The organism is Micromonospora sp. NPDC048999 (assembly GCF_040649295.1).
Taxonomy (GTDB): Bacteria; Actinomycetota; Actinomycetes; order Mycobacteriales; family Micromonosporaceae; genus Micromonospora.
Genome location: NZ_JBEZFI010000011.1, coordinates 1 through 57,671, shown reverse-complemented (window position 1 = coordinate 57,671; position 57,671 = coordinate 1). Strand labels below are relative to the sequence as shown.

The following is a 57,671-nucleotide window of genomic DNA, read 5'->3' as shown; positions in this document are numbered from 1 at the left end:
ACCCTGGCGGTGCGCCCCGAGCGGGTCCGGCTGGGCGCCGACGGCGGCCTGGTCGGGGTCGTGCGCGACGTGACCTTCTTCGGCGGGACCACCCGGATCGCGGTGGACGTGGCCGGGCTCGACCGGCCGCTGCTGGCCACGGTCGCCGGCGCGACCTCCGTGGGACTCGGCGACAAGACCCGGGTGGACTGGTCGGTCGCCGACGCGGTGCTGCTCGACGGGGCCTGAGCCGCCGATGGCGGGCAGGATCGACGAGGTCCGCCCCGCCCACACCGGCCGTGCGGTCCGCATCGGACCGCCGGCCGCGACCGGTGTGGACGTCAGGTCGTGGCCTTGCGGGGGCGTGGTCGCTTGGCCGGCTCCTCGGGGACGTCCAGCGGGTTGCCGGTCACCAGCCGGGCGTACGACAGGATCAGCTCGACCGCCTCGGCGGCGTGCAGGGTCGGGTGTCGGGCGACGATCCGGTAGCCGTACGCGTCCTCGAGCGCCACCAGGTTGCGGGCGATGGCCTGCGAGTCCGCGGCGAGGGCGAACACGCCCTGGGCCGCGCCGATTTCGAGGATCATCTGGTACATGGAGACCTGCCGGTCGTACAGCGTGGTCAGCAGGGCGGCGTAGACCCGGTTGCGGCCGGCCGCCCCGCCAAGTTCGCAGAGCAGGCGCACGTCGGCGTCCTCGGCGTCGGTGGGTAGGCCGGAGCGGATGGTCACCACGAGCTTCCGCACCGGATCGGAGAGGTCGGCGATCTTCTTCACCCGCAGCTCGTAGAAGCGCTCCATGCCGGCGTGGTGCGCTTCCAGCAGCAGGTCCCGCAGGTCCGGGTAGTGGTAGAGGACCGCGCCGGAGGTGAGACCCGCCTGTTCGGCCACCTGGTTGAGCAGCACCGTGTCGGTCCCGTGCTGCAGCATCGCCCGGCGCGCGGCCTCGATCAGGTCCTGCCGTCGCTCGGCACGGGATTTGCGGGTTTTCATGGGGCACCGCTCCGAGGTACGACGTCAAACTCTCCCTAACACCATAGTGCCTGCGTATTGACGACCGAGCGGGGAGCTTGTTGAATTTCGATTCAACAGTCACCCCCGGGAGATGTGATGTCTCAGCTGACGGTCCTGTTCATGCCCGAGAGCGCGTACGGCCCCACCAACAACTGCATCGGCATCGGCGACGTGCTGCGCCGACGCGGACACCGGGTGGTGTTCGCGGCCGAGGCGTCGTGGCGGGGCAAGCTCACCGCGCTCGGCTTCGAGGAAGACCTCGTCGACCTCACCCCACCGCCGGAGAACGCCGAGGAACAGGACGCCGGCCAGTTCTGGAAGGACTTCATCCGGGACACCGCGCCCGAGTTCCGCAAGCCGACGATCGAGCAGCTGGACACCTGGGTCAAGCCGGTGTGGGTCGAACTCATCAACGGCGCCAGGTACTGCCAGCCCAGGCTGCTGGAGATCATCGACCGGGTCAGGCCGGACATCATTGTCGAGGACAACGTGGTCGCCTTCCCGGCGCTCAACACCGCCGGCGTGCCCTTCGTCCGGATCGTCTCCTGCAACCCGCTGGAAATGAAGGGCCCGGACGTCGCCCCCGTCTTCTCCGGCTACCCGGCCGCCGACCGGTCGCGGTGGGCGGAGTTCCAGGCCGAGTACGACCGCGTCCACCGTCCGGTGTGGGAGGAGTTCGACGCCTGGGTGCGCGAACAGGGCGCGCCGGGCCTGCCCGACCTCGAGTTCATCCACGAGGGTGACCTCAACCTCTACGTCTATCCGGGCATCGCCGACTACACCGACCCCCGGCCGCTCGGCCCGACCTGGCAACGACTCGAGTCGTCGGTACGCGAGACCGACGAGGAGTTCACCATGCCGGCGGAGCTCGCCGACCGGGACGGGGCGTTGATCTACTTCAGCCTCGGCTCGCTCGGCTCGGCCGACGTCGAGCTGATGCGGCGGGTCATCGACTCGCTGGCCAAGACGCCGCACCGCTACATCGTCTCCAAGGGCCCGCTGCACGCCGAGATCGAGCTCGCCGACAACATGTGGGGCGCCGAGTTCCTGCCCCAGACGAAGATCATCCCCCAGGCCGACCTGGTCATCACCCACGGCGGAAACAACACCACGACCGAGGCGTTCCACTTCGGAAAGCCGATGATCGTGCTGCCGCTCTTCTGGGACCAGTACGACAACGCGCAGCGGGTCGACGAGCTCGGCTTCGGGGTGCGCCTCGACCCGTACCGGTTCACCGACGAGCAGTTGCACGGGGCGATCGAGCGCCTGCTGGGCGACGAGGACCTACGTAAGCGGCTCGCTGAGCACGGCGCACAGATCCGGGCCGCGGACGGCCTGCGGCAGGCCGCCGACGCGATCGAACGGTTGGCCAGGCCGGCCGGGGCCCGTCGTTGACGAACTGGTATGCCCCACCAGGGGCCGGGAACGGCTCGGCCCAGGCGGCGTCGGCGAGGGTGGAGCGAGCCCTCGCCGACGCGGCACCGGCGGTCTTCTGGACGGATCGTCCCGAGCGGCCGCAGCCACGGCCACGGCTGACCGGCGCGCACGCCGCCGACCTTGTGGTGATCGGCGGCGGGTTCACCGGCCTGTGGGCGGCCATCCTGGCCAAGCAGGACAATCCCGCCGCCGACGTGGTGCTGCTGGAGGCCGAGCGGGTCGCCTTCGGCGCATCCGGGCGCAACGGCGGGTTCATTTCCGATTCGCTCACCCACGGCCTGTCCCACGGCGTGTCACAGTGGCCCGGCGAGATGGAGTCGCTCGTCCGCCTCGGCCGGGAGAACCTGGCCGCGATCGCCGAGACGGTGCGGCGCTGCGGCATCGACACGGGCCTGCGGCTCTGCGGCAAGACCACCGTGGCGGTCGCCCCCCACCAGGTGGCCGAACTCGCCGCCCTGGCGCAGCTGCACCGGGCGTACGGCGACGACGTGACACTGCTCGACGCCGAGCAGGTGCGCGCCGACGTGGCCTCACCCCTGTACCTAGCGGGCGTACGACTGCGCGGCACTGGCGGCCTGGTCGACCCGGCCCGGCTGGCCTGGGGGCTGGCGGGCGTCGCCGAGTCGCTCGGGGTCACGATCCACGAGGACACCAGGGTCACCGGATTCGACCGGTCCCGCAGCGGCGTCGTGGTGCGTACGGCCGGCGGTCGGATCAGCGGTCACCGGGTGGTCATCGGCACCAACGCCTATCCCCCGCCGCTGCGGCGGTTGCGGCACTGGATCCTGCCGGTCTACGACTACGTCCTGGTGACCGAACCGCTCAGCGACGCACAGCGGAGCGAGCTGCGATGGCCCGAGGCGCAGGGCGTCACCGACGCCGGTAACCAGTTCCACTACTACCGCCTCACGGACGACAACCGGATCCTGTTCGGCGGCTACGACGCCATCTACTCGTTCGGTAACCGGGTGGACGCGGCCCTCGACCAACGCGATGCCACCCACCGCCTGCTCGCCCAGCACTTCACGGAGACGTTCCCCCAGCTCGACGGGGTCCGGTTCACCCACCGTTGGGGCGGAGCGATCGACTCCACCACCCGGTTCACCCCGATGTTCGGCACCACCCGCGACCGGCGGATCGCCTACGCCGTCGGCTACACCGGCCTCGGCGTGGCCGCGTCCCGCTTCGGCGCGCAGGTGGCACTGGACCTGCTGGCCGGGCGGGAGACCGAACGGACCCGGCTGCGGATGGTGCGGCGGCGACCGGTGCCCTTTCCGCCGGAGCCGCTGCGGTACCCGGTGGTGGAGATGACCCGTCGCGCGCTCGCCGCAGCGGACGCCCGCGACGGGCGCCGGGGGCCGTGGCTGCGACTCCTGGACAAGTTCGGTGTCGGTTTCAACAGCTGAGGAGCGACCGTGGCCATACTGACCAACCCGGCGACCGGTGCCGTCATCGGCGAGATCGCGGATACGGAGACTGGAGACATCGCGAAGCGGGTGGCCCGGGCGCGGACCGCGTTCGAACAGTGGCGGGACGCCACCCCGGCCGACCGTTCGCGCGTCCTGCTGCGGCTGGCCGACCTCGTCGACCGGGACGCCGAGGAACTGACCCGGCTGGAGGTGGAGGAAACCGGCAAGCCGGCGTCGGTCATGCGCGGCGGTGAGTTGCCGTTCGGCGTGGACAACCTGCGCTTCTTCGCCGGCGCGGCGCGCTCGCTGGACGGGACGGGCGCGGGCACGCTGTCTGCCGGCTACACGTCGCTGCTGGTGCGCCGGCCGGTCGGTGTCGTCGGCTCGATCGCACCCTGGAACTTCCCGCTGATCATGGCGATCTGGAAGATCGGCCCGGCCGTGGCGGCCGGCAACGCGGTGGTCATCAAGCCCGCGCCGCAGACACCCCGCACCACCCTGGCGTTGGCCAGACTGGTCGAGGAAGCGGGTGCGCCGGCGGGTCTGGTCCAGGTCGTCACCGGTGGCGCCGACGTGGGGGCGGCCCTGGTCGCGGATCCGGGCGTGGACATGGTCAGCGTCACCGGATCGACCCGGACCGGGCGGGAGGTGATGAGCGGCGCGGTGGCCGGTCTCAAGCGGGTGCACCTCGAGCTCGGCGGGAAGGCCCCGGCGATCGTCTTCGACGACGCCGACCTGCCCGAGATGGCGTCCGGCGTGGCGATGGGCGCGACGTACAACTCGGGTCAGGACTGCACCGCCGCCACCCGGGTCTACGTCCAGCGGTCGGTCTACCAGGATGCGGTCGGCGCGCTTGAGGCCGCGCTGGCGAAGGTACGCACCGGCGACCCCTGGTCGACCGAGACCGACATCGGCCCGCTCATCTCGGCCGATCACCGTGATCGGGTGGCGGGTTTCGTGGCCCGCGCGGCAGCCGAGGGCGCCACCGTCGCGTTCGGTGGTTCGCCCGTGGACGGTCCCGGCTTCTTCTTCCCGCCCACTCTGGTCGTCGGCGCCGCGCAGCGCAGCGAGATCGTGCAGGGCGAGGTGTTCGGACCGGTGGTCGTGGTGCTCCCCTTCGACGACGAGGACGATGCGGTGCGGCTGGCGAACGACAGCCAGTACGGGCTGGCATCGTCGGTGTGGACCCGCGACGTCGCGCGGGCCCTGCGGGTCAGCCACCGCCTTGACGTCGGCGTCACCTGGATCAACGACCACCTGCCCATCGCCTCCGAGGCACCGCACGGCGGCGTGAAGGGCTCCGGCTTCGGCAAGGACATGAGCCAGGAGGCGGTCGCGGAGTACTCCGTCACCCGGCACCTCATGATCAAGCACGCGGCGCCCGCCAGCCGCGACTCCTTCCGGCCCGCCTGACGGTCGTCCCTCGCGGTGCCACCGGCTCGACCGCGGCGGTCCTCGCCCAGCAGATCGTCGGCCAGCGGTACGACCGGATCGGCGGGCACACCGGCCGGGCGTACCTGCGGTCCGTCGGCGACGGACCCGGGCCGGGCACTGGGCCGAAGGGGTACGTCCGGGGTCCGATCGTCGGACCGGATACCGTACCCGCAGCGCGGGGTCGCGTCCGCGCGGTCGAGCGGCGGGAGGGTCGGATGCGCCTGCACGTGGGGTGCGCGATGTGGACGCACCGGTCCTGGCAGGGGCGCTTTGTAGCCCACCCGCTGCCGGCGCACGAGCGGCTGCGCGCCTATGCCGGCTGGTGCAACGCGGTCGAGGGGAACACCACCTTCTATGCAACCCCGGCGCGGGAGACGGTGGCGTCGTGGGCCCGGCAGACCGACGTCGACTTCCGGTTCGTGCTCAAGCTGCCGAAGGTTGTCACGCACGAGCGCCGGCTCACCGGCGGCGACGAGGAGCTCCGGCTCTTCCTGAACGCAATCGAACCCCTCGGGCCCCGAGCCCATGCCCTCTGGATCCAGTTGCCGGGCTCGTTCGGCCCCGCCGACGTACCCGCGCTCGCCCGCTTCCTGCGCGGGCTGCCCGCCGCCCACCGGTACGCCGTGGAGGTCCGCCATCCCGCGTTCTTCGACGACCCCGGCGCGGTCCGGACGTTGCAGGAGACCCTCGGCAAAGTCGACGCGGAGTGGATCCCCTTCGACACCACCGCGTTCTTCCGCACCCCGCCGACCAGCGACGCGGAGCGGGAAGCGTGGACCCGCAAGCCGCGCACCCCGCTGCGCACCGGCGCGCTGACCGACCGGCCGATCGTCCGGTACCTCGGCCGGGACGACCCCGCCCGGACGGTCGAGGGCTGGCAACCGTGGCTCGACGTGGTGACCGACTGGCTGCGCGAGGGCCGGTCGCCGACGGTGTTCGTGCACACCCCGGACAACACGGACGCCCCGGAGCTGGCCCGCCGGTTCCACGACGAAATCCGGGCGCGCCTGCCCGAGGTCGAGCCGCTGCCCGAGCCGGCGCCGGTCGGGCCCTCGACGCTGTTTTGACCTCGAAGGCAACGCCGGTTCGGCGAACAGCGTCCTAAAGGGACAGCGGGGCCGCCCGGGTTCACCTAGGGTGGCCGGACGGCACTGGCGGCGTTCGGTGGCTGGCGTATGGGCCCTCGTGCGCCGGTGCCGGATGACGTATCGGCCGTTGGGACAGGAGAGAAACCGCGTGACGAGCAGGTTGAATCGTAGGACCGCGCTGGGTCTCGGCACGGTGGCCACAGCCGGTGCCGTACTCGGGATGGCGGGTCCGGCCATGGGGGCACCAGCCGGCGCGAGTGGCGTATCGGACAAGAAGGGCGGCACCCCGGCGAGCCGGGTGGCCGACGCATATCAGCGGGAGAAGAGCCGGGCCGGCGGGAACTGGTACGCGTACGTCAGCGTCGCGGGCGTCGGCGGCGCGCCGCAGGTGGCGGTGCAGGAGAAGGCCGACCGGGTGGTCGAGGCGTACAGCGTCAACAAGATCGCCGTGGCCGTCGCGGTGCTGGACAAGGTCGACCGGGGCCTGCTGACGCTGGATCAACGGGTGGAGGTCACCGCAGCGATCGTGGTGCCCGGCGGTGATGGCATCTTCGGTCTCGACAGCGCCTACCCGAGTTCGGTGACGCTGGGACACGCGCTCGCCACGCTGCTGACCCTCTCCGACGACACCGCCGTCCGGCTCTGTGGCCTGGTCTGCCCCGCCGCCGAAATCAACCAGATCCTGGTCGCCAAGGGCTTCCCCAACACCCAGGTCGAGCCGGTCGCCAACCCGAACCGCTTCTACCTCGGCACCAGCACCGCGCGGGAGACCCACAACCTGTTGCGGGCGCTGGTCGCCGGCACCCTGCTCTCGCCGTCCTCAACGACCTTCCTGCTCAACCTGTTGCGTTCCCCGATCGCCTTCACCGACGGCATCCGACGCACCATGTCGTCCGACGAGCGGGCCCGGGTCGCTACCAAGGCGGGTTGGTTCGACGACGCCCGGCACGAGGCCGGGATCATCTTCAACGCGGCCGGCGCGCCGGTGCTGACGTACGTCCTGTTCGCCGATGGGCAGGCGGACCCCGACAACTTCGGCGCCACGCACCCGGCGGTACAGGCCCGGGCGGCGATGGGGCCGAAGTTCCTGGCGGCGGTGAGTGGGGCGACCAGCCCCGTCGCGCTGGTGCACCGGTCGCGCAGCTACCGGCCGACCAACGGCGGCTGAGCCACCGCTCTCGGCCGTCGGGCACGCGGTCGGCCGCTGCCCGGGCCCACCGGCAACGGTGGACCCGGGCAGCGGGGTGCCGACGAGATTCGGCATCGCTGCCCGACCACCATCAACGCGCGTAGGAGTGGTACAGCTCGTTGCGAAAGATCTCGCCCGGGTCGTGGCGGCGTTTGGCCGCCACGACCGTCTCCCAGGCCGGGTAGGCGCTGGCTACGGACGGCTGGTCAACCGTTCGGCCGGCCGGCTGCGCGAGCCAGGCACGCTCGGGCCGCTCGACGGAGCGGGCCGTCGCGGGTCGGGCAGCACCGATGCGAGCCACCGCAACTGGCGCCGCACGTGTACGGCCTCCCCGCCCTCGTGTTGGTTGAACGGGTAGACGTGCAGCTCGCGCTCTGGCGAGCCGGGCCGGCCGTTGGCGGCGCCGTACTGGTTGTGGGCGGCGAAGCCGGTGCTGGGCGGGCAGACCGGGTCGCGCAGCCCGATCCCGAAGTGCGCGGGAGCGGTGGCCCGGCGGGCGAACGTGACGCCGTCGACGTACGACAGCGTCCGGCGGACCGCCGTCTCCGCCTCCCGATTGACGGCCAGGTAGCGCACGATCTCACCGTACGGGGCGGCGTCGGTGATCTCGATGGCCCGCTCGATGTGACAGAGGAACGGGGCCGTGGTGAGCACCGCGGCGAGATCGGGCACCAGCCCCGCCACGGCGAGGGCGAGGCCGCCACCCTGACTGTTGCCGGCCACGACGACCCCGTCGGGGTCGACACCCGGCAGGGCGCGCGCCGCCCGGACCGCCCGGACCGCGTCGGTGATCAGCCGACGGTAGTGGTAACCGTGGGGTGTCAGGATGCCCCAGGTCACCGGCCAGGGGCCGCCGGCCGTCCCCTGCCCCGGGTCGGGAGTGTCCCCGCCGCCGTGCTGGCCGGCCTGCCCTCGGCAGTCCATCAGCAGGTGCGCGTAGCCGGCCACCGGCCAGGTCAGCCGCTCGTGCGGCAGGCCGCGCCCGCGCCCATAGCCGGTGAACTCCACCACCGTGGCCAGTGGTTCGGCCACTCCGGCGGGACGGGTATACCAGGCCCGGACCGGGTCACCGCCGAAGCCGGCGAAGGTGACGTCCCAGGAGTCGACCAGCCGTAGGTCGGTCGGCTCCGGCCGTACGTCGAGCAGGACCGGCCGGGTCTCGGCCTCCACGAGGGTCGTCTGCCAGAACGCGTCGAAGTCGGCCGGTTCGGCCACCACGGGCGCGTAGCGACGCAACTGGTCGAGAGGGAGGTCGAACAGTGGCATGAATCCTCGTGTGGTTCGAACGGACGCGGGAATGTCCGGAAGTTTCGCGGCACTCTATCACGTCGACATCGACGCTCATGCACCCCGAAATGGCTCCCTGCCGACGTGACGGCCCTTTACGCCGGCACCGTCCGTCCCGGAGTGCGGCGTAACTCCCCTGGTTTTGTCAACCCTTGACACATTCACGTCGCTGCCCCTAGGTTGCCGAAAAGTACCGTGGTGTCGCCGAAAGTTTCGGCGCGCCGATGCCGCGCGGGCCGGACGGCCGCGGGTTGACCCGGGTCGGTCGAGGGGGTCCACGTGAACAGCAGGTTGCCCGGCCCGGCCCGCCGCCGCGCCGGTCGGCGCACCTGGCGCCAGGCACTGCGGCGGGACTGGCAGCTCTACTCCCTGGCGGTCCTGCCACTGCTGTTCTTCCTGGTCTTCCGCTACCTGCCGATGCTCGGCAACGTGATCGCCTTCCGGCGGTTCCAACCGGGCGGGAGCGTGTTCGGCGAGCGCTGGGTGGGCCTGCGGTACGTACGCATGTTCATGACCGACTCGACGTTCTGGGACGTGTTCACCAACACGCTGGTGCTGGGCGCGCTGACCCTGTTGTTCTGTTTCCCGCTGCCGATCGTGCTGGCGCTGCTGCTCAACGAGCTACGCAGCCGCCGACTCAAGCGGTTCGTCCAGTCGGTGTCCTACCTGCCGCACTTCCTGTCGATCGTGATCGTGGCGGCCATGGTCATGCAGTTGGTGTCCATGGACGGGACGTTGAACCAGTTCGTCCGCGCCGTCGGCGGCGAGGCGGTGCCGTTCCTGCAACAGGCCGGGTGGTTCCGGACGATCTACGTCTCCTCAGAGGTCTGGCAGACCGTCGGCTGGGGCACCATCCTCTACCTCGCCGCGCTGACCGCCGTCGACGAGGACCTCTACGAGGCGGCTCGCATCGACGGCGCCAACCGGTGGCGGCAGACCTGGCACGTGACGCTGCCCGGGATCCGGCCGACGATGGTGACCCTGCTGATCCTCAACATCGGCACGTTCATGGCGGTCGGCTTCGAGAAGATCCTGCTGCTGTACAACCCGCTGACGTACCCGACGGCCGACGTGATCTCCACCTACCTGTTCCGGGTCGGCATCGTCTCCAACAACTTCAGCTACGCGGCGGCCATCGGCCTGTTCGAGTCCGTGATCGGGCTGACGCTGGTGCTGTCGGCGAACGCGATCTCCCGGCGGGCGGTAGGGACGAGCCTGTGGTGACCATCGACAAAAGCGCTGCCGCCCCGCCGACCGGCCGCCGGCACGGCGCTCACACCAGCCGGGGCTACCGGGTCTTCCGGGTCGTCAACGCCATCGTCCTGACCGGCGTCGTGCTGGTGACCTTGTATCCCTTCGTCAACATCGTGGCCCGCTCGCTCAGCGACAACGCGTACATCGTGTCGGGCGAGGTGAACCTGATCCCGCGCGGGTTCAACCTCGTCGCGTACCGGGCCGTGATGTCCGATCCGATGTTCTGGACGAACTACCGCAACACGGTGGTTTACACGGTCGTCGCCACGGCTGTCTCGATCGTGCTGACCACCTGCTACGCCTATGTGCTGTCGAAGAAGCAGCTCAAGGGCCGCACGGCGCTGGTCGGGATCGCCGTGTTCACCATGTTCTTCACCGGCGGTCTGATCCCCAACTACATCCTGGTCACCAGCCTCGGGTTGAAGAACACCGTGTGGGCGATCGCGCTGCCCAACGCCATCAACGTGTTCAACCTGCTCGTGATGAAGGCGTTCTTCGAGAGCCTGCCGGTCGAGTTGGAGGAGGCGGCCGCCGTCGACGGGCTGAACACGTACGGCATTCTGCTGCGGATCGTGCTGCCGCTGTCGAAGGCGGTGGTCGCCACGATGGTGCTCTTCTACGCCGTCTCCTTCTGGAACTCCTGGTTCGCCGCGTTCCTGTACATGGACCGCATGGATCTGTTCCCGGTGACCGTGTATCTGCGCAACCTCATCGCCGGCGCGACCGACGCGACCTCGGTCGGCGGTGGCCTCGGCAGCGCCAGCGACGTCGTGCAGTCCGCGGCCACGATCCAGTCCGTGACGATCGTGCTCACGGTCCTGCCCATCCTGGCGGTCTACCCCTTCATCCAGCGGTACTTCGTCTCCGGAGTCATGCTCGGCGCGGTCAAGGGGTGACCGCCGGCGCAACCACCCACACCGCTCCCCACCCGAAAGGAATCCCCCCATGGCCCCACTCTCCCGGCGCCAGTTGCTGTTCGCCGCCGGCGCGGCCGCCGTCGTCTCGGTGGCCGGTTGCAGCGACGATGCCGACGACAAGAAGGACCTCTCCGGCAACCGGGCCGGCGCCATGGACAAGTACGGCGTCGGCGACCAGTTCAAGGCCACCACGGCGGTCTCCTTCTCGATGCTCTACAACAACCATCCGAACTACCCGTTGAAGGACGACTGGCTGTTCTGGTCAGAGCTGGCCAAGCGGACCGGCGTCAAGATCGAGCCGGTCGCCGTGCCGCTGAGCGACTACGAGCAGAAACGCAGCGTCCTGGTCGGCGCCGGTGACGCGCCGTTCATCATCCCGAAGACCTACCATCCGCAGGAGGACGCCTACGTCTCCTCCGGCGCGATTCTTCCGGTCAGCGACTACCTCGACCTGATGCCCCACTTCAAGGACAGGATCGAGAAGTGGAACCTCCAGCCGGAGATCGACTCGCTGCGCCAGGAGGACGGCAAGTTCTATCTGCTTCCCGGGCTGCACGAGAAGCCCTGGCAGGACTACACCCTCGCGGTCCGGATGGACATCCTCGATGAGCTCAAGATCCCGGTCCCGGAGACCTGGGACGACGTCTACACCATGCTCAAGGCGATGAAGGCGGCACACCCGGACGTTTACCCGTTCTCGGACCGGTTCGGCAAGCCCAACCCGGCCGGCAACCTGTTGAACATGCTCGCCCTCGCCTACGGTCTGCAGGGGGCCGGCTGGAATTTCCAGCACACCAGCTGGGACGCGAACGCCAAGAAGTTCGTCTACACCGGCGCGTCCGAGCAGTACAAGGCGATGCTGGAGTTCCTGCACAAACTGGTCGACGAGAAGCTGCTCGACCCGGAGACCTTCACCCAGACCGACGACCAGGCCCGGCAGAAGCTCGCCAGCGGCAAGTCCTTCGTCATCAGCGCCAACGCGCAGAGCATCGTCAACGACTACCGCCCCGACATGGCCAACACTCTGCCGAACGCTCGGATAGCCAAGATTCCGTTCCCGATCGGGCCGGCCGGGCCGATGAACCCGGCGAGCCGGCTCGAGAACGGCATCATGATCTCCTCGAAGGCCCGCGACGGCAAGAACTTCGTGGCCATGATGCAGTTCATCGACTGGCTCTGGTATTCCGACACCGGCCAGGAGTTCGCCAAGTGGGGTGTCGAGGGCACCACCTACACCAAGGACGCCTCCGGCAAGCGCACCCTCACCCCCGACGTCGACGTCCTCGGGCTCAACCCCAACGGCACCAAACACCTGCAGAAGGACTTCGGCTTCTACAACGGCATCTTCGCCTACGGTGGCCGCCTTGAGCTGGTCCAGTCCTTCTTCTCCGAGGAGGAGATGGAGTTCCAGAAGGTGCTCAACGCGCGGCCGATCGTCGCGGTGCCGCCGCCGCACCCGCTCAGCGACACCGAACGCGAGCAGGTGACCCTCTGGGAGACGCCGCTGAAGGACTACGTCTACACGAACACGCTGAAGTTCATCCTCGGCCAGCGCCCCCTCGGCGAGTGGGACGCCTACGTGACCGAGCTCAACGGCAAGAACATGGGCTCCTACCTGGACGTCGTCAACAAGTCGTACGACCGCTACCAGAAGAACCACGGCTGACCGCATCCTTCGGTCGGGCCCGCCGGTGGGCCCGACCGGGTGCGCGGGACGGAGAGCGGAGGAAAGGATCGGGATGCGGATCGTCGTACCGGAACAGGCCACGGGCCGGCTGACCGACGCGTGGCGGGCCTGCGTCGGCACCGGCCGGTTCGAGCTTGCCCTGCGGCGCGACTACCAGGAGTCGCTGGCCCTCGTCCAGCGGGAGATCGGTTTCCGGCACATTCGCGGGCACGGGCTGTTCAGCGACGGCACGGGTATCTACCGGCCCTACGAATACCGGGGGTCGCGTCAGGTGCGGTACGCGTTCACGTACCTCGACCAGGTGATCGACGCCTACCTCGAGCTCGGCATCCGGCCCTTCCTGGAGCTGGGCTTCATGCCCGCCGCCCTCGCCTCCGGTGACCAGACGGTGTTCTGGTGGCGCGGCAACGTCACCCCGCCGAAGTCCTGGCAGGGCTGGGCCGACCTGGTCCGGGCCACGCTCACCCACCTGGTGGGCCGCTACGGGCTCGACGAGGTACGCACCTGGCCGATCGAGGTGTGGAACGAGCCCAACCTCACGGTGTTCTGGCAGAACGCCGATCGGGACGCCTACCACCGGCTCTACGAAGTGACGGCGCACGCGGTCAAGGAGGTGGACGCCGCGCTGCAGGTCGGCGGGCCGGCCATCTCCCCCGGCGCGGACGAGTGGCTGCTGCCGTTCGCCGAGTTCGTCACCGCCCGCTCGGTGCCGGTCGACTTCGTCAGCCGGCACGCGTACACCTCCGGGCCCGCCCAGCACGTGCCGTTCGGCACCCACCAGACCCTCGCGCCCGCGTCCAGCCTGCTGGACCAGTTCGCCAGCCCACGGCGACACCTGCGCGGCAGCGCGCTCGCGGACCTGCCGGTGCACATCACCGAGTTCAACTCCTCCTACCGGCCCGACAACCGGGTCCACGACACGGCCTTCCACGCCGCGTACCTCGCCCCGGTGGTGGCCACCGGCGGCGACCTGGTCGACTCCTTCTCCTACTGGACCTTCAGCGACATGTTCGAGGAGGAGGGGGTGCCGACCGCGCTGTTCCACGGCGGGTTCGGCCTGCTCACCCACCGCCAGATCAAGAAGCCCACCTACCACCTGTACGCGTTCATGGCCCGCCTCGGCGACCAGGTCCTCGCCCGCGGCCCGGACCACCTGGTCACCCGGGACGCCACCGGCCGGATCGCCGTACTGGCTTGGGCACCGGTGGACGCCGCCGGCGACACGCCCGGCCCGGACCGGCACACCGTCCGCCTGTCGCTGCCCCTGGGCACGGCCGCGTCGGGCGCCGCGTTCCTGCTGCGCTCGTCGGTCGACGAGGAGGTGGGCAACGCCTGGACGGCGTGGTGCGAGATGGGCCGCCCCACCTCCCCCAACACCCGCCAACTGGACGCCCTGCGGGAGGCGGCCGAGCCGGCCCGGCGGCACGCGAGGCTGCCGATCGAGGCCGGCCGGGTCGCGCTCGACCTGCACCTGTCCCGGCACGAGGTGACCCTGGCCGAGCTGACCACGGTGACTGACGAGACCCCGCCGTGGTGGGACGACGACCGGCTGCTCGGCCGCACCGCCGGCGACGGGTCGCCGCGCGACGCCGGACTTGACGAGGAGACGACGTGAGCGACGTCTTCGGCGCGCGGCGCCAGTTCGGCGACGGGCCACTGTCCCGCGCCGCGGCGCTGGTCTACACCGTGCTGGTGGTCGAACTGCTGCTCCTGGTCACCACCGCGCCCGGACTGGTCGCGCTGATGCTGCTGGAACGGGATGTCAGCAACCTCCCGCTGGCCGCGGCCTGCGCGCTGCCGCTCGGCCCGGCCGTGTCCGCCGCCCTGTACGCGCTTCACCACCAGCGTCCCGACCCGACGGACCTGCACCCGGCGCGCGTCTTCTGGCGCGGCTACCGGGCCAACCTCGCCGACGTCCTGCGAATCTGGGTTCCGCTGCTGCTGTGGCTGACCGTCATCGCGATGAATCTCGCCCACCTGCCGGCTGCGAGCGTCCCCCGCTGGTGGGCGGCGCCGCTCGTGCTGGTCGGGGCCGGCGTGACCCTGGTCGGTGTCAATGCGCTGGTGATCGCCTCACTGTTCTCCTTCCGGTTCCGGGACATCCTGCGGCTGGCCCGGTACTTCCTCGTACGCGCCCCGTCCGTCACCCTCGGCAACGCCGGGCTGCTGGTCGCGGTCGCCGCCCTGACCGTGCTCGCCTCGGAGGCGGTGGTCGTGGCGCTGGGCGCGGTGCTGGCCTTGGCCCTGCTGGTCGGCAGCCGCCCGATGATCACCGCCATCCGGAAGGAGTTCATCGGATGACGCTGCCGGTCACGGCCAAGGTGCCCTTCGGGGGCGACTACAACCCCGAGCAGTGGGCCGAGCCGGTGTGGGGGCGGGACTACGAACTGTTCGGGCTCGCCCGGATCGACACCGTCACCCTCGGCGTCTTCGACTGGGCACTGACCCAGCCGGCCCCGGGCGTGTACGACTTCTCGCTGCTGGACCTGATCGTCGAGCGGGCCGGCGGCGAGGGCCGCCAGATCTGCCTGGCTACCGGCACCGCCGCCCACCCGCCGTGGCTGGCCCGCGCCCATCCCGAGGTCACCCGCGTCGACTTCGAGGGGCGCCGGCACCGGTTCGGGCAGCGGCACAACTCCTGCCCCAGCTCCCCGGTCTACCGCCGGCTCTCCGCCGAGCTGGCTCGTCGCGTCGCCGCCCGGTACGCCGGCAACCCGGCGATCGTCGCATGGCACGTCGGCAACGAGTACGGCGGCGCCTGCTACTGCGAGCTGTGCGCCGCGGGCTTCCGGGACTGGCTGCGCCGCCGGTACGGCAACCTGGACGCGTTGAACGCGGCCTGGTACACGACCTTCTGGTCACACACCTTCACCGACTGGGAGCAGATCGAACCGCCGTCGGCTCTGACCGAGCACTGGCGTGGCCCCGACCACACCGCCTTCCAGGGCATCACCCTCGACTACCTCCGCTTCTGCTCCGACGCGATGCTGGCCAACTTCCTCGACGAGAAGGCGGCGATCCGCGAGTCCAGCCCGGACGTTCCGGTGACCACCAACTTCATGGGCATGTACCGCCCGATCGACTACCACCGCTGGGCCCCGCACCTCGACTTCGTCTCGTGGGACAACTACCCGCCGGACGACCACTCCCCCTCGTGGATGGCGCTGGCCCATGACCTGATGCGGGGCCTGAAGGACGGTCAGCCGTTCTGGCTGATGGAGCAGACCCCGAGCCACACCGCCTGCCGGGACGTCAACCCGCTGAAGCGGCCCGGCGTGATGCGGCTGTGGAGCTGGCAGGCGGTGGCGCACGGCGCGGACGCGGTTCTCTTCTTCCAGCTACGCGCCTCGCGCGGGGCCTGCGAGAAATACCACGGGGCGGTCATCGGCCACGCCGGCCGGGCCGACACCCGGGTGTTCCGGGAGGTCGCGCAGCTCGGCGCGGAGTTCGACCGGCTCGGCGGGGCGAGCCTGGGTGCGCGGACACCGGCTCGGGTGGCGTTGCTGTTCGACTGGGACAGCTGGTGGGCGCTGGAGATCTCCGACGGTCCGAACCGGCTGGTCCGCTATCAGCAGGTTCTCCTCGCCTACCACCGGGCGTTGTGGGACGCGGGGGTCGATGTCGACGTCGTCGCGGTGACCGCCGATCTGTCCCACTACGACGTGGTCGTCGCGCCGGTGCTGCACATGCTCAAGGGCGATCTGCCGCACCGGCTGGTGGAGGTGGCCGCCCGAGGCGGCTCGGTGGTGACCACCTTCCTCTCCGGCCGGGTGGACGAGAACGACAACGCCTTCCTCATGGACGTGCCCGGCCCGCTGGGCCGGTTGATGGGCGTACGTGTCGACGAATGGGACGCCCGCGGGCCGGAGCTCGTCAATCCGGTGCTGCTGCAGGCGGGTAGCGACCGGGTCGAGGTGGCGTCCCGCCTGGTGTTCGAGCTGGTGATCCCGCAGGGGGCGGAGGTGGTCGGCACGTACCAGGCCGACTTCTACGCCGGCACCCCCGCCGTCACCCGCAACAGGGTCGGGGACGGCGACGCCTGGTACGTCGGCGCGGGCCTGGATCAGCAGGGGGTGTCCTGGGTGGTCCGGCGGGTGCTCGACCGGCACGGCCTGGCCGGCCCCTACGCGGACGTGCCCGACCTGGAGACGGCCGTGCGGGTCACTCCCGACGGCGTGCGACTGCGTTTCCTGCTCAACCACCGCGCCGAGCCCGTCGAGGTGGCCGCGTGCGTCGGCGGCGTCGACCTGCTGACCGGCGACCGGGTCGAGCGCGGCCGGCCGGTCCGCCTCGACCCGCGGGGGGTCGTGGTCGTGCGTGAGGACGCCTGAGGTCCGCGTGATCGGCCCACTCGATCCGGAGGTCCGGTGAATACCGCACAGCCGAACGACGTACACGCCGCCTGGCTGCCGCCGGAGGCGTTCCGCGCCCTCGGGTCGCGGCACACTCTGGTCTGCGGCGAGGGCGCGCTGGTCGACACGGTGCGCCACGAGACAGCCCAGGCGTGCGCCCGGTACGGCGGCAGTCTGGACCTGCCGCCGCCCCGGCCGGCCGATGCGCGACCGGCGGCCGGCACGTCGTACGACCTGGTGCTCGCGCTGGTCCCGGCCGGCCTCCTGCCGATCACCGCTGCGGCGGTCGAGGTCGTGTACCGGCGGCGGCACGGGGCGGGGGCACTGGGCGAGGAGGGTTTCCTGCTGGCCCGGCACGCCGAGGTCACGGTGGTGCTGGCCGAGGCGCCCGCCGGGCTGCTCTACGGCCTGTACCACCTCGTCCGACTCGGCGAAGCGGCGTTCGGGCTCACCCGCCCGATGGAGCTGCACCGGCCGGCGATGCGGCTGCGGATGCTCGACCACTGGGACAACATCGACGTGCATCCGGTGATGGGCCAGGTCGAACGCGGCTACGCGGGCGGGTCGATCTTCTGGGCGAACGGCGCGCGGCGCGCGGACCTGACCCGGGTCGGGGCCTACGGACGGCTGTTGGCGGCCGGCGGCGTCAACGCGGTCGCGGTGAACAACGTGAACGTCCACGCCACGGAGATGCGACTGTTGACGGACCGGCTGGGCGACGTCGCGGCGATCGCGGACGTGCTGCGACCGTACGGGATCCGGGTGCACCTGTCCGTCAGCTTCGCCGCGCCCGTCGCCCTCGGCGGGCTGCCGGCCGCGGATCCGCTCGACGACGGCGTGCGGGCGTGGTGGGCCGACACCACCAAGCGGGTGTACGAGAGCATCCCCGACTTCGGCGGCTACGTGGTGAAGGCCGACTCCGAGGGACAGCCGGGCCCCTTCGCGTACGGGCGCAGCCACGCCGACGGGGCAAACCTCCTCGCCGACGCGCTGGCGCCGTTCGGGGGTGTGGTGCACTGGCGTGCCTTCGTCTACAACCACCGGCAGGACTGGCGCGACCGGTCGAGCGACCGGGCCCGCGCCGCCGGTGACCACTTCGCTCCGCTCGACGGGCAGTTCCGGGACAACGTGATCCTGCAGGCGAAGCACGGCCCGATGGACTTCCAGCCGCGGGAGCCGATCTCCCCGGTGATCGCGGCCATGCCCGGCACCCGGCTGGCGGTGGAGTTCCAGGTGACCCAGGAGTACACCGGCCAGCAGCGCCACGTGTGCTACCTGGCCCCCTGGTGGAGCGAGGTGCTCCGGTTCGCGCCGTGGGGCGACGACGGGCGGACCGTCGCCGACGTGGCCGCCGGCGGTTCGGCGGCCGGCGGTGGTCTGGTCGCGGTCTCCAATGTGGGCGACGATCCGTTCTGGACCGGGCACCCGCTGGCGCAGGCGAACCTGTACGCCTTCGGCCGGCTGGCCTGGGACCCACTGCTGGACCCGGTGGCGGTGCTGGACGAGTGGATCGAGCTCACCTTCGCCGGGTCGGCGTCCGGCGGCCTCGGACCGGTGCGCCGGGCGCTGCGCGGGATCATGGACGACTCGTGGCGTACCTATGAGCGGTACACCGCTCCGCTGGGCGTCGGATTCATGGTCCGGCCCGGCCACCACTACGGGCCCGACGTGGACGGGTACGAGTACAGCCCCTGGGGCACCTACCACTTCGCCGATCGGGACGGGGTGGGCGTCGACCGCACCCGGGCGTCGGGCACCGGGTTCACCGGCCAGTACCCGCCGCCCTGGCGCGACGTGTACGAGTCGGTCGAGCGGTGCCCGGATGAGCTGCTGCTCTTCTTCCACCACGTGCCGTACGGCCACGTGCTGCACAGCGGCTCAACGGTGATCCAGCACATCTACGACACTCACTTCGCCGGGGTGGAGCAGGTGGCGGCGATGCGACGACGGTGGGAGCGGCTCGCCGACGTGGTCGATCCGGGGGTTCACGCCCGGGTGCGGGAGCGTCTCGACGAGCAGTTGCGGTGCGCCGAGGAGTGGCGGGACCAGATCAACGCCTACTTCTTCCGCAAGTCAGGGGTGCCGGACGCCCACGGCCGGCGGATCCCTTGAGAAAGGGTCCGCCGGTCGTCCACGGGGACGACCGGCGGACCGCTCCCTCAGCTGATTCCGGACGTCGTCCACCGCGGGGAGGCGTTGGTGACCGGCACGGTGTCGCCGACCAACGTGGTCAGCGCCTGGGTGTCCCGCCGCGCGCTCGTACCGACCCAGAGTTCGATGTCACCGGGCTCCACGACCCGGGTGAGCGTGCGGTCGGAGAAGGCCAGGCGGGTGGTCGGCACCGTCAGCTCGACCGTCACCGACTGGCCCGGTGCCAGGTGGACCCGCCGGTAGCCGAGCAGCTGCGCCACCGGCCGGGTCACCGAGGCCACCAGGTCGCGGCCGTAGAGCTGGACCACCTCGTCGCCGGCGACCGCGCCGGTGTTCGCCACGCGTACGGTCACGCGCAGCGCCCCGTCGGTCGGCACCGTGGCGGGCACGGTCAGGTCGGCGTGCTCGAACGTCGAGTAGGACAGGCCGTGGCCGAACGGCGCCACGGGCGCCGCCGACAGGTTGGTCACCTCGCTGCCCTCGCCGAGCGTGGGATGCAGGTATGAGTACGGCTGCGCCCCCGCCGAGCTGGGCAGGCTGACCGGCAGCTTGCCCGACGGGTTGACCCGTCCGGAAAGCACGCCGGCGATCGCACCGGCACCCTCCTCGCCGGGGAAGAACGCCTGGACCACCGCCGCGCACCGCGCCAGTGCCCAGCCGATCGCGTACGGCCGGCCGGTGACCAGCACGAGGACGACCGGCGTGCCCGTCGCCAGCACCGCCTCGACGAGCTCGCGCTGGACCCCGGGCAGCTCCAGGTCGTCGCGGTCGCAGCCCTCGCCGACCGTACCGCGCCCGAAGAGGCCGGCGTGGTCGCCGACGACCAGCACGGCGACCTGCGCGGCGGACGCCGCGGCGACTGCCTCGTCGAAACCGGACCGGTCGTCGCCGTCCACGTCGCAACCACGTGCCCAGGTGACGAGATCGGCACCGAACTCGGCACGCATCGCGTCGAGCACGGTCGGCACCTCGATGCCGGTCTCCACGTCGGGATACTGGACGAGCACATGGTTGAGGAACGAGTAGCACCCGAAGAGCGCGCCCTGCCGGTCGGCGTTCGGGCCGATGACCGCCACGCGTCGCCCCGGGGGCAGCGGAAGCACGTCCCGGTTGGCGACCAGGACGATCGACTCCTCCGCCAGGCGGCGCGCGATCGACCGGTGCTCGGGCGAGTCGAGGTCGACCACCTGGGGCGGTTCGTCGGTGAAGGTGGCGTCGAGCAGCCCGAGGTCCAGCTTCTGGCGCAGGACCCGCAGCACGGCCCGGTCGATGAGCGCCTCGTCGAGCGTGCCGGCCCGCACCGTCTCCCGCAGGGTCAGGTAGGCGTCGCCCGTCGGCAGCTCGATGTCGACACCGGCGGTCAGCGCCTGCACGGCCGCCTCCGCGTGGTCGCCCGCGACGTGGTGCAGCAGGTTCAGGAACGCCACGCCGTAGTAGTCGGCCACCACCGTGCCGTCGAAGCCCCACCTGTCCCGCAGCACGCCGGTCAGCATCGTCGGGTCGGCGGCGACGGGCACGCCGTCGATCTCGGCGTACGAGTGCATGACGGAGCGCGCGTTGCCGTCGAGGATCGCCATCTCGAACGGGAGGAACAGCACGTCGGCGAGCTCCCGCGGGCCGGCGTGCACGGGGGCGAAGTTGCGCCCGGCGCGCGAGGCGGAGTAGCCGGCGAAGTGCTTCAAGGTGGCGTGCACCCCCTGCGACTGCAGGCCACGCACGTACGACGTGCCGACGGTCCCGACCAGGTAGGGGTCTTCGGAGATGCACTCGTCGACCCGACCCCAGCGCGGGTCGCGGATCACGTCGAGCACCGGGGCGAGTCCCTGGTGAATGCCCAGGTCCCGCATCGACGCCCCGATCGCCGCGGCCATCTCGGTGACGAGTTCGGGATCGAACGCGGCACCCCACGCCAGTGGGGTGGGGAAGGTGGCCGCCCGCCACGCCGACAGCCCGGTGAGACACTCCTCGTGGACGATCGCCGGTATGCCGAGCCGCGTGCCCGTCACCAGGTCCGACTGGAACTTCCACAGCCATGATGCGCGCGCGGCGGCGTCAACGGGACGTGTGCCATAGGCCCGGGTGAGGTGGCCGAGCCCGTGCCGGGAAAAGTCCTCGAGCTTGGCGACGTCGCCGAACTCGCCCTGCAGCGGTGCGACGGCCTCGCCGTCTTCCTTCTCCCAGAAGCCGACGAGCTGCGCGATCTTCTCCTCGATCGTCATCCGGCCGAGCAGCTCGCGTACGCGTGCCTCGCCGTCGTGCCCGTCCGGCCGGTCGTGGTCCGGACCTGCCTGAGCCGGCGCCGGCCCGTCCACCGTCCCGCGGACCTCAGTCATGCTGTGCCTCTTTCCTGGTTGTGCTCGTACCGCTGTCGTTCAGCCCTTGACCGCGCCCTGCAGGCCACCGACGATCTGCTTCTCGGCGAGCGTGAAGAAGAGCAGTGCCGGCAGCATTGCCAGCGACGTGAAGGCGAGGACACCCGCCGTGTCGGTGGTGTACTGGCTGGAGAAGTTCTGCACGCCCAACGGCAGAGTGTGCAGGTTGACATCGCTGAGGACCAGCAGCGGCAGGAGGAACGCGTTCCAGCTCGCCACGAACGCGAGGACCCCGACGGTGACGAGCGCGGGCCGCGACAGCGGCAGCGCGATGCGCCAGAGGAAGCCGAGCCGGCCGGTGCCGTCGATCGCGGCGGCGTCCTCCAACTCGCGGGGGATGGCGGACAGGAAGGGCCGCAGGATCACGATCGTGAGCGGCAAGGAGAAGGCGACCTGCGGGAGGATCACGGCGTAGTAGGAGTTGGTCAGGCTCAGGTCGCGCAACATGAGGTAGAGCGGCAGGATCGCCGCCCCGGCCGGGAAGAGCAGCCCGAGGGTGAAGAAGGTGTAGAGCACCTCACGCCCGCGGAACGTGTACCGGGCGAGCACGAACGCGGCGCAGACACCGAGCACCACGACGCCGAGCGTCGTGCCCAGGGCGATCACCGCGCTGTTGAACGCCTGCTGCCAGAAGTTGCTCTGCGTCAACACCCTGGCGTAGTTGTCCCAGACCCAGGGGTCGGGCAGCCCGGCCGGGTCCGCGACGATCTGCGGGGTGGTACGGAAGCCGCCGACGATCACATAGATCACCGGGGCGATCGACACGCCCGCGACCGCGAGCGCCAGCGCGTACGTGAGCGGGGTGCTCCACGACACCGGGCGGCGCGCGGAGGACGGTGAGGGTAGGGCGTTCGCGGCCACGGTCAGTTCACCTTCCGGGTGAGGGCGCCCTCGATGTCCCGACGGAGCAGGAAGCGCTGGAACAGCAGGGCCGCGACGAACGAGATGACGAACAGGATCACGGCCACCGCGTTGCCGTAGCCCCACAGTCGGGCGAAGAACCCGTTGTCCACCATGTATGTCGCCATGGTGGCCGACGCGCCGAGCGACCGCACCGCGGGTACCGAGGTCACCCAGATCATGTCGAAGATCTGCAGCGAACCGATCATCGACAGGAACATCCAGATCCGGATCGTCGGGCCCAGCAGCGGAAGCGTGATGTGTCGCTGGATCTGCCACCAGCTCGCGCCGTCGATCGCGGCGGCCTCGGTCAGCTCGTCCGGCACGTTCGACAGGCCGGCGAGCAGGAGGATGATGGCGAAGCCGACGTACTTCCAGGTGAGGACGAACAGCAGCGTCCAGATCACGACGTCGAGGTCGGCGAGCCACGCCTGCACCATGCTGCCCAGTCCCAGCGATCGCAGCAGCTGGTCGACCGTGCCGTCGGTGGTCAGGATCAGCTTCCACATGATGCCGACGGTGACTTCGGCGAGCACGTAGGGCACGAACACCAGCAGGCGGAACACGGCGCGTCCGCGGAAGCGGCGGTTGAGCAGCAGGGCGATGCCCAGGGCGACGGGGCCCTGGATCAGCAGCGACCCGAACACGATGATGGCGTTGTTGCGCAACGCGTCGAGGAAGATCGGATCCTGGAAGGCGAGCTTGTAGTTGTTGAAACCGACGTACTCGGTGGGCGGTCCTACCCCACGCCAGCGGTAGAGGCTGTAGTAGACCGCGAAGCCCATCGGCACCAGCACGAACATCACGTAGACGACGACGGCCGGCGTCGTGAGACCGATGATCTCGTACCACTTGCGTCGAGTGCCGGCCGCGCGGGCGGACGAACGTCCGGCCGGCCGGAGACCCGCCGGCGGCGCGGAAGCGCCGCCGGCGGGGTTCAGGGTTGGGTTGGTGGAGGTCACTTGCTTGCGGCCGCCTTCATGGCCGAGACAACCTGCTCGGGCGTGCCGGTGCCCGCGAAGATGGCGACGATCCCATCGTTCATCGCGTTGCCGACCGTGCTGCCGAAGGCCGTGTCCAACCAGAGCTGTACGTAGGTCGCGTTGGACGTGGCCTCCAGGATGGACTTCAGCGCGGGATCTTCGACCCCGCCCTCCGCGCCCTTGGCGACGGGTAGACCGGTCCCGGTGTCGGCGTAGGCCTTCTGCACGTCGGGGCTCACGATGTACTTGAGGAACTCGACGCACTCGGCCGGGGCGTTCTTGGCGCAGGCGAAGCCGTCGCCGCCGCCGAGGGCCGCCTTCGGGTCACCCGCGGATCCGGCGATCGCCGGCACGGGGAACCAGCCGAGGAACTTGGCCAGGGCGGCCTTGTCCGTGGCGACACTGTCCAGGGTGCCCCTGTTCCAGTCGCCCATGAGTTCCATCGCGGCCTTGCCGTTGGCGAGCAGGCCGTTCGCGCTGGTCGGGTCGTTCTGGCCCGGCGTGGCGATGAAGTTGGGCTGGAACGGCTTGGTGTCGATGAACTTCTTCAGGTCCTCGCCGGCCTTCACGAAGCACGGGTCGTCGAAGACCCGGTCGACCGAGGCCTTCTTCAGCGTGTCGACCGAGCAGGCGCGCAGCGCGAAGTTGTACCACCAGTGCGCGGCCGGCCACTTGTCACCGGCGCCCACGGCGATCGGGATGACGTTGATCGCCTTGAGCTTGGTGACCGCGTCGTTGAGCTCATCGAACGTGGTCGGCGGAGCGGCGATGCCCGCCTTCTCGAACATGTCCTTGTTGTACCAGATGCCCTCGATGCCCATCCGGAACGGCAGGCCGTACTGCCGGCCATTCACCTGCCAGATCTCGGTGGCGCTGCCGATGTTGGCAACCTCCCCCTTGACCTGGTCGGTGATGTCCTTGAGGTAGTCGGCCTCCACCTGCTCGCGGATCTCGCCACCGCCCCACGCCTGGAAGATGTCCGGCGGGTCATTGCTCAGGAGCGCGGCGGGGAGCCGGGTGCGCTGGAGTTGGTTGGTCTCGATCGCCTCGATCTTGATCGTGACGCTCGGGTGAAGGTCATGGAAGTCCTTGGCGACCTTCTCCCAGTAGGTCTTGCCGGGCCCGTCCTGGGAGGCGTTGTGCCACCAGGTCAGGGTCACCGGGTTCTTGTACAGCTCATTCTCGGTGGGCGCTCCACTGTCGCCGCTGTTGCATCCGGCGGCAAGGAGTCCACTGGTCATCAGCAGCGCCAGGGCGGCGCCTGCGCGGCGCTTTATCGCCATCGATTTCTCCTCGACTAGTCAGTCGCGGTGCTTGGCCTGCCGGCGAGTTTTACAGCCACCTACCTCGATGTCAATCGGTATCGATAACGTTTTCGACTCGCTGGTGACGGTGCCCGGAAGGCCCTCTATGATCGTCGGCGTGGCGTTTCCGCAGCGCGTCAAGATGTCGGATGTGGCTCGTGCCGCCGGCGTCTCGGTGGCGACCGTTTCGAAAGTTGTCAATGGCCGGTACGGCGTGGCACAAGCGACCGTGGAACGTGTCCAGCAGGTCATCCACGACCTCGGGTACGAGGCCAGCCTGGGCGCGCAGAGCCTGCGCAGCCACCGCACGAACGTGCTGGGCATCCTGGTCGCCGAGTTTGAGCCGTTCTCCACGGAGTTACTCAAGGGCGCGTCTCGGGAGATCGCCGGCAGCGGGTACCAACTCCTGGCGTACTCCGGCGGCGAGGGCGACCGCGCCGCCGCCGGGTGGGAACGCCGGTCGCTGGCCCGCCTGTCCGGCACGCTCATCGACGGGGCCGTGATCGTCACGCCGACCGTGGTCGAGACCAAGCCGGGCTTCCACGTCGTGGCCGTCGACCCCCACACAGGCCCATCCGGCCTGCCCACCGTCGACTCGGACAACTTCGCCGGCGCCATGCTCGCCACCAACCACCTCCTGTCACTCGGCCATCGCCGCATCGGACACATCAGTGGACGCCCAGACCTCGAATCGGCGCGCCTGCGTGAGGCGGGCTTCCGCAAGGCCATGGCCGACGCCGACGTGGCAGTGGACGAGAGGCTCGTACGCGTCGGCGGGTTCAAGATCGAGAGCGCAGCCGACACGGCCGCGGAACTGCTCGCGCTTCCCGATCGGCCGACCGCGATCTTCGCGGGAAACGACCTCTCGGCGATCTCCACGATGGATACCGCCAGACGTCTGGGCCTCACGGTGCCCGACGACCTGTCCGTGATCGGCTTCGACAACGTCCCGGAGTCGGCGCTGGTCGACCCACCACTCACGACGATCATGCAACCGCTGCAGCGCATGGGCGCCGAGGCGCTGCGCCTGCTCGTCGACCTGATCGGCGGCGTCGAGCGCGACACGCACATCCAGCTGCCCACCGAGCTGGTCATCCGGGCCTCCTGCCGTCCCCACCGCTGACGCCGTGGCCGAGCTACGCACCTGCCGGCCGTCGCTGTTCCGTCACCCGAGTCAGGCGAGCAGCGGGGCGACGCTGTCGCGGACGATGAGTTCGGTGGCCAGTTCCACCCGAGGGCTCTCGATCCGCTCGCCCTGGGCCAGGCGCAGGACCGTACGGGCCGCGAGCAGGCCCATCTCAGCGAGGGGCTGCCGGACGGTGGTCAGCGGCGGGGAGCACCACCGAACCTCCGGCAGGTCGTCGAAACCGACGACGCTGATGTCGTCGGGCACCCGTAGGCCGCATTGCCGTACGGCTTCGTAGACGCCGAGTGCCATCTGATCGCTGGAGGCGAAGATGGCGGTGGGCGGCTCGGGCAGGCGCAGTAGTTGGCTGCCGCCGGCGAACCCGGCCTCGTGGTAGAAGTTGCCCGGACGGACCAGCCTGTCGTCAACGCTGAGACCGGCCGTCTCCAGCGCCGCCCGGTAACCGTCGAGGCGCGCACGGCTACACATCAGCTGCGGCGGCCCGGCGATGAAGCCGATCCGCCGGTGGCCGAGACCGAGCAGGTACTCGGTGGCGCGCAGACTGCCCAGCCAGTTGGTCACGCCGATCGTGGGCGCCTCCTGCGGGGGCACCCCGGCGGGGTCGACGATGACGACGGGGATGTTGAGGCGGCGCAGCTCGGCCTGTAGCGGCGGCTCCAGGGTGGAGGTCACGAAGATGACCCCTTCGGTGGAGCGGGTGCGCATGTTGTCCAGCCACTTCTTGGCCGACGAGCTGCGCCGATGGATCGCGGACACCACGGTGCCGATGCCGGCCGCGTGTGCGACATCCTCGACCCCACGGATGATCTCGACCGCCCACGGGCTGTCCAGGTCGTTGAAGACCAGATCGATCAGGCCGGAGCTGGCCCGCATGCTCGGCGGGCGGCGGCGGTAGCCGTGCCGGCTGAGCAACTCCTCGACCCGTTCCCGGGTCTGCGGCGCGACGTCGGAGCGCCCGTTGATGACCCGCGAGACGGTGGGCACCGAGACGCCGGCCAGGCGCGCGATCGTCGCGATGGTGACTTTCCGGGAATCGTCCGAGGCCACGGGTCGCCCCTCCATCATCGCCCGAGCCTCGACGGGAAGCTTCCCGACCCCGGCCGCCACGGCGGCCCGACCCCGGAACTTCCGGTCGGGTGCCGGTATTCTTGATTGTTGGCGGGCACGTTATGACGCCGCACCTTCCAGGTCAAGGCCTCTGTCCTATCTCAACCCGAACCGATACGGTGGGACGAGCTTTCGGAAACTTCCGGGCAGCTCACTTCCGGAAGTTCATCTTCAGGACCTCGACCGGAGGAACCAGGCATGCCGACCGAGCTCACGGACGTGGCCACCATCGCCCGGGCGATCCGCAACCCGGTCCTCACCGGGTTCCATCCGGACCCCTCGATCCTGCGGGTGGGTGACGACTACTACCTGGCCACCTCGACCTTCGAGTGGTATCCGGGCGTCCGCCTCCACCACTCCCGCGACCTCGTCCACTGGCGCGCGCTGGGCGGCATCATCACCGACCGTCGCCTGCTGGACCTGCGCGGCTGCGGGGACTCCAACGGCGTGTGGGCCCCCGACCTGTCGTACCACGACGGCCTGTTCCACCTGGTCTACAGCGACGTCGCCAGCTTCTCCAGCGGCTACTGGGACCCGCAGAACTACCTGGTCACCGCCCCGGACATCACCGGGCCGTGGTCGGACCCGGTGAAGCTGCACGCGCACGGTTTCGACGCCTCGCTCTTCCACGACTCCGACGGGAGCACCTGGCTGCTGAGCATGAGCGCGGACTGGCGCCCGGGGCGCGATCGCTTCGGCGGTATCGAGATCCAGCGCTACGACCCTGAGCAGCGCCGGCTGGTCGGCGAGGCCCGAATCATCTTCCGCGGCACCTCCGCGGGCCTGACCGAGGGGCCGCACCTGCACCAGCGGGACGGCTGGTACTGGCTGGTCACCGCCGAGGGTGGCACCAGCTGGGAACACCAGGTCACCGTCGCCCGGTCACGTCACCTGCACGGCCCCTACCTGGCCGACCCGCACGGTCCGCTGCTCACCTCGGCGGGCCGTCCGGAGCTGAGGCTACAGAAGGCCGGGCACGGAAGTCTGGTGGAGACCCAGCACGGCGAGTGGTACCTGGCTCACCTGGTGGGCCGCCCCTACACCCAGCGGGGCAAGTGCGTGCTCGGACGGGAGACCGCGATCCAGAAGGTCGACTGGCCCACCGGCGAGTGGCCGCGGATCCCCGGTGGCGTGCCGGCAGAGGCCATTCCCGCGCCGGACCTGCCCGCGCACCCCTGGCCGGACGAGCCGGCGACCGACCATTTCGACGCTCCCCAACTGGCCACGTGCTGGTCGACGCTGCGCCGCCCGGCGAGTCCGGACTGGCTGGACCTGCGGGCACGCCCGTCCCACCTGCGGATCTACGGCGGACAGTCGCCGGTCGGCAAGCAGACGCCCAGCCTGGTCGGCCGGCGGGTCGGTGCGACGCGCTGCTCGCTGGAGACCGTGGTCGAGTTCGACCCGGTCAACCACCGGCACCTGGCCGGTCTCACCGCTTACTACAACACCATGAACTGGCACTACCTCTACCTGACCCGGTCAGACGACGGCCGAGTGGTGCTGGAGCTGCTCAGCTGCGACCGGGGGCGGCGGATCGTCCACCCGGACCTCACCGTCGACGTCGCCGCCGCGGCTCGGGTCGGTCTGCGCGCCGAGTTCGACGGGCCGGTGGTGCGCTTCGGCTACGACCTCGGCGCCGGCTGGCGGGAGCTGCCGGTGGAACTGGACGCGATGATCCTCTCCGACGAGCACGCCGCGCTGATCATCGACGACGAACCGGCGGCCTGGGGCTTCACCGGCGCCTTCCTCGGCCTATGGGTGCAGGATCTCGGCAACGACGGCGTCCACGCCGACTTCGACCACGCCACCTACCTCGAACACTGCCGGTAGGCGCCCACCCGACGACGGTGGGGTCGGTCCTTGCCGGCCCCGCCGTTGAGAATTCGGAAAACTCCCGGTACTTTTTCGAGAGACAACCTTCGATCAGCTCACGGTGGACGGGAGACGATCCCGATCCGCGCGGCCTCCGGGCGGCCGCGCAGCGAGCCGACCACCGTGGCGGGCAGCGGTCGAAGCGCCTTCCTCACTCGACTATCGAAAGGCTTCCTGATGGACAAGGTGCTTGCCCGCGGCAGCGGGACCCCGACGCCCCGGCCACGCGCGCGTACCGCCCTGACGTTGGCGGCGGCCGGTGTCGCCGTGTTCGCCGTGACGGTGGCGGTGGCGACCAGCGCCAGCGCCGGCACGACCCTGGGGTCCTCGGCGGCGGAATCGGGCCGCTACTTCGGTGCCGCGGTCGCGGCGAACAAGCTGTCCGACAGCACGTACGTCGGCATCTTGAACCGCGAGTTCAACATGGTCACCCCCGAGAACGAGATGAAGTGGGACGCCACCGAGCCGTCCCAGAACCAGTTCAACTACACCAACGGCGACCGCATCGTCAGCCACGCGCAGGCCAACGGCATGCGGGTGCGTGGGCACGCCCTGGCGTGGCACTCGCAGCAGCCCGGCTGGGCGCAGAACCTGAGCGGCACCGCGCTGCGCTCGGCGATGACCAACCACGTCACCCAGGTCGCCACCCACTACAAGGGCAAGATCTACGCCTGGGACGTGGTGAACGAGGCCTTCGACGACGGCGGCAACGGCGCCCGGCGGGACTCGAACCTGCAGCGCACCGGCAACGACTGGATCGAGGTGGCCTTCCGCACCGCCCGCACGGCCGACCCCGGCGCGAAGCTCTGCTACAACGACTACAACACCGACGGGCAGAACGCGAAGTCCAACGCCGTGTACGCGATGGTGCAGGACTTCAAGGCCCGTGGCGTGCCGATTGACTGCGTCGGCTTCCAGTCCCACTTCAACCCCAACTCGCCGGTGCCCAACGACTACCAGGCCAACCTGCAGCGCTTCGCCAACCTCGGCGTCGACGTGCAGATCACCGAGCTGGACATCGAGGGTTCCGGCACCGCCCAGGCCGACAACTACAGCAAGGTCGTCAAGGCCTGCCTGGCCGTGTCCCGCTGCACCGGCCTCACCGTCTGGGGCATCCGCGACAGCGACTCGTGGCGCGCCAGCGGCACGCCGCTGCTCTTCGACGGCAACGGCAACAAGAAGGCGGCGTACACCTCGACGCTCAACGCGTTGAACGGCGGTGGCACCACCCCGCCGACCACTGCTCCGCCGACCACCACTCCCCCGACGACCGCTCCCCCGACCACCGCGCCGCCCACGACCGCGCCGCCGACCACCCCGCCGGCGGGCGGCGGCTGCACCGCAACCCTGAGCCTCAACCAGTGGCAGGGCGGCTTCGTCACCTACGTCACCGTCAAGATCGGCGCAAGCCCGGCCAACGGGTGGACCGTCGGGCTCACCCTGCCCAGCGGGGCGGTCATCACCAACACCTGGAGCGCCACCCCCAGCGGCACCACCGGGACGGTCACCTTCCGGAACGTCGACTACAACGGCCAGCTCGGTGCCGGAGCCAGCACCGAGTTCGGCTTCCAGGGCAACGGCGTCGGCCCGTCCGGCACCGCCACCTGCACCGTTCGCTGATTTACCGTGGCCCGGCGCGGGACTTCCCGCGCCGGGCCACCCTGCGGCCTGCGCCCGGTTGACCGGTCGCAGGCCGCGGTGCCTCAGGCGCGCAGGGCGGCTTCGACGATGTTCGCGTATCCGGCGTGTCCGCTCCGGTTCGGGTGGTACGACTCACCGATCGGCAGGGACGTGCCGTTGATCCACTCGACGGCGTCGCAGACGGCGTGCCCGGTGAACGGGCCGCGCGCGTCCACGAAACCGAATCCCCGCGCCTCGGCCCTGGCCTTGATCGTGGTCGCCAGGAGGTCGGCGGTCGCGTTCAGCTCGGCCTGCTCGCCGGGCGAGATGCGGGCGATGACATTGCATTCGACGCCGTTGAAAAGCCGTGGGTAACCGACCACGGCCACCCGTGCGTTCGGGGCGAGCGTGCGGATCTTGGTGTAAAGCTGATCGAGCTGGCCGGGCAGGGTGTTGCGGATGTAGGCGTTGGCCTTGTCGATGTCGCCCCAGCAGGTGAACGGCCAGGGCTTGGCGCACTGCGTGATCACTGACGACCAGCCGATGTCGTTGCCGCCCGCGCTGACGGTGACGTAGCGGGTGCTGGCGTTGAGGCTGCTGAGTTGTCCGTTGAGGACGTCGGGGACCTTCGCCCCGGCGCAGGCGGCGAAGGTGAGCGTCGCGCCGAGCCGGGCCGCGTCGAGCACCGGGTACGCGTACGGCGAGCGCTGGCAACTGCTGTTGTCGTAGTACTCGCGGGTGCCGGTGCCGGAGGAGTACGAGTCGCCGAGCGCCGTGTAGGCGGGTGCGGCGGCGTGCGCGGGAGGTGCGACGAGCACGATCGAGAGCACTGCCAGCAGGGGTACGGCGGCGCGGAATGAGAGGCGCATGTGGGCTCCATCACGTGGGGGTGAGTGGTGCGCACATCGTGCCAGAAACATTGAAGATCATAAAGATCGACCGGGGCCGGGGCTCGTTCGGGAAGGGGGCGCGCCCGGTGCGGAGTCATGCCCCGCCTCCGCACCGGGCTCTGGCAGACCCACCGAGGGCGGCGGACCTATCTGGCAGCGCAGGTGGGGGTCATTCCGGTGCCGGTACCGGTGCCCTGGAAGCCGAACTCGGTCGACTGTCCAGGTGCGATGGAGCCGTTGTAGCTGACGTTGGTGAACTGCACAGTGCCGGTGCTCCCGCTGGGGTTGGCGTTCCAGGCGTTGGTGACGCTCGCGCCCGACGGCAGGGGCATGGAGACCGTCCAGCCGTTGACCGGCGAGGTGCCGGCGGTGACCCGTACCGTGGCGACGAAGCCGCCGACCCACTGGTCGATCGAGACCGACGCCGTACAGCGGCTGCCGGCCGGTGGGGTGGTCGGAGGAGCGGTGGTCGGAGGAGCAGTCGTCGGAGGAGCGGTGGTCGGAGGGGCAGTCGTCGGAGGAGCGGTGGTCGGAGGCGCATTCGTCGGGGGCGCGGTCGGGCCGTCGGTGAGGGCCGGCGTCTGCCAGTCCCGCCACTCGGCCAGGTTGCCGGCCTTGCGACTCGAGATCCGGAAGGTGCCCGCGGCATTGCCCGTCTTCAGCAGGAACTTCTGGATGCTCTGCTGCAAGGGGGTCCGCCACTCGGGCCTGATGGCGCAGTGGTTCCCGTCCTGGATGTCGGACCAGTAGGTGATGTTGTCGCCCGCGCCGAGCGCCTTGTAGACCTCCGCACCGGCCAGGGCCGCCACGCTCCCGGATTTGGCACTCAGCCAGTCAATGTGGGGATTCTCCATGATGAACAGCCCCCGGGGCGCGACCATGGCCACCATCTCGTGGGTGTCCACCGGGAGCGTCGCCGGGTTGCCCGTGAAGGAACCGAAAGCGTCGCCGAGCCACGGTTGCTCTCCGTAGGCGCTGCTCAGCGGCTGGCCGCCCGATTCCCCGGGAATCCCGCGGAAGATGGGAACGCCGCCGCTACCCGACTCGATGGGCATGGTCAGCGCGATGCGCTGATCGAACGCACCGGTCACGAAGGCGCCCTTGCCGTACCGGGAACAGCCCGTGACCCCGGTCGCGTCCGCCTTGAGGATGCCGCCGCCCGACTGCTCAATGACGTCGATGATGCGGCTCACGCCCCAGGCCCAGGCCAGGAGCAGACCGGTGCTGCTCGATGAGCCGTAGATGCTGTAGAACGCGCCTTGCTTGTTGTTGCGCGGTGTGCCCTCCTTCCCCACTGCGAGGGGGTCGTAGCTGATGACGGCGGCACCGGCGGCCTTGATGGTGGCCGTGTCGGCGCCGAGTCCTCCCACGACGACGACGGCCGGGAAAGGTCCGGGGCCACTCGGCAGCTCGACCTTCGCCGAGAAGCTGGAACTCTTGCCCTGGTCCGTCACGTTCACGGTGATGCTGGAGCTGGAGACAGTTCCCGAAACCGTTGCCGGCTTTCGGGGTTTCCTGCCGTAGACGTACCTCTCGGCCAGGTCCTTGATTTCCGCTCGTCGGCACCGCCAGTCCGACTTGGCGGAGATCCGCGTGCCGTTGAGCCTCTTGAACGGATCGGGAAGCTTGGCGTTGGCGGTCAACGAGCCTGGGTCGGGCACCGAGCAGTCGGTGCCCTCGTCCTCGACCGGCCCGGCGGCCGCGAGGAGACTGGCGGCCTCGGCGGTGGGTGTCCGCGCCACAATCGTCACCGCTCCAGCGAGCGCAAGCACCGCTGCCGCCAGCACGACGACCGTCGAACGGATCTTGGGGCGGCCCGAGCTGATGATCACTAGGGCTCTCCTTCCGGGGGTGGAAGCGACCACCTGCGATCGATGATCACGGATGCAGATATGCCCCAGAGTCGAACAGAGCAGCGTTATACGTCAATGCCTTCCGGAAAGTTTCGGCCAGGACGTCGGCGCTCACCCCAGCTCCGCACCGCTGGCTCGGCTACAGTCCGCGGCATGGTTATGGATGCGGCCGACTTGTTCGAATATGACGAACCCCTCGCCCCACACCTCACCGCGTTCGTTGCAGCGCTACGGCGTCATGCTGTGGCATGGCCGGCCGATCTCGCCGAAACCTATCTCCGCCTGCCTGACCCGGACGACCCGGCCGAGATGGCCGCGTGGCGTGAACGCGGCATCGATCTGGTGGCCTGGCTCGACGTCGTGGACGTTGCCGCGAACTTGGTTCGGGCGACCTTTGGTGCGCGGCTTAGCGGGGGACGCGTGCACTGTGACGAAATGAACGGCCACAATGTGGAGTTCCTGCAGCGGCCGACACCGGTGGCGTTCGACGCCGAGGGAACTGCCGAGGAGTTGGCGCAGGCGACGGCCGCCTGGTTCGAGGCACAATTGCGTCGGTGGGTCGGCACCCGGTGAGCACCGACCCCACCGACTTCAGCGCGGCGCCATCCGCAGGGCGCCGTCCATCCGGATGGTCTCGCCGTTGAGGTAGTCATGCTCGATGATCGACAGGGCGAGTTGGGCGTACTCGTCGGGACGGGCCAGACGCTTGGGGAACGGCACGCCGGCGGCCAGGCCCGCGCGGAACTCCTCGGAGACGGTCGCGAGCATCGGGGTGTCGACGATGCCGGGGGCGATGGTGCACACCCGGATGCCGTACTGCGCAAGATCCCGCGCCGCAGGCAGGGTCAGGCCGACGATCCCGCCCTTGGACGAGGAGTAGGCGGCCTGGCCGACCTGGCCGTCGTACGCGGCGATCGACGCGGTGTTGATGATGACACCCCGCTGCCCGTGCTCGTCGGCCTCGGTCTCGGCGATGCGCTCACTGGCCAGGGCCAGGACGTTGAAGGACCCGACCAGGTTGACCTGGACGACCTTGGCGTACAGGGCCAGGTCGTGGACGCCCTTCTTGCCGAGGATACGCGTCGACGGGCCGATGCCGGCACAGTTGACGACCGTACGCAGCGGCAGACCCGAGCCGGCCGCCTGACCCACGGCGGCCCGAACCTGCTCCGGATCGGTGACGTCGACCGCGACGTACTCGATACCGTCGCCGCCCTGGGCCCCCTCAATGCTCGCGGGCAGATCGAAGGCGAAGACCTTCGCACCCCGCTTGGCGAGCGCCTCGGCGGTGGCCGCACCCAGCCCGGACGCGCCCCCGGTCACGATGGCGGCGATGTTCTCAACGCGCATGCTTGTCCCTACTCGTTGTCGGTGTTCCCTGGTCGCGTCACACGTTCCGGCGGTACTGGCCGCCGACTTCGAAGAACGCCTCGCTGATCTGCCCGAGTGAGCAGAAGCGGACCGCGTCCATCAGCGCCTCGAAGACGTTACCGCCGCTGGTTGCGGCGGTCTTGAGCCGCTCCAGCGCGGCGGGGGCCTGCGCCGCGTGCTGGTCGTGGAAGTCCGTGAGCCGCGCGAGCTGCGATCGCTTCTCCTCGTCCGTGCCGCGCGCGAGCTCGATCGCCTGGACGGGTGCGGTGGAATCATCGGCGAGGAAGGTGTTGACACCGATGATGGGCAGCGAGCCGTCGTGCTTCTTGTGCTCGTAGAGCATCGACTCATCCTGGATCCGGCCGCGCTGGTAGCCGGTCTCCATCGCACCGAGCACTCCACCGCGGTCGGCGATCCGGTCGAACTCGGCGAGCACCGCCTCCTCGACCAGGTCGGTGAGCTGGTCGACGATGTACGAGCCCTGCAGCGCGTTCTCGTTGTCCGCCAGCCCCCACTCGGCGTCGATGATCATCTGAATGGCCAGCGCCCGGCGCACCGACTGCGCGGTGGGGGTCGTGACCGCCTCGTCGTAGGCGTTGGTGTGCAGGCTGTTGGCGTTGTCGTAGATGGCGCAGAGCGCCTGCAACGTCGTACGGATGTCGTTGAAGTCCATCTCCTGCGCGTGCAGCGACCGGCCCGAGGTCTGCACGTGGTACTTCAGCTTCTGGGCCCGTTCGCCGGCGCCGTACCGGTCGCGCATGGCGACGGCCCAGATCCGCCGGGCCACCCGCCCGATGACGGTGTACTCGGCGTCCATGCCGTTGGAGAAGAAGAACGACAGGTTGGGGGCGAAGTCGTCGATCGCCATCCCCCGCGCCAGGTACGCCTCGACGTAGGTGAAACCGTTGGCGAGGGTGAACGCCAACTGGCTGATCGGGTTCGCGCCAGCCTCGGCGATGTGGTAGCCGCTGATGCTCACCGAGTAGAAGTTGCGCACCCGCTGGGCGATGAACCACTCCTGGATGTCCGCCATGCAGCGCAGCGCGAACTCGGTGGAGAAGATGCAGGTGTTCTGCCCCTGGTCCTCCTTCAGGATGTCGGCCTGCACCGTGCCGCGCACCGTGGACAGCGCCCGGGCCCGGATCTCGGCGGCCTCGGCGGCGCTCGGCTCGCGCCCCTCGGCCTCGCGGAACCGGCCCGTCTGCTGGTCGATCACCGCGTTGAAGAACATCGCCAGGATCGCCGGGGCCGGGCCGTTGATGGTCATCGACACCGACGTGTTCGGCGCGCACAGGTCGAATCCCGCGTACAGCTCGCGCATGTCGTCGACGGTGGCGATGGACACGCCGGAGGTGCCGATCTTGCCGTAGATGTCGGGACGCTGGTCGGGGTTGCGGCCGTACAGGGTGACCGAGTCGAACGCCGTGGACAGGCGGGTCGCCGGCTGGCCGGCGCTGAGCAGGTGGAATCGGCGGTTGGTGCGGAAGGCGTCACCCTCGCCGGCGAACATCCGGGCCGGCGCCTCCTCGGTCCGCTTGAACGGGAACACCCCGGCGGTGAACGGGAAGTATCCGGGTAGGTTCTCGTCACGCAGGAACCGCAACAGCTGCCCGTCGTCACCCTCGCGCGGCAGCGCCACCCGCGGCAACCGGGTACCGGAGAGGGTCGTGCGGGTCAGCGGGGTGCGGATCTCCTTGCCGCGGACGGCGTAGACGTACTCGTCACCGTCGTAGCGGGCGCGGACATCGCGCCACTGCTCCAGCAGTTCGCGCACGTCACCGTGCAGGCCCTGCTCGGTTCGCTCCAGCAGCGCCGCGACCGACGCCTCGGCCGGGTCGCCCGCGGCCGCGAGCAGGTCCCGGGTGGTCCTCAGGTGCTGGCGGCGGCGAACGACGTCCACCTGCTCCGCCGTGGTGGCGTGGTAGCCGCGTACCGTCTGCGCGATGTCCGCCAGGTAGCGCTCCCGGCCGGTGGGCAGCACCGACCGCAGGCTGGTGGAGGTGCGGCCCGGCACGACGGGCAGCACGCCGGGGAAGCCCGACAGGCCGTGCCCACGAAGCAACTGCTTGAGGTGGTGGTAGAGGGCGGTCACGCCGTCGTCGTCGAAGCGGGCCGCGCTGGTGCCGAAGACCGGCATGTCCTGCCACGGGGTGCCGAACTGCTCGCGGTTGCGCACCATCTGCCGCGCCACGTCCCGCAGCGCGTCTTCCGCACCGCGGCGCTCGAACTTGTTGATGGCCACCACCTGGGCCAGGTCCAGCATGTCGATCTTCTCGAGCTGGCTGGGGGCGCCGTACTCCGGCGTCATCACGTACAGCGACACGTCCACGTACGGCACGATCGCCGCATCGCCCTGGCCGATGCCCGGCGTCTCGATGATGACCAGGTCGTAGCCGGCGGCCTTGCAGGCTGCCACCATGTCGTCGAGGTGATCGGGCACCTGCGCCCCAGGGGTGCGGGTCGCCAGAGAACGGAAGAACACCACGCCGGGGGCGATGCTGTTCATCCGGATCCGGTCGCCCAGCAGCGCGCCACCGCGGCGGCGGGTCGGGTCGACAGCCAGCACCGCCACCCGGACCTTGTCCTCGCTGTCCCGGCGCACCCGGCGCACCAGTTCGTCGGTCAGCGACGACTTGCCCGAGCCGCCCGTCCCGGTGATGCCGAGGACCGGAACGTTACGTGACGCCGCGGCGGCCCGGACCGCGTCGGCCAGGGCGGTGTCGGCGCCGGATTCCAGCACGGTGATCGCTCGTGCCAGCGCGGCCTCGTCGCCCGCCAGCAGTGCCTGGAGGTCGGTCCCGTGCCCCGACAGGTCGACGTCACAGTCCCGGATCAGCTCGTTGATCATGCCCGGCAGCCCCAGGCGCTGGCCGTCCTGCGGGCTGAAGATGCGTACCCCCCGCTCGGCCAGGCCCGCGATCTCCTCCGGCACGATCGTCCCGCCGCCGCCACCGAACACCCGCACGTGCCCCGCGCCGCGCTCGGCGAGGCGCTGGGCCAGGTAGCTGAAGTACTCGACGTGCCCGCCCTGGTAGGAGGAGATCGCCACCCCCTGCACGTCCTCCTGAACCGCCGCGGTCACCACCTCCTCGACGCTGCGGTCATGACCGAGGTGTACGACCTCAGCGCCCTGGCTCTGCAGCAGCCGCCGCATGATCGTGATGGCCGCGTCGTGCCCGTCGAAGAGACTGGCCGCGGTCACGAAACGCACCGGGTGCACGGGGACGTGCAGCGAAGGCCGGGAGGAGGAATTCGGCTGACTCATGGCACTCCTATGCCGAGGGGTTGTGACGCAGGGCCGCCGCCGTCCTTGTGGGCGCGATGACGAGCTATGCCGATCAGCTAAACACTAGGACATCCAACTATCCAACGTCCATGTACCCTCCGACACCCTCTAGGATGATCCGCGTGCCGACTCCCGACCACCCCCGCGACCCCATTGCCGAAGCGCGACGCCAGTGGGCCGCCCACGGCTGGGAGGCCGCCGCGGACGGGATGGCGGCGTTGACATCGCTCATGCGCGCGCAGCAGATCGCCCTCGCGCGGGTGGAGGCCGTTCTCCGCCCGTACGACGTGACCTTCGCCCGCTACGAGGTGCTCATGCTCCTCTACTTCAGCCGCGCCGGCGCCCTGCCCATGACGAAGATCGGCAACCGGCTTCAGGTACACCCCACAAGCGTCACCAACGCCGTCGACCGCCTCGAATCAGCCGGCCTCGTCCGACGTACGCCCCACCCGACCGACCGGCGCACCACGCTCGTCCAACTCCTCCCGAAGGGACGAGAGCTGGCCACCAAGGCGACCGAGGAACTGAACGCCCAGGTCTTCACCAAACCCGACCTGTCGTCGGATCGCGGCACCACCCTGGTCGAGATCCTCGCCGAGATGCGCCACGAGGCCGGCGACTTCTAAGCCCGCACCGGCGACGGTCGAACCCCTCGCGAGTGCCCACCCCAAAATAGGGTATATCCCTTGAAGTCGGGCAGGCCGGTTGTCATGGGGGTGGAGCGGAGTGGCAGGCTTCCCAAACGCACGAACCTCCCGGAAGCCCGCGCGTCGGCCCTTGACCCGGCTGACCGTGGCCAGCCTGGCAGCACATGTGGTCTTCGAACTGGGGGCCGGCGTCGGCATGCCGCTCGCCTCGGTGGTCGGGCCGTACGCCGCCGTGGGCTTCTGGAGCGTCGTAACCGGGGGCGTCTGGGCCGCGAGCGGTCGCGACGCCTCCGCTGACAAGCTGTTGGCCGCGACGAACGGCTTCGGCCTCGCTGCCGTGTCGGCTCATCTGCTCGGCTGGCCAACGCGTAGCACAAGAACAGGCCTGCCATGGCTGGAGGACTGCGAGGGGCTGGGACCCGAGCTGATGCCCTTCTACAACCCGATCCTCTACTTCTCCGGCGCGACGGGCCTGCTCGCCTTCATCTGGGAGAACCGCACCGCCCGCGTACGCCTGTCGCTGGCCATGCTCGGACTCGTGCCGGCCCTCGTCGCCTATCAGCACTGGGAACACCGGCGACTGCTGAGGCTGGCCCACACCCGTCCCGGGTGGTGGAACCGCCGCCTGCGGCGCTGACTCGAAGGCCTCGGTAGCGAGGTCGTCCCCGGTGCCTCCTACCCAGGGAGGAGCCACCGCTCCGACCGCCGGCCGCAACCGGGGCTTCAGGTCGGGCGAAGTCCCGGGCCAGGTTCAGCAGCATCTGCAGGCATGACTACCACCCTGCGCCGGGCGGCACACCGGCACCGCCCACTGATGCTCTTCGTCTCGGCGATGGCGGTGCTCGCCGTCGTCTCCGCGATCGGCGTCTTCGCCGATCCACGCGTCCTCACCGGCGCGCCGATCTGGCTCAAGCCGCTCAAGTTCTGCGTGTCCTTCGTGCTGTACGGCACCACCCTCGCCTGGATGCTCTCGCTGCTGCCTCGGCGGAGCCGCACCGCAGAGTGGGCGGGCACGGTCATTGTCGCGATGGGTGTGGTGGAGATGGCGGTGATCGTCGGGCAGGTGCTGCGCGGCACGACCAGCCACTTCAACGCGACCACCCCGCTGAACGGCGCCCTGTTCGGGCTGATGGGTCAGGCGATCGTGGTGCTGTTCACGGCACATCTCGTCATCGCGATCGTCGTGCTGCGTCAGCCGATCGCAGACCGGGTCGCCAAGTACGCGGTGGCATGGGGACTCGGCCTGACCCTGCTCGGCATGGCGGTGGCGATTCCGATGGTGCTGCCCAACCAGGAGCCAGGTATCGAGGGGATCTCCGGAGCGCACAGCGTGGGCGTCCCCGACGGCGGGCCCGGGCTGCCGCTGCTCGGTTGGAGCACCACCGGCGGGGATCTGCGGATCGGGCACTTCGTGGGGATGCACGCGTTGCAGGCGCTGCCGATCCTGGCGATCATGCTGGGCCGGTTCCTCGGTGGGCGGCTGGACGAGCGTACCCAGGCGCGGCTGGTGGTCGTCGCCGGCGGCTCACACGGTGCGCTCACGATGCTGTTGACCTGGCAGGCTCTGCGCGGGCAGCCACTGCTGCGGCCGGACGCGCTCACCCTGGCCGCGCTGGCGGGCCTGGTGGTCGCGACCGCGGTCGCCGCCGGCGCGGTCGTGGCCCGTCGCCGTCGGCCGGAGCTGGTGCTGGCGGCATGACCGGCGCGCTGTTCACCCTGACGTTCACGGTGGCCGCCCCGTTCTGGGCGCCGACGATCCTGTTCGGGCCGTCCGGTCTGGCCGCCTACCTCGCCGTCCGGGCCGGGTGGCCGAAGCCGGCTGCGGCTCCGACCACCGAGCCGCAGCGCCTAGGCTAAGCAATTTGATTACTGATCCACAGTGGTCATAGAATTTCCGTTGTCGGGCGTTTTGTTGGGGATGCGATCGGCGGAGAGCCGGGCTTGTCTGTTATTCGAGTCCGGGCGGTGTCAGGACGGTGGCGGGTGAGCCGGAAGTTGGCGTTGGCTGACGGCGAGGCGGTGCGGACCGCGTGCGCTCGCGCGCTGCTGCGAACGGGTGTGGACGAGGCGTCCGGGGATGTCGTGTCCCGGGCGGTGCTTGCCGAGCGTGTCGGTTGGTGTGCTGATCTGGTGGCGGGCATGGTAGGCGCCCTGCTTGGTGGGCACTGCAACCGTGTGGATGTTGATGTGCTCGCCTCGGGCGTGGATGCGAGTGGTCGGAGGTTGCCGTCGAATGCGTGGATGGCGTTGCGGCGGCTGGGCTGGACGGCCGCCGTTCCGGAGGGTGTGCGGGTCAATGACCGGATCGTGCGGATGGTCCAGGAGCAGGCGGGGCGTGTTCTGCGGTCGGTGAAGTGGCGCGTCGACCTCCCCACCGCGCGCAAGCCAGCACGCCCCGCGCCCAGGCGACGCAGGGCACCCTCCCCCACCCGACCTCACGGCCGGGCGGGCAAGCGTCCGGAGGGACACGCACCAACGGACCGGCGGCTGCCCCGCGCAGCCCACCGGCACCAGAACGTGACCACGACCAGCACACCCACCACCGGCCACCAGCCACGCGGAGCAGCGCTGGGCGCAGGATTCCACCTCCACGCCCACGCCACCCCACCCAGGTGGGAAACGATCCCGGAAAGCTTACTCCGAACTCACGATCGCTTAGCTGATTTGAGACGCTGAAGATATGGGGTGGGTGGGACGAGCGTTCGACAGGCGCGACAGCCTCGTGCGGATGGTGCTGCTCGACCTGAGCGGCGTCGGCTACCTCGTCATCGTCGCCCCCATGCAACATGGGACGACGGCCGTGCAGTGGATCCTCGCGGTGGCGGCGTTCGCCGTCGCGCTGCTGTTCCACCGCCGGCCGCTGTTCAACCTGCTGGCGCAGGCCACGCTGCTGATGGTCGCGATCTGCCTGATCGACGACATGACGATCAACCAGGTGGGTGCCAGCTGGGCGTTGCTCGAGCTGGCCATGCGGGCGCGCCGGCCACAGGCGATCTGGCTGGCCGCCGGGCTGCTGACCGTGGTCGAGCTGACCGATTCGATCGGCGACCCGCTCCGACGATTCCTCGCCGGCGTCATCGGGCTAATGGTGAAGGTCGGCGTGCCACTGCTGCTCGGCCTGGTCATCCGGACTCAACGGGAACTGGCCCGGCAGGCGGAGCAACGGGCAGCGGAGGAGCAGCGCCGCCGCGAGTCGGAGAGCCGCGCCGCCCGCGCCGACGAACGCAGCGCCATCGCACGGGAATTGCACGACGTGGTCGCACACCACGTGGCGTCGATGGTGCTGCGGGTCGGCGTGGCCCGACACGTGCTGACCGATCTGGATCCGCGGGTGGGTGAGGTGTTCGACGACGTGCACGGCACGGGGAGCGCGGCCCTGGCCGACCTGCGCCGGCTAGTCGCGGTCCTGCGTGACCCCGACGGGGTGCGCGGTGACGCGGCGCTGACGGCGATCGAGCCGTCGGCTCTTCCGGCGGCCCTCGGCGCCGCGGTCGACCGGGCCCGGCAAGCCGGTGTCACCGTGGAGGCCGACATCGACCCGGCGATCGGTTCGCTCGACGCGGTCCGGGGCATGGCGGTCCTGCGGCTCACCCAGGAGGCGCTGACCAACGTGGCCAAGCACGCCGGCACGTCCGCGCTGGCCCGCCTGTCGGTCACGGTGGTCGACGGGTCCGTCCACTGGGAGGTGTCGGACGACGGGGGCGGGTGGGTGCCGGCGGCTTTGCCGTCCGGCGGCGGTCACGGCATCACCGGAATGCGCGAACGCGTCGAGGTCCTCGGCGGCGAGTTGGAGGCCGGTCCGACGGACGGGGGTTGGCGGGTACGCACCGTCCTCCCGGCCGCGCCGGCGCCCATGCCCCCTTCCCCCGCCGTCATGCCGGCCTCATCCGCGACACGGAGACCCGAGGTCCCGGTGGGGCCGCGCACGGCGGAGCCGGCATGATCCGCGTCCTGCTGGTGGATGACCAGCACCTCATCCGCGCGGGCCTGCGCATGCTCTGCGACGCCCAGCCCGACATCGAGGTCGTCGGCGAGGCCGACAACGGCCGCGACGCGATCTCCCTCGCCGCCCGGCTCGTCCCCGACGTGGTCGTGATGGATCTGCGCATGCCCGGCGTTGACGGGATCACCGCGACCAGCCGCATTCTCGCCGAGCGGCCGGCCACGCGCGTCCTGGTGCTGACCACGTTCGACGACGACGATCACCTCTATCCGGCCCTGACCGCAGGGGCATGCGGCTTCCTGCTCAAGGACGCGCCCCCCGCCGACCTGCTGGCCGGTGTCCGCCGGGCCGCCGCGGGTGACAGCCCGTTCAGCCAGGAGGTGCTGCAGCGCCTGGTCCAGCGCGCGGTCCACGCCCGCGCCGGGGCACCCCGACCGATGACGGGACTGACCGTACGCGAACAGGACGTGCTGAACCTGGTCGCGGAGGGCCTGTCCAACACGGAGATCGCCGACCGGCTGCACATCGGTGTCACCACGGTCAAGACTCACATCACGAGCCTGATGAACAAGACCGGCAGCCCCAACCGGGTACGCCTCGCCCTGTTCGCGCGCGGCGCCTGAGCGGTCGGCGCCGCCCGGGCCGCCGATCTCACGGGCCCGGCTTCGACCGTCCGTCCCCGTGGCCGATGCGTAGGTCCCGTTCGAGCTCCGTCAGCATCGTGCGCATGTCGTCCAGCCGCTGACTGATCATGATCCGGTCGAGATGATCCGGCACACCGTCGCCGTCCTCGTCGACCGCCATCCGCTCGGTCATCTCCAGCCGCCGGGCCTCCTCCATCGAGTTGACGACCACCGCGATCAGGATGTTCAGCAACAGGTTGACCGTGATCAACACATAGCTGACGTAATAGACCAGAGTCCACGGCGAAAGTTCCATGCCCTGCTCGACCAGTTCGGGCAGTGTCTCGAGGGACAGCAGCACGAACAGGGTCAGCACGGCCCGACCGATGGTGCCGTAGTCGTCCGGATAGGTCTCGGCGAAGATCAGCCACCCGACCATGCCGTACACGTACAACGTCACCAACGCCAGCGCGAGGAACCCACCAACACCCGGAAGACTGCGCAACAGAGCCGCCACAATGGTCCGCAACCCCGGCGAGAAACGCACCAACCGCACCACCCGCGCCATGCGGATCACCCGCAACGCCGCCGTATCCCCGTGCAGACCCGGAATGAACGCCGCCGCGATCACCACGAAATCGAAGACGTTCCACCCACCCCGGAAAAAGTCCTGCGGCCGCCGACCATGCGCCAACACCCGGATGACGATCTCCACCACGAACACCGCACGGAAACACCACTCCAACACCCGCAGCAGCACCCCGAGCGACCCCGGATGCGGATAGGTCTCGACACCGAGCATCACCGCGTTCACACCGATGACGACCACAATCGTCACCTCGAACCAATGCGACTCCGCAACGTCGGCACACCAACGAGCCACCCGCGACGGCCCCGGCCCGGACACCACCGGGGCAGACCGCTGCGGCGGCACCGGCCGCCGACTCACCGGACCGCCCACGCCCAAGCCATCCCGGTCAGGTCATCGTGCTCGGTCGGCCGGCGATGTGCCACGGTGTCGACGAGGGAAGGCGGCAAGTTGATCACTGGGCCAGCCTACGGGTGCGCGGCCCGCCCGGTTCGACGGCACCACCGGCTCGATCAGGCCGCCGCACGGCGCGCCGGTTCAGTCGCGGTTGGTGTACACCCACTCCCGACCCGCCGTGAACGCCGTGACGGGATCGCCGCAGTAGACCCATGGCCAGTCGCTGACCTGGTCGCCGATGAGGTCGAAGACCCGAGCCGCGGCCTCGAACTCGCCCGCCTTCTCCAGGCCCATCGCAAACGTGTTCGCCCGAGGGATCCAGCCGAAGCCGGGCGTGAAGGCCGGATGGAAGAGCGACTTCTCCACGGCGGCCAGCATGTCCACGCGCACCTGCGGGGAGCTGATGTATTCGTCGTCCTCCCCGCGCGGCAGCGACAGCCACTTCTCAACGTGCGCGACGACAAGCAGTTCCGGCAGAAGGCTGCCACCCGGCGCGGCCACGGTGGCCTCCCGGGCGAACGCGAACATCTGCTCGTCGCTGCCAGACCATTTGGCGCACAGGTACTGCAGCCGCTGCTCGTGGGCGACGACGTGGGTGGGGTGCCGCTTCACCACCTCTTCGAAGCGGGCGCGGGCCTCGTCACGGTCGACCTGGCGGCCCCGCGCGGAGCTGACCAGCCAGGTCCGGGCGGTTACGTCGTCCGGGTCTCGGGCCACGACCTCGTCGAGCAGGTTCTCGGCGGTCCGGAGCCGGCGGAAGAACTCGCGGAACTGCTCCTCGCTGGTGTGTTCGGCCCGCTTCGCGCCCCGGGCCTCCCAGGCCCAGTACACCGCGTGGCAGCCCCGGACCAGCACCGGAAGCGTCGAGTCCGGTTCGGCGGCGACCCACTCGCCGATCCAGTCCTGGACGCCGTCGACGTTTGCCGCGACCTCCATCAGGTAGGCACGCGCATCCGGATTGGTCGTGACGTTGAAGACGTCCCGGGCCGTACGCCAGTCCTGCGCGCCCAGTGCCTCGATGAGCGCCCGCGCCTGCGGGTCACCCTGGGCTGGATCGACGACGAGGCCGGCCGGCTGCCGACGCTTCTTGAACGGCCACATGTGGATCTCCCTCCCCGTACTGGCCGGAGATTCTAGGGGGTCGGTCCTGGCTCGGCCCCGGTGGCCGGGGATCCGCCGTTCCCGCACCCGCACCCGCACGCGTACGGGTACGGGTACGGGTATGGGTACGGGTACGACACTGTTGGCCGGTTCTCCGAGCACGTCCTGTGCTGCCGGTGAGTCACGACATGCAACGCGTGGGAAAGGCGTCTCGTTCTAGTGGATGTGACCCCCTCCGAAGAGCAGGACTTCACGGAGTTCGTGCAGGTCCACGGAAACCAGCTGCTGCGGTTCGCGCGGCTGCTCGTGCCGGACGCCGCCGAGGCCGAAGACGTCCTGCAGACGGCACTGTTACGGCTGGTCAGACACTGGCCGAGGAAGCTGGACTCGCCCGAGGCGTACGTCCGAGCCGTGCTGGTCAACCTGGCCAAAGATCGAGGTCGGCGCAGCCACCTCGTCCCCGTCCCCACCGAGGCGGATCCGGATTCACCGGAGCCCGGGCCCGATCATGCTGAGGCGATCGCCGCCCGTACGCACCTCGATCAGGTCCTTGCCGGGCTCCCCCCGCGACAGCGCGTCACCGTCGTGCTGCGCGTCATCGACGGGCTGAGCGAAGCCGAGACGGCAGCCGTCATGGGGTGCTCACCAGGAACGGTCAAGAGCAACCTCGCGCGCGGACTGGACAAGGTTCGCGCCGCCTTGAAGTCCACCCTCAGCATGGCAGAGGAGACCGCGCGATGAACGACACTCTCCCCTCGCTCGCGGATGCGGCCGAGGAGCTGCGCCGGCTCGCGGCGGCTGCTGCACCGGCGGTACGGGCCCACCCCGACCTGGCCCGGCTGGTCCTCAACCGCGCCCAACGCAGGCGGCGGGCACAGCGCGTACGCAGAGCCGCGGCCGGCGTCGGCGGAGGGGTCGTGGTCCTGGCCACCCTCGCGGCGGCGACCGTGCTCGGCCGAAGCGACTACGTCACCGTCACCCAGCCGAGCGCCGCCATGGAATCGACCGTACGTGTCGGCGAGCGCATCGTCTTCAACAAGAAGCTGTCCCCGTCCCGAGGGGACGTCGTTCTCGTGCACCTCGTCCACAACGGCCGCGAGTTCGATTCCGTGCTGCGAGTTGTTGCTCTTCCGGGTGACACCGTCGGCTGCCCTGCTGATCCGGGCGGCCGCTGCGAAGCAGTCGTCGTCAACGGGACGCCTGTGCCGCAGCAGTATCTCGGCGCGACCGATCCCTTCCCCCGCAGCACCGTGCCGGTTCACATGATCTTTCTCCTGGGCGACAATCGCCCAGTTGCGAACGACTCCCGAGCGATGGGTCCGGTCAGCATCACGGACGTGGCGGGAGTGGCGGTGCGGATCGTGGACCGCGACGGGCGCGCTCGGGTCGTGCCGGGCGCTCCGGGTCACGGCGGACCGGGCGACCGAGACAACGTCGATCCGGCTGGCCCGGTTCCGCCGGCAGCCGTGACGGAACCGGTGCGATGATCCGGATGCTCGCCCGTGGTCAGGGCGCGATCTGACGATTCGGCGGAGAAAGCAGTGGCGGCCCGGGGTAGAAACCCCGGGCCGCCACCGTACAGGCGAGACTTACTTGAACGAGAGGTTCGCCGAGTGGGTGGTGCCGTCGATCAACGTGACGTCCAGGCGCCCACAGGTGTTCGCCAGGGACTTGTCGGTCTTCCAGTTGTACTGGTACTGCTTGCTGGCCGGGTCGTAGGTCAGGGTGCTCGCGCCCGGAGCGGCGATCGGCTGGAGCGCGCCCTTCGGGGCCCAGCTGTCGCACGTCGTCGGCTGCAGCTGCGGAACGCCCGCCGCGAAGATGTTCAGGCCCTGGTCACCGCCGAGGCTGAACTTGATCGGGACAGCGCTGCCGGCCTTGGCGGAGTTGACCCCGGCCACGATCGGCGAACCGAAGCCCTTCCAGTCGAAGGCCACCTGGAAGGTGACGCTGACCGCGGCGGCCTTGTTGCCGGCACGGTCCCGAGCCCCCTCGCAGGTGGCGGTGAAGTAGCCGACGCTCGGTCCGCCGGTGACGGACAGGGTGGCCTGCGCGGCGACGCCGCTGTCGCTGTCGGTGGTCGAGCAGCCCGGGTCCACCGACTGGCCGAGGGTGATCTGCTGGCCCTCGCTGACCCCGGTGACCTTGACGGTCGGCGCGGTCACGTCCTCGTTCTCGGTGACCGCCTTGTAGGCGTTCACCAGGCCGTATCCGAAGAAGCCGTTGACGTTCGGGTTGTTCGGGTCAACCTTGCACCGGCCCTGGGTGTAGTCGGTGCCGGAGGTGGGGCAGGCGAGCGGAATGGCCTGCTTGCGCAGCAGCTCCGCGATGTAGTCGGGAGTGGCCCCGGGGTGCTTCGACACCAGCAGCGCGGCGACGCCGGCGACGTGCGGCGAGGCCATCGAGGTGCCGGAGAGCGACCGGTAGCTGGCCACGCCGGTCGACGGCGAGGTGGAGTAGATGCTCGACCCCGGAGCGGCCACGTCCACGGCCCCGAGCCCGAAGCTGGAGAACGACGAGCGCGTCGGCTGGGTGGTCAGACCCGGGTACCACGGCCCAACGGCGTTCGCGGGGACGGTGGGCTGGGTGGTCGACGACACCGACACCACGTTCGGCAGCTCCGTCGGCAGGTTGAGGCAGCTCGGGTCCAGGGTGCGCCGGACCGGCTTGGTGTCGTCCGGGCTGGTGGTGTCGACCGTCTTGTTGGCGAGGTCCTGGTTCTCGTTGCCCGCCGCGGCGATGTTGAGGATGCCGTGCTCGGTGGTGTAGTTCACCGCGCGCCGGACCGCCTCGACGATCGCCTTCTGGTCGGCCTGGCTCTCACACCAGTACAGCCACGGGTCGACGTAGTAGCTGTTGTTCGTGACCTGGATGTCGTGCTCGGCCGCCCAGATGAAGCCGCAGATCGCGTACTCCGGGTAGATGAAGCCGTCCGGGTTCACGACCTTGATGGCGGCCAGCTTCACGCCGGGCGCGACGCCGACGATGCCGACGCCGTTCTTCGCCGCGGCGATGGTCCCGGCCACGTGCGTGCCGTGGTAGTCGGCGGTGAGGCTGTAGGGCCGCCACGCGCCCGGCGTGGTGTCCGGGGCGCCGGTGCCAACGCAGTTCACCGACTTCGACTGGTCCACCACCGGGGCGAGGTCCTGGTGGTTGGCGTCGATCCCGTCGTCCAGCACACCGACGGTCACCGTCGAGCTGCCCAGGTTGACCTCGTGGGCAGCGCGCGCGCCGATGAGGACCATGTCGCTCTGCCGGGTCGCGTTCTCCAGATCGTCCGGCACGTAGGCGTCGACCGCCTCGGCGTCCTCCGCCATGGCGGGCAGAGCGGCGGTCCGAGTGGCACCCGCGGAGAGAACGGCGCCGCCGTGCGCGACCGTCTTCACCTTCTCGCCGAACGCGGGGTCGGTGGAGCGGGCGATGACCACGCCGATCTGCGCGTACGAGACCATCACCTGGCCGCCGGCCTCGGTGACCGCGGCGGCGGCGTCCGCCGTCTGCGCCTTGCCGACGGCGTTGACGACGTAGCTGAGGTTGGGACCTTCGGCCGCAGCCGCCACGCTCGGCACGAGGGCCGCACCGAACGCCGCGACGAGGCTGGTCGCTGTTGTGACAATGAGGGAACGTCTGCCCAACCTGGATTGCATTCGGGGCCTTTCAAAAGAGGGTGAGGTGGCTCACCCGATCTTGGGGTGGAGCGATCATAGGATGACTTTCCCGGCGAGCGCACTCGGCTGGACGGCCGATGCGCCTGCCCAGGTGAACGCCGGTTTTCCTTGGCGAGTCGGGTGACCGACGGCTCCGGATAATCTTCGTCGCCGCGTACGCCTTGGCGTTTCGGTCCGCAATCTCACCGGTCCTGTCGACCTGGTCGGCGGCGGGCGCTCCTCGTGCTTTTTCGCGGTTCGTGCCTCGATAAGGCGATATGATCTGATTGTCGCCGCGTCCACGATCGTGGCGGCGCGCCGAGGCGATCGGTGCCTGGGGCGCCGGCGTCGTCGTTCTGGATCGGGCGGGTGGGAGCGGTCTCCCCCATCGGTTGCCTGATCACGCGGCCTGCCTACCGCGCCGGCTTCCGGGTACTCGTCAGCGGCCGAACACCGCAGTGCGCCCCTGACCCGCCCGGTCCCGCCACAGGCGGGAGCGGGGCCACGCGGGTGGATGGCGCCCACGAAGGCTTCCGGCGGAAGGAGGGGTACGCGATGGGCAGTGAACCGCCCAGTACCACCGGCCTCCCGAGCACCACCGGCCCCACAACCGCCGTACAGCAGCAGGTGCCGCCGGCGGACTAGGGGCATGCCCCTCTCCATTCGCCCCGAGGAGGTCCTCATGCCTGCGAAGCGCCGCGCGTTCCTGCTTCCCGTGGGGAGCCGCCATCGGGTTCCCGCCGACGGGTCCGGCACCACGGCCGCGCCGGTCGCTGCCCCCGGCGTGCCGGACAGCCGACTCGTCGACAGCGCCGTCTACACCCGCGGCCACCGCCATGCCTCCCCGAAGAGCCTCGCCGAGACCTACCAGTGTCTGCACGAGCTGGACAACGCGATGGCCTGGATCGGGCTCTACCGACCCAACGCCGACCAGATCACCTCGCTGGCCGCGGAGTTCAGGCTGCACCACCTGGCCGTCGAGGACGCCATCACCGCCCATCAGCGGCCCAAACTCGAACGCTACGGCGACACGCTCTTCGTGGTGCTGCGCGCCGCCCGCTACGACGACGACCGCGAGGAGGTCGAATTCAGCGAACTGCACCTGTTCATCGGGCCCGGCTTCGTCATCACCGTTCGGCACGGTGAGGCGCCCGACCTCGCCGCCGTTCGACGGCGGATGGAGGCCGAGCCCGAGATGCTCGCCCGCGGCCCCGAGGCCGTGCTCTACGCGATCCTCGATCAGGTCGTCGACGGGTACGCGCCCGTCGTCGACGGCTTGGAGAACGACATCGACGAGATCGAGACCGAGGTGTTCGGCGGCGACCCGAAGGTCAGCCGCCGCATCTACGAGCTCAGCCGGGAGGTCGTCGAGTTCCAACGCGCGGCACGCCCACTCCTCGGCGTGTTGAACGCCCTCAGCGCCGGATTCACCAAGTACGGCACCGAGGAGGAGCTCCAACGCTACCTGCGCGATGTCGTCGACCACCTCACCCAGGTCGTCGAACGCGTCGACGGGTACCGGCACCTGCTGCAGAACATTCTCGCCGTCAACGCCACCCTCGTCTCGCAGCAGCAGAACGAGGAGATGCGCAGCCTCACCGCCGCCAGCTACGAACAGAACGAGGAGATCAAGAAGATCTCCTCGTGGGCGGCGATCCTGTTCGCCCCCACCCTCATCGGCACCATTTACGGGATGAACTTCGAGAACATGCCCGAGCTGAAGTGGAGCTTCGGGTACCCGTTCGCGATCGTGCTGATGGGCCTCGTGTGTGTCAGCCTCTTTCTCATCTTCAAACGCCGAAACTGGCTCTGACCGACCGGCGTCCGCTGCCGCGTCCGGGCCGGCCCTCGCGGGCCGGCCCGGACGTCGGGATCAGGCGAGGTCGAACCGGTCCAGGTTCATCACCCTGGCCCACGCCGCGACGAAGTCGTGCACGAACGTCTCCCGCGCGTCGTCGCTCGCGTAGACCTCGGCGAGCGCGCGCAGTTCCGAGTTGGAGCCGAAGACGAGGTCGACGCGGCTGCCGGTCCACTTGACCTCGCCGGTGGCGGGGTCCAGCGCCTCGAAGGTGTTCGCGTCCTCGGACGTCGGCCGCCACGTCGTGCCCAGGTCGAGCAGGTTGACGAAGAAGTCGTTGGTCAGCGACCCGGGGGTTGTGGTGAGGACGCCCAGCTGCGACTGCTGGTAGTTGGCCCCCAGGACGCGCAGACCGCCGACGAGGACCGTCATCTCGGGCGCGCTCAGGGTCAGCAGGTTCGCCTTGTCGAGCAGGAGGAACTCGGCCGGCAGGCGGTGGCCCTTGCCGAGGTGGTTGCGGAACCCGTCCGCGGTCGGCTCCAGCGCCGCGAAGGACTCCACGTCGGTCTGCTCCTGCGCCGCGTCGGTGCGTCCCGGGGTGAACGGGACCTCGACGTCGAAGCCGGCATTCCGGGCGGCCGTTTCGACGCCGACGCCACCGGCGAGGACGATCAGGTCGGCGAGCGAGACCTGCTTCCCGCTGGTCTGGGCGGCGTTGAAGGCCTTGCGGATCTCCTCCAGGGTGTGCAGCACCCTGGCCAGTTCGTCGGGGTTGTTGACCTCCCAACCGTTCTGCGGCGCGAGGCGGATGCGCGCCCCGTTGGCGCCGCCGCGCTTGTCGCTGCCGCGGAACGTCGAGGCCGACGCCCACGCGGTGGAGACCAGCTCGGAGACGGTCAGGCCCGAGGCGAGGAGCTGGCCCTTGAGGGTGGCGACGTCTTCGGCGTCGATGAGCTTGTGCGTCACCGGCGGGAGGGGGTCCTGCCACAGCAGCGTCTCGGTGGGAACCTCCGGGCCGAGGTAGCGGGCGACCGGCCCCATGTCGCGGTGGGTCAGCTTGAACCAGGCGCGGGCGAAGGCATCCGCGAACTCGTCCGGGCGCTCCAGGAACCGCCGCGAGATCTCCTCGTAGACCGGGTCGAACCGGAGCGCCAGGTCCGTCGTGAGCATCCGCGGCTCGCGGCGTTTCGACGGATCGTGCGCCTCCGGCACCAGGTCGGCGCCCGCGCCGTTCTTGGGGCGCCACTGGTGCGCACCGGCCGGCGACTTCATCAGTTCCCACTCGTAGGCGAAGAGGATGTGGAAGAACTCGTTGTCCCACCGGGTCGGGTGGTAGGTCCAGGTGACCTCGATCCCGCTGGTGATGGTGTCCGCGCCCTTGCCGGTGCCGAAGCTGCTCTTCCAGCCCAGGCCCTGCTCCTCGATCGGGGCGCCCTCGGGCTCCGGGCCGACGTGGTCCGCGGGGCCCGCGCCGTGCGTCTTGCCGAAGGTGTGACCGCCGGCGATCAGGGCGACCGTCTCCTCATCGTTCATCGCCATGCGGCGGAACGTCTCGCGGATGTCCCAGGCCGCGGCGATCGGGTCCGGGTTGCCGTTCGGACCCTCCGGGTTGACGTAGATGAGGCCCATCTGGACCGCGGCGAGAGGATTCTCCAGCTCCCGCTCGCCGGTGTAGCGATCGTCGCCGAGCCAGGTGGTCTCGGGACCCCAGTAGACGTCCTCATCGGGCTCCCAGACGTCCGCCCGGCCACCGGCGAAGCCGAAGGTCTTGAAGCCCATCGACTCTAGGGCGACGTTGCCCGCGAGGATCATGAGGTCGGCCCAGGAGAGCTTCTGGCCGTACTTCTTCTTGACCGGCCACAGCAGACGGCGAGCCTTGTCAAGGTTTCCGTTGTCCGGCCAGCTGTTGAGCGGCGCGAAGCGCTGCTGCCCGGCACCGGCGCCGCCGCGACCGTCGCTGATGCGGTACGTGCCCGCGCTGTGCCACGCCATCCGGATGATGAACGGGCCGTAGTGGCCGAAGTCGGCCGGCCACCACTCCTGCGAGGTCGTCAGGACCTCCGCGATGTCCTGCTTCACCGCGGCCAGGTCGAGGGTCTTGAACGCCTCGGTGTAGTTGAACTCCACACCGAGGGGGTTGGCCACGGCGGGGTTCTTGGCAAGGATCTTCAGGTTGAGCTGGTTCGGCCACCAGCCCCGGTTGCCGCCGCCCTGGGTCGGGTGGGAGGCGCGTCCGTGCGCGACCGGGCAGCGAGACTCGCTGCCGGCGTTAGCGTCGTGAACAACGGCATCGTGCTTCTCGGACATCGAATTCCTTCCGTGCTGTGTCAGATCCGGGGGATCAGGAACTGCCGGTGCTGGAACAGTCGGGGCACCGGCCCCAGTAGGTGACCTCGGCCTCGTCTATCGAGTAGCCGTGGCCGTCGGAGGCGGCCAGGCAGGGTGCCTCACCGACGGCACAGTCGACGTCCGCGATGAGGCCACAGGAGCGGCACACGACGTGGTGGTGGTTGTCCCCGACCCGAGCCTCGTAGCGCGCCACGGTGCCGGGCGGCTCAATGCGCCGCACCAGGCCCGCGGCGGTCAGCGCGCGCAGCACGTCATAGACGGCCTGGCGGGACACCTCGGGGAGCTCCCTGCGCACGGCCCGGATGATCGAGTCCGTGTCGGCGTGCGGATGCGCGTGCACCGCGCCCAGCACCGCCGCCCGAGGCCGGGTGACGCGAAGCGCGGCCCCACGCAGCATCTGCTGGAGGTCCAGGGTCGGGGCCATGTCCCACAGTCTGGCTCGTTTTCTGGAATGAGTCAAGAATATGGCCGCGACGCCTGGAAGCCCCGCCGAGCCCCCGGAACAGGACCAGAGCGACGGCCCGCCCGAACCGCTCGGGCGGGCCGTCGCCTGATCAGCCCTGGTCGACCAGCTCGACGTGCTCGTGCAGATCGCCCAGGTCCCACTCCGGGAACGGGTCGGGCAAGGACCGCCAGGCGCGCTCACCGGCGGCGACCTCGGTCTCGGTCAGCAGGCACCCGGCCAGCGCAGCGCGCAACCCGTCGCGGTCGAGCCCGACGCCGATCAGCACCATCTCCTGCTGACGGTCGCCGAACACGGGATGCCAGCGGGCCGCCAACTCGCTCCGCTCGGCGGGGTCTTGCGGCCACTCGCCCGAGACCACCACCGGCAGCCCGACCGGATCGCAGCGGCCGGAGGGGCCGGCCTGGGACCACAGCGCCTGCACGTCGGGGCGGCTGGCCAACCAGAGGAAGCCCTTGGAACGGATCACGCCGAAGGCGTCGAGCCCGCCGGCGAGCAGGTCCCACAACCGTTGCGGATGGAACGGCCGGTGGTCGCGGAAGACGATGCTGGAGATGCCGTACTCCTCGGTCTCCGGAACGTGCTCGCCGTTGAGCTCGGCCACCCATCCGGGCGCGGTCTCGGCGCGTTCGAGGTCGAACCGGCCGGTGTGCAGGATCTCCGCCGGGGAGACCTGGCCGTGCACGGCGCGGAGCTGCCGGGCCGCCGGGTTGAGCCGAGCCAGCAGCGCCTCCACCACCGCCAGGTCCGCCGCGTCCACCAGGTCGGTCTTGTTGACCACCAGCACGTCGGCGAACTCGATCTGATCGACCAGCAGATCGGCGATACCGCGGTCGTCGCCCTCGTACGCCGACAGCCCCCGCTGCTCCAGCGTCTCCCCCGCCTCGATGCGGGCGAGCAGCCCCGCGGCATCCACCACGGTCACGGTGGTGTCCAGCCGGGCGAGGTCGTCGAGCACCTGGCCGTCCTCCACGCCGAATGCGAAGGTGGCCGCCACCGGCATCGGTTCGGAGATGCCGCTGGATTCGACCAGCAGGTAGTCGAATCTGCCCTGCCGAGCCAGTCGCGCGACCTCGTCGAGCAGGTCGTCGCGCAACGTGCAGCAGATGCAGCCGTTGGTGAGCTCGACCAGCCGCTCCTCGGTCCGCGACAGCGATCCGCCGTCCCGGACCAGGGTGGCGTCGATGTTGACCTCGCTCATGTCATTGACGATCACGGCGACCCGCAGCCCGTCCCGATTGGCCAGGACATGGTTGAGCAGGGTGGTCTTGCCGGCGCCGAGAAAGCCGGAGAGCACGGTCACCGGCAGGCGGCTGGTCACGGCTCGTCCACCACCTGTCGTCCCTTGTAGAGCCCACAGTGCGCGCAGGCCCGGTGCGGCAGCACCAGCTCCTTGCGGGGGCACGGACAGGGGGTCGGCTGCGGCACCCGCGCCTTCCACCGGGCCCGGCGGTGCCGGGTGTTCGATTCTCGACATTCTTCGCTTCGGTACGGCCACGGCAGGTCTCCCTCACTCGTCGGGCCAGGCTTGAGGACCTGCAAACGGTAACGGTTTTCATTAAAGCCTTCGAGGGTGGGTCCGGATTCCGGCGTCCGACACGCGCGACCGCCTATTGACGCCACGATTCGTGACGTGATGTGCTCAACGCGTAACGCTAACGACAATCGTGATCGTTAACGCGGAGGAGGAGCATGTCTCTCACCGTTCCAACCAACCTGCTCGAGGCCGCCGAGTCCGGGCCGGTCGACGACGAGGCCTTCGTCGCCTGCGTACGCAACTCGCTGCCCTACGCCTGGCAGACCGTCAGCCGCGTGGTCGCCGACCTGCGGTCCGGTGACACGGAGTTCACCGACAACGTTGTGCCACCGCCCACCGAGGCCGAGCGCGGGCAACTGTTGAGAGCCCTGGCCAGTGACGCCATCCGGGCCAGCCTGGAGCGCCATTTCGGGGTGAAGCTGGCGTTCCAGAACTGCCACCGAGTGGCGGCCTTCCGGCCGTCCGCCGTGGGCTCCGACACCTACCGCAGGTTCGTCTCGACCCGCGGCCAGCTGCTCAACCAGTCGCCCGAGCTGCGTGACTGCTGACCCGCTCGGCGCCCGGCAGGCAACGGAGCAGGCGCAGGCGCACCTGCTTCCGTTCGCCGGGCGCCGCGACGGCGGCAGCCACGCCCAGGCGCTGGCCGACGCGCACGACTACGGTCTGGCCGCCGAGACCGCAGGCTACGCCGGCGTCTGGATCGCCGAACACCATCTCAGCGCCGCCGCGGCGGCGCTGCGGCGGGTGGCACCTGCTGTTCATGGTGGAGGCCGCCGGCGATCGGCGCGTCTGCGCCCCCGACAGCGCTCGATTCCGATAACCTTAGCGCTCATGAAAACGGTTTGCAGTAGTGGTGACGGGAGGCGTCAGCGATGAAGGTCGCGTTCGTGGGCAAGGGTGGCAGCGGCAAGACGACGCTGGCGGCCCTGTTCGCCCGCTACCTCGCCGGCCAGGACCGGCCGGTGCTCGCCATCGACGCCGACATCAACCAACATCTCGCGGTCGCCCTCGGCGGCGACGTGAACGCCCTGGCCGGCGCGACCCCGCTGGGCGAGCACCTGTCGACGATCAAGGACTACCTGCGGGGCGACAACCCGCGCATCGGCGCGGCAAGCCAGATGGTCAAGACCACCCCGCCCGGGCGCGGATCGCGGCTGCTGCGGGTGGTCGAGGAGAACCCGATCTACGCCGCCTGCGTACGCCGGATCGGCGGGGTGCGCATGGCGGTCACCGGCGAGTTCAACGCCGAAGACCTGGGGGTGGCCTGCTACCACTCGAAGGTGGGCGCGGTGGAGCTGCTGCTCAACCACATGCTCGACGCACCCGGAGAATACGTGGTGCTGGACATGACCGCCGGTACGGACTCATTCGCCTCCGGGCTGTTCACCCGCTTCGACCGCACCTTTCTCGTGTGTGAGCCGACGGTGCGCAGCGTCGGGGTTTACCGGCAGTACGCCGGCCACGCCCGCGACTACGGCGTGGCGCTGTCGGTTGTCGGCAACAAGATCGAGGACACCAGTGATGTGGACTTCCTGCACGAGCACGTCGGCACGAACCTGTTGACCTGGGTCAGCCGCTCGCCCTACGTACGCCGGGCGGAACGCGGCGCGGTCGATCCGCTGGCCGAGCTCGAGGACGTCAACCGCGAGGCCCTGGCACAGCTGGTGGGAGCCGTGGACGGCACGCCGCAGAACTGGGCGGCCTTCACCCGGTGGGCACACGAATTCCACCGACGCAACGCCGCCGCCTGGGCCAACGATCGCGTTGGGGTGGACCTTGCCGCCCAGATCGATCCCGACTTCCGGATGGGTCCACAGGCTGCCGGCGTGCCGGCAGCGGTGACCGCGTGAACCTGTCGCCCGGCGCGATCACTCGGCGCACGAGACGCAGGTACCGAAGATTTCCATGGTGTGGCTGACATCGGTGAAACCGTGCTGGCTCGCGACCTGGTCGGCCCACCGCTCGACCGCCGGCCCGGCCACCTCGACCGTCCGCCCACACTCCCGGCAGACCAGGTGATGATGGTGCCGGCTCTGGCTGCACCGGCGGAACAGTTGCTCCCCGCCGGGCAACCGGGTCGAGTCGATCTCACCGGCGTCGACCAGTAGCTGCAGGGTCCGGTAGACGGTGGTCAGCCCCACCCGCGCCTTCCGGGCGACGAGCATCTGGTGCAACTGCTGCGCGGTGTGAAAGCCCTCCACCTCGCGCAGCAGCGCCAGCACCTCGGCGCGCTGCCGGGTGTTCCGGGTCACGTTCGGGATCGCCTGGGTCACCGTACCGCCGTTTCCACTCGTCCCCGCGTCGATCGCGACGCCCGCTCCGGTGCCCGCGCACCTGTCGGCCGCGCGGCACCCCGACCCATTATGCGTTGCGCATATCTGCATGCTGCAGGCCGGCGAGCGGAACCAGGAGCCGCGTTGGACCCTGCGTAACATCCCGATCACTCTAAGATGCTCTGGATTGACATCGGAGAAGGTGATCGCCCTGAGTACGACTGACCCCGCCGCTCCCGTCACGCCACCTCCACCCTCGTCCCGGGCACCGAATACCGAGCCCGCGCCAGCCAGGCCCGACCGGTTGGTCGGTTCGGTTGAGGTGTTGTGTGTGGTGCTCATTTTGGTCGGTGTTTTGCATCGGCAGGTGGGTGTGTGGGTGGCTGATGCGCGGTTGCAGACG

47 protein-coding genes and 1 pseudogene (1 of these 48 running past the window's edge) are annotated in these 57,671 nt (G+C 69.9%); 29 read left to right on the top strand and 19 right to left on the bottom strand.

What is annotated here, in order from left to right; translation table 11 throughout:
* On the top strand, positions 1-228 hold the 3' portion of the coding sequence (locus tag AB0C02_RS15200; protein WP_357548494.1) for an ABC transporter ATP-binding protein. 831 nt of this gene lie to the left of the window's left edge; the window shows 228 of its 1,059 coding nt (coding positions 832-1,059); its start codon lies beyond the left edge, outside the window; its stop codon occupies positions 226-228.
* Between the two features lie 92 nt (positions 229-320).
* Here the strand turns inward: AB0C02_RS15200 and AB0C02_RS15195 are convergent, their stop codons facing one another.
* Complete coding sequence (locus AB0C02_RS15195; protein ID WP_357548492.1) at positions 321-971, bottom strand: TetR family transcriptional regulator; 651 nt, start codon at positions 969-971, stop codon at positions 321-323.
* Between the two features lie 117 nt (positions 972-1,088).
* Between AB0C02_RS15195 and AB0C02_RS15190 the strand changes: the two genes are divergently transcribed.
* The 5 genes from AB0C02_RS15190 to AB0C02_RS15170 all read left to right on the top strand — a co-directional run bounded on the left by AB0C02_RS15190 (position 1,089) and on the right by AB0C02_RS15170 (position 7,528).
* Positions 1,089-2,387: a glycosyltransferase gene (locus tag AB0C02_RS15190; protein ID WP_357548490.1), complete on the top strand. Its 1,299-nt coding sequence runs from the start codon at positions 1,089-1,091 to the stop codon at positions 2,385-2,387.
* Between the two features lie 59 nt (positions 2,388-2,446).
* Positions 2,447-3,835 carry an FAD-dependent oxidoreductase gene (locus tag AB0C02_RS15185; protein WP_357548489.1) on the top strand — a complete coding sequence of 463 codons (1,389 nt, stop codon included), beginning with the start codon at positions 2,447-2,449 and terminating at the stop codon, positions 3,833-3,835.
* 9 nt (positions 3,836-3,844) lie between these two features.
* Positions 3,845-5,251 carry an aminobutyraldehyde dehydrogenase gene (locus AB0C02_RS15180; protein WP_357548488.1) on the top strand — a complete coding sequence of 469 codons (1,407 nt, stop codon included), beginning with the start codon at positions 3,845-3,847 and terminating at the stop codon, positions 5,249-5,251.
* Positions 5,252-5,511: 260 nt separating this feature from the next.
* Positions 5,512-6,339 (top strand): DUF72 domain-containing protein, encoded by an 828-nt coding sequence (locus AB0C02_RS15175; protein ID WP_357548629.1) that lies wholly within the window; start codon positions 5,512-5,514, stop codon positions 6,337-6,339.
* Between the two features lie 256 nt (positions 6,340-6,595).
* Complete coding sequence (locus AB0C02_RS15170; RefSeq protein ID WP_357548487.1) at positions 6,596-7,528, top strand: serine hydrolase; 933 nt, start codon at positions 6,596-6,598, stop codon at positions 7,526-7,528.
* A 213-nt stretch (positions 7,529-7,741) separates the two neighbouring features.
* On the opposite strand, the gene AB0C02_RS15165 is transcribed toward AB0C02_RS15170, so the two are convergent.
* Positions 7,742-8,815, bottom strand: coding sequence for an acetylxylan esterase (locus tag AB0C02_RS15165; protein ID WP_357548485.1), 1,074 nt, complete (start codon positions 8,813-8,815; stop codon positions 7,742-7,744).
* Between the two features lie 300 nt (positions 8,816-9,115).
* Between AB0C02_RS15165 and AB0C02_RS15160 the strand changes: the two genes are divergently transcribed.
* The 7 genes from AB0C02_RS15160 to AB0C02_RS15130 all read left to right on the top strand — a co-directional run bounded on the left by AB0C02_RS15160 (position 9,116) and on the right by AB0C02_RS15130 (position 19,158).
* Positions 9,116-10,060, top strand: coding sequence for an ABC transporter permease subunit (locus AB0C02_RS15160; RefSeq protein ID WP_357548484.1), 945 nt, complete (start codon positions 9,116-9,118; stop codon positions 10,058-10,060).
* Positions 10,057-10,986 (top strand): carbohydrate ABC transporter permease, encoded by a 930-nt coding sequence (locus AB0C02_RS15155; RefSeq protein WP_357548482.1) that lies wholly within the window; start codon positions 10,057-10,059, stop codon positions 10,984-10,986. Before AB0C02_RS15160 ends, AB0C02_RS15155 begins: the two co-directional genes overlap by 4 nt.
* A 49-nt stretch (positions 10,987-11,035) precedes the next feature.
* Positions 11,036-12,673, top strand: coding sequence for an extracellular solute-binding protein (locus tag AB0C02_RS15150; RefSeq protein WP_357548480.1), 1,638 nt, complete (start codon positions 11,036-11,038; stop codon positions 12,671-12,673).
* Positions 12,674-12,746: 73 nt separating this feature from the next.
* Entirely contained in the window at positions 12,747-14,309 is a 1,563-nt protein-coding gene (locus tag AB0C02_RS15145) for a xylan 1,4-beta-xylosidase (RefSeq protein ID WP_357548476.1), read from the top strand.
* Complete coding sequence (locus AB0C02_RS15140; protein ID WP_357548474.1) at positions 14,306-14,995, top strand: DUF624 domain-containing protein; 690 nt, start codon at positions 14,306-14,308, stop codon at positions 14,993-14,995. The genes AB0C02_RS15145 and AB0C02_RS15140 overlap by 4 nt, the downstream gene beginning before the upstream one ends.
* Positions 14,992-17,025 carry a beta-galactosidase gene (locus AB0C02_RS15135; protein ID WP_357548472.1) on the top strand — a complete coding sequence of 678 codons (2,034 nt, stop codon included), beginning with the start codon at positions 14,992-14,994 and terminating at the stop codon, positions 17,023-17,025. Before AB0C02_RS15140 ends, AB0C02_RS15135 begins: the two co-directional genes overlap by 4 nt.
* Positions 17,026-17,061: 36 nt before the next feature.
* Positions 17,062-19,158 (top strand): alpha-glucuronidase, encoded by a 2,097-nt coding sequence (locus AB0C02_RS15130; protein ID WP_357548470.1) that lies wholly within the window; start codon positions 17,062-17,064, stop codon positions 19,156-19,158.
* A gap of 47 nt (positions 19,159-19,205) precedes the next feature.
* Here AB0C02_RS15130 and AB0C02_RS15125 read toward each other — a convergent pair whose 3' ends face one another.
* The 4 genes from AB0C02_RS15125 to AB0C02_RS15110 are packed head-to-tail and all read right to left on the bottom strand — an operon-like array spanning position 19,206 to position 24,612.
* Positions 19,206-21,530, bottom strand: coding sequence for a glycoside hydrolase family 3 N-terminal domain-containing protein (locus AB0C02_RS15125; protein ID WP_357548468.1), 2,325 nt, complete (start codon positions 21,528-21,530; stop codon positions 19,206-19,208).
* A 39-nt stretch (positions 21,531-21,569) separates the two neighbouring features.
* Positions 21,570-22,436, bottom strand: a complete 867-nt coding sequence (locus AB0C02_RS15120) for a carbohydrate ABC transporter permease (protein ID WP_357548628.1) — start codon at positions 22,434-22,436, stop codon at positions 21,570-21,572.
* Entirely contained in the window at positions 22,433-23,431 is a 999-nt protein-coding gene (locus AB0C02_RS15115; RefSeq protein WP_357548467.1) for a sugar ABC transporter permease, read from the bottom strand. The genes AB0C02_RS15120 and AB0C02_RS15115 overlap by 4 nt, the downstream gene beginning before the upstream one ends.
* Positions 23,428-24,612, bottom strand: a complete 1,185-nt coding sequence (locus tag AB0C02_RS15110) for an extracellular solute-binding protein (protein ID WP_357548465.1) — start codon at positions 24,610-24,612, stop codon at positions 23,428-23,430. Before AB0C02_RS15110 ends, AB0C02_RS15115 begins: the two co-directional genes overlap by 4 nt.
* A 25-nt stretch (positions 24,613-24,637) precedes the next feature.
* On the opposite strand from AB0C02_RS15110, the gene AB0C02_RS15105 reads away from it, so the two are divergent.
* Positions 24,638-25,879 (top strand): LacI family DNA-binding transcriptional regulator, encoded by a 1,242-nt coding sequence (locus tag AB0C02_RS15105; RefSeq protein WP_357548463.1) that lies wholly within the window; start codon positions 24,638-24,640, stop codon positions 25,877-25,879.
* Between the two features lie 51 nt (positions 25,880-25,930).
* Here the strand turns inward: AB0C02_RS15105 and AB0C02_RS15100 are convergent, their stop codons facing one another.
* On the bottom strand, positions 25,931-26,950 hold the full coding sequence (locus AB0C02_RS15100; RefSeq protein ID WP_357548462.1) for a LacI family DNA-binding transcriptional regulator: 1,020 nt from the start codon (positions 26,948-26,950) through the stop codon (positions 25,931-25,933).
* Between the two features lie 258 nt (positions 26,951-27,208).
* Here AB0C02_RS15100 and AB0C02_RS15095 point away from each other — a divergent pair, with 258 nt between their 5' ends.
* Together AB0C02_RS15095 and AB0C02_RS15090 are read left to right on the top strand one after the other, a co-directional pair.
* A complete protein-coding gene (locus AB0C02_RS15095; protein WP_357548461.1) occupies positions 27,209-28,840 on the top strand; it encodes a glycoside hydrolase family 43 protein in 1,632 nt (543 codons plus the stop codon).
* 219 nt (positions 28,841-29,059) lie between these two features.
* Positions 29,060-30,502 carry an endo-1,4-beta-xylanase gene (locus tag AB0C02_RS15090; RefSeq protein ID WP_357548460.1) on the top strand — a complete coding sequence of 481 codons (1,443 nt, stop codon included), beginning with the start codon at positions 29,060-29,062 and terminating at the stop codon, positions 30,500-30,502.
* An 83-nt stretch (positions 30,503-30,585) separates the two neighbouring features.
* On the opposite strand, the gene AB0C02_RS15085 is transcribed toward AB0C02_RS15090, so the two are convergent.
* Both AB0C02_RS15085 and AB0C02_RS15080 read right to left on the bottom strand, forming a co-directional pair.
* Positions 30,586-31,371, bottom strand: coding sequence for an SGNH/GDSL hydrolase family protein (locus AB0C02_RS15085; RefSeq protein WP_357548459.1), 786 nt, complete (start codon positions 31,369-31,371; stop codon positions 30,586-30,588).
* A gap of 167 nt (positions 31,372-31,538) precedes the next feature.
* Positions 31,539-33,224, bottom strand: a complete 1,686-nt coding sequence (locus AB0C02_RS15080) for a cellulose binding domain-containing protein (RefSeq protein WP_357548456.1) — start codon at positions 33,222-33,224, stop codon at positions 31,539-31,541.
* Between the two features lie 174 nt (positions 33,225-33,398).
* On the opposite strand from AB0C02_RS15080, the gene AB0C02_RS15075 reads away from it, so the two are divergent.
* Positions 33,399-33,818 (top strand): hypothetical protein, encoded by a 420-nt coding sequence (locus AB0C02_RS15075; protein ID WP_357548454.1) that lies wholly within the window; start codon positions 33,399-33,401, stop codon positions 33,816-33,818.
* Between the two features lie 18 nt (positions 33,819-33,836).
* On the opposite strand, the gene AB0C02_RS15070 is transcribed toward AB0C02_RS15075, so the two are convergent.
* Positions 33,837-34,595 (bottom strand): SDR family NAD(P)-dependent oxidoreductase, encoded by a 759-nt coding sequence (locus AB0C02_RS15070; RefSeq protein WP_357548453.1) that lies wholly within the window; start codon positions 34,593-34,595, stop codon positions 33,837-33,839.
* A 37-nt stretch (positions 34,596-34,632) separates the two neighbouring features.
* Positions 34,633-37,881 carry a fused isobutyryl-CoA mutase/GTPase IcmF gene (icmF, locus tag AB0C02_RS15065; protein WP_357548450.1) on the bottom strand — a complete coding sequence of 1,083 codons (3,249 nt, stop codon included), beginning with the start codon at positions 37,879-37,881 and terminating at the stop codon, positions 34,633-34,635.
* 134 nt (positions 37,882-38,015) lie between these two features.
* Between icmF and AB0C02_RS15060 the strand changes: the two genes are divergently transcribed.
* The 6 genes from AB0C02_RS15060 (at position 38,016) to AB0C02_RS15035 (ending at position 43,115) form a co-directional block, all read left to right on the top strand.
* Positions 38,016-38,528 (top strand): MarR family transcriptional regulator, encoded by a 513-nt coding sequence (locus AB0C02_RS15060; protein ID WP_357548447.1) that lies wholly within the window; start codon positions 38,016-38,018, stop codon positions 38,526-38,528.
* A 151-nt stretch (positions 38,529-38,679) separates the two neighbouring features.
* On the top strand, positions 38,680-39,186 hold the full coding sequence (locus tag AB0C02_RS15055; protein WP_357548445.1) for a hypothetical protein: 507 nt from the start codon (positions 38,680-38,682) through the stop codon (positions 39,184-39,186).
* Positions 39,187-39,318: 132 nt separating this feature from the next.
* Positions 39,319-40,248 (top strand): hypothetical protein, encoded by a 930-nt coding sequence (locus AB0C02_RS15050; RefSeq protein ID WP_357548443.1) that lies wholly within the window; start codon positions 39,319-39,321, stop codon positions 40,246-40,248.
* Entirely contained in the window at positions 40,245-40,406 is a 162-nt protein-coding gene (locus tag AB0C02_RS15045) for a hypothetical protein (RefSeq protein ID WP_357548442.1), read from the top strand. The genes AB0C02_RS15050 and AB0C02_RS15045 overlap by 4 nt, the downstream gene beginning before the upstream one ends.
* Positions 40,407-41,229: 823 nt before the next feature.
* Positions 41,230-42,492: a histidine kinase gene (locus AB0C02_RS15040; RefSeq protein ID WP_357548440.1), complete on the top strand. Its 1,263-nt coding sequence runs from the start codon at positions 41,230-41,232 to the stop codon at positions 42,490-42,492.
* Positions 42,489-43,115 (top strand): response regulator transcription factor, encoded by a 627-nt coding sequence (locus AB0C02_RS15035; protein WP_357548437.1) that lies wholly within the window; start codon positions 42,489-42,491, stop codon positions 43,113-43,115. The genes AB0C02_RS15040 and AB0C02_RS15035 overlap by 4 nt, the downstream gene beginning before the upstream one ends.
* 28 nt (positions 43,116-43,143) lie before the next feature.
* Here the strand turns inward: AB0C02_RS15035 and AB0C02_RS15030 are convergent, their stop codons facing one another.
* Positions 43,144-43,998 carry an ion transporter gene (locus AB0C02_RS15030; protein ID WP_357548627.1) on the bottom strand — a complete coding sequence of 285 codons (855 nt, stop codon included), beginning with the start codon at positions 43,996-43,998 and terminating at the stop codon, positions 43,144-43,146.
* A 243-nt stretch (positions 43,999-44,241) separates the two neighbouring features.
* Positions 44,242-45,201: a DUF4034 domain-containing protein gene (locus tag AB0C02_RS15025; protein ID WP_357548435.1), complete on the bottom strand. Its 960-nt coding sequence runs from the start codon at positions 45,199-45,201 to the stop codon at positions 44,242-44,244.
* 225 nt (positions 45,202-45,426) lie between these two features.
* On the opposite strand from AB0C02_RS15025, the gene AB0C02_RS15020 reads away from it, so the two are divergent.
* A complete protein-coding gene (locus AB0C02_RS15020) occupies positions 45,427-45,942 on the top strand; it encodes a SigE family RNA polymerase sigma factor (RefSeq protein ID WP_357548434.1) in 516 nt (171 codons plus the stop codon).
* Positions 45,943-46,118: 176 nt separating this feature from the next.
* Complete coding sequence (lepB, locus tag AB0C02_RS15015; RefSeq protein WP_357548433.1) at positions 46,119-46,688, top strand: signal peptidase I; 570 nt, start codon at positions 46,119-46,121, stop codon at positions 46,686-46,688.
* 102 nt (positions 46,689-46,790) lie between these two features.
* On the opposite strand, the gene AB0C02_RS15010 is transcribed toward lepB, so the two are convergent.
* Positions 46,791-48,836, bottom strand: coding sequence for a S8 family serine peptidase (locus AB0C02_RS15010; RefSeq protein WP_357548430.1), 2,046 nt, complete (start codon positions 48,834-48,836; stop codon positions 46,791-46,793).
* A gap of 694 nt (positions 48,837-49,530) precedes the next feature.
* Here AB0C02_RS15010 and corA point away from each other — a divergent pair.
* On the top strand, positions 49,531-50,661 hold the full coding sequence (corA, locus tag AB0C02_RS15005; RefSeq protein ID WP_357548429.1) for a magnesium/cobalt transporter CorA: 1,131 nt from the start codon (positions 49,531-49,533) through the stop codon (positions 50,659-50,661).
* A 60-nt stretch (positions 50,662-50,721) separates the two neighbouring features.
* Here corA and katG read toward each other — a convergent pair whose 3' ends face one another.
* The 4 genes and pseudogenes from katG to rpmF all read right to left on the bottom strand — a co-directional run bounded on the left by katG (position 50,722) and on the right by rpmF (position 54,956).
* Positions 50,722-52,953 carry a catalase/peroxidase HPI gene (gene katG / locus AB0C02_RS15000; RefSeq protein ID WP_357548426.1) on the bottom strand — a complete coding sequence of 744 codons (2,232 nt, stop codon included), beginning with the start codon at positions 52,951-52,953 and terminating at the stop codon, positions 50,722-50,724.
* A gap of 34 nt (positions 52,954-52,987) precedes the next feature.
* On the bottom strand, positions 52,988-53,419 hold the full coding sequence (locus AB0C02_RS14995) for a Fur family transcriptional regulator (RefSeq protein ID WP_357548425.1): 432 nt from the start codon (positions 53,417-53,419) through the stop codon (positions 52,988-52,990).
* A 130-nt stretch (positions 53,420-53,549) separates the two neighbouring features.
* The gene (locus AB0C02_RS14990; protein WP_357548423.1) at positions 53,550-54,779 is read right to left on the bottom strand and encodes a GTP-binding protein; all 1,230 of its coding nucleotides are present in this window, start codon (positions 54,777-54,779) and stop codon (positions 53,550-53,552) included.
* A pseudogene (gene rpmF, locus AB0C02_RS14985) lies at positions 54,776-54,956 on the bottom strand (50S ribosomal protein L32). The gene AB0C02_RS14990 and the pseudogene rpmF overlap by 4 nt, the downstream one beginning before the upstream one ends.
* Before the next feature lie 194 nt (positions 54,957-55,150).
* On the opposite strand from rpmF, the gene AB0C02_RS14980 reads away from it, so the two are divergent.
* The 3 genes from AB0C02_RS14980 to AB0C02_RS14970 are packed head-to-tail and all read left to right on the top strand — an operon-like array spanning position 55,151 to position 56,845.
* Entirely contained in the window at positions 55,151-55,543 is a 393-nt protein-coding gene (locus AB0C02_RS14980) for an SCO5389 family protein (RefSeq protein WP_357548420.1), read from the top strand.
* Positions 55,533-55,871, top strand: coding sequence for a hypothetical protein (locus tag AB0C02_RS14975; protein WP_357548418.1), 339 nt, complete (start codon positions 55,533-55,535; stop codon positions 55,869-55,871). Before AB0C02_RS14980 ends, AB0C02_RS14975 begins: the two co-directional genes overlap by 11 nt.
* Complete coding sequence (locus AB0C02_RS14970) at positions 55,868-56,845, top strand: ATP-binding protein (RefSeq protein ID WP_357548417.1); 978 nt, start codon at positions 55,868-55,870, stop codon at positions 56,843-56,845. Before AB0C02_RS14975 ends, AB0C02_RS14970 begins: the two co-directional genes overlap by 4 nt.
* 18 nt (positions 56,846-56,863) lie before the next feature.
* Here AB0C02_RS14970 and AB0C02_RS14965 read toward each other — a convergent pair whose 3' ends face one another.
* Entirely contained in the window at positions 56,864-57,301 is a 438-nt protein-coding gene (locus AB0C02_RS14965; RefSeq protein WP_357548626.1) for a transcriptional repressor, read from the bottom strand.
* Positions 57,302-57,671 lie beyond the last annotated feature (370 nt).

Excerpts from the sequence above, each read along its gene's own strand:
- AB0C02_RS15165 (WP_357548485.1), bottom strand. The coding sequence starts at position 8,815 with ATGCCACTGTTCGACCTCCCTCTCGACCAGTTGCGTCGCTACGCGCCC.
- AB0C02_RS14970 (WP_357548417.1), top strand. The coding sequence starts at position 55,868 with ATGAAGGTCGCGTTCGTGGGCAAGGGTGGCAGCGGCAAGACGACGCTG.
- AB0C02_RS15135 (WP_357548472.1), top strand. The coding sequence starts at position 14,992 with ATGACGCTGCCGGTCACGGCCAAGGTGCCCTTCGGGGGCGACTACAAC.
- AB0C02_RS15145 (WP_357548476.1), top strand. The coding sequence starts at position 12,747 with ATGCGGATCGTCGTACCGGAACAGGCCACGGGCCGGCTGACCGACGCG.
- katG (WP_357548426.1), bottom strand. The coding sequence starts at position 52,953 with ATGTCCGAGAAGCACGATGCCGTTGTTCACGACGCTAACGCCGGCAGC.
- AB0C02_RS14980 (WP_357548420.1), top strand. The coding sequence starts at position 55,151 with ATGTCTCTCACCGTTCCAACCAACCTGCTCGAGGCCGCCGAGTCCGGG.
- AB0C02_RS15070 (WP_357548453.1), bottom strand. The coding sequence starts at position 34,595 with ATGCGCGTTGAGAACATCGCCGCCATCGTGACCGGGGGCGCGTCCGGG.
- AB0C02_RS15025 (WP_357548435.1), bottom strand. The coding sequence starts at position 45,201 with ATGTGGCCGTTCAAGAAGCGTCGGCAGCCGGCCGGCCTCGTCGTCGAT.
- AB0C02_RS14995 (WP_357548425.1), bottom strand. The coding sequence starts at position 53,419 with ATGGCCCCGACCCTGGACCTCCAGCAGATGCTGCGTGGGGCCGCGCTT.
- AB0C02_RS15085 (WP_357548459.1), bottom strand. The coding sequence starts at position 31,371 with ATGCGCCTCTCATTCCGCGCCGCCGTACCCCTGCTGGCAGTGCTCTCG.
- AB0C02_RS15095 (WP_357548461.1), top strand. The coding sequence starts at position 27,209 with ATGCCGACCGAGCTCACGGACGTGGCCACCATCGCCCGGGCGATCCGC.
- AB0C02_RS15150 (WP_357548480.1), top strand. The coding sequence starts at position 11,036 with ATGGCCCCACTCTCCCGGCGCCAGTTGCTGTTCGCCGCCGGCGCGGCC.
- AB0C02_RS15170 (WP_357548487.1), top strand. The coding sequence starts at position 6,596 with ATGGGGGCACCAGCCGGCGCGAGTGGCGTATCGGACAAGAAGGGCGGC.
- AB0C02_RS15045 (WP_357548442.1), top strand. The coding sequence starts at position 40,245 with ATGACCGGCGCGCTGTTCACCCTGACGTTCACGGTGGCCGCCCCGTTC.
- corA (WP_357548429.1), top strand. The coding sequence starts at position 49,531 with ATGCCTGCGAAGCGCCGCGCGTTCCTGCTTCCCGTGGGGAGCCGCCAT.
- AB0C02_RS15195 (WP_357548492.1), bottom strand. The coding sequence starts at position 971 with ATGAAAACCCGCAAATCCCGTGCCGAGCGACGGCAGGACCTGATCGAG.
- AB0C02_RS15035 (WP_357548437.1), top strand. The coding sequence starts at position 42,489 with ATGATCCGCGTCCTGCTGGTGGATGACCAGCACCTCATCCGCGCGGGC.
- AB0C02_RS15190 (WP_357548490.1), top strand. The coding sequence starts at position 1,089 with ATGTCTCAGCTGACGGTCCTGTTCATGCCCGAGAGCGCGTACGGCCCC.
- AB0C02_RS15175 (WP_357548629.1), top strand. The coding sequence starts at position 5,512 with ATGTGGACGCACCGGTCCTGGCAGGGGCGCTTTGTAGCCCACCCGCTG.
- AB0C02_RS15050 (WP_357548443.1), top strand. The coding sequence starts at position 39,319 with ATGACTACCACCCTGCGCCGGGCGGCACACCGGCACCGCCCACTGATG.
- AB0C02_RS15075 (WP_357548454.1), top strand. The coding sequence starts at position 33,399 with ATGGTTATGGATGCGGCCGACTTGTTCGAATATGACGAACCCCTCGCC.
- AB0C02_RS15090 (WP_357548460.1), top strand. The coding sequence starts at position 29,060 with ATGGACAAGGTGCTTGCCCGCGGCAGCGGGACCCCGACGCCCCGGCCA.
- AB0C02_RS15060 (WP_357548447.1), top strand. The coding sequence starts at position 38,016 with ATGATCCGCGTGCCGACTCCCGACCACCCCCGCGACCCCATTGCCGAA.
- AB0C02_RS15040 (WP_357548440.1), top strand. The coding sequence starts at position 41,230 with ATGGGGTGGGTGGGACGAGCGTTCGACAGGCGCGACAGCCTCGTGCGG.
- icmF (WP_357548450.1), bottom strand. The coding sequence starts at position 37,881 with ATGAGTCAGCCGAATTCCTCCTCCCGGCCTTCGCTGCACGTCCCCGTG.
- AB0C02_RS15125 (WP_357548468.1), bottom strand. The coding sequence starts at position 21,530 with ATGACTGAGGTCCGCGGGACGGTGGACGGGCCGGCGCCGGCTCAGGCA.